Below are 57,671 nucleotides of genomic sequence, written 5' to 3' on the forward strand. Positions count from 1 at the left end.
GCAAGTTTTTGATTGAGTTGTTCAATCTGTTTTTGCAAGCTTGATGCTGTGTCGACTAAGGCTTCAACTTTTTCTAAAGTTTGGTCTTTTTGAGCTTTTAATAAACCGTTGATGGTATTGATATCACGGTCAGCTTTTTGAGCAACATCAACGGCTTTGGTGCCCGTTACCGCTTCAATACGGCGTACACCCGCAGCTACACCACCTTCAGAAGTGATTTTGAACAAGCCAATGTCGCCCGTGCGTTTAACGTGAATACCACCACACAGCTCGATTGAGAAGTTCTTCTCTTCAATGATTGAACCCATTGAAAGTACACGAACTTCATCACCATATTTTTCACCGAACAACATCATCGCACCTTTAGCCTTTGCAGACTCGATGTCGAGAAGTTCAGTGGTAACAGGGCTGTTTGCAATCACTTCGGCATTGACTAAACGTTCAATTTCTTGAAGTTGTTCAAATGAAACTGGCTGATCATTGGCAAAGTCAAAACGTAAGATGTCTGACGCAACCAATGAGCCTTTTTGTTGTACGTGTTCACCTAGAATTTGACGTAGTGCAGCATGCAAAAGGTGAGTTGCAGAGTGGTTACGTGCAGTTGCTGCACGAATGTCTGCTTTTACAATCGCTTCAACAGATTGAGTTGCTTTTAAGCTACCCATGGTCACGATACCTTGGTGAACAAAAGCGCCGCCCGATTTCTTGGTGTCTTGGACTTCAAAAATACCTGTGTCATTTTTGAAAATACCTGTGTCACCAATTTGACCGCCGCTTTCTGCATAGAACGGGGTTTGGTTCAGTACGATGAGGGCTTCGTCACCTTCAACGACTTCATCAACTTGTTCACCATCTTTATAGATCGCGACAATTTGACCTTGGCCAACTGTTGCATCATAGCCGTCAAACTGAGTTTCGCCTTCAACTTTAACAACAGAGTTGTAGTCAATTGCGAATTTACCTGCATCGCGTGCACGTTGACGTTGAGCTGCCATTTCAACTTCAAAGCCAGCTTCGTCAATGGTTAAATCACGTTCACGTGCGATGTCGGCAGTCAGGTCAGTTGGGAAACCATACGTATCATACAGTTTAAACACCACTTCACCTGGAATCACAGAACCTTTCAGTTGAGCCAATTCACCTTCAAGCAATTTCAAACCTTGCTCTAGAGTTTTAGCAAATTGTTCTTCTTCTTTCAGCAATTGCGCTTCAATACGTACTTTCTGTGCTTCAAGTTCTGGGTAAGCTTGACCCATCACTTCAATTAAAGGTTGCAACATTTTATGGAAGAATGAACCTGTTGCACCGAGCTTGTTACCATGACGAACTGCACGACGGATAATACGACGTAGTACATAACCACGGCCTTCATTTGATGGGTTTACACCATCAGCAATCAAGAATGAACATGAACGGGCATGGTCAGCAACGACTTTCAATGAAGCAGGATAATCCACGGGCTTGCCTTCAGATTGTGCTTTCGCTTCAAGTTCTGAGGTGTCTAGACCAATAATTTCAGCCGCAGCTTTAAGTAAATGCTGGAATAAATCGATTTCGTAGTTTGAGTTGACGTGTTGTAAAACTGCAGAAATACGCTCTAAGCCCATACCTGTATCAACAGAAGGCGCCGGAAGAGGGTGTAATACGCCATCTGCAGTACGGTTAAACTGCATGAAAACGTTGTTCCAGATTTCAATGAAACGATCGCCGTCTTCTTCAGGTGTACCCGGTAAGCCGCCCCAAATATGGTCGCCATGGTCAAAGAAGATTTCAGAACATGGACCACATGGACCAGTATCACCCATTGCCCAGAAGTTATCTGATGCGTATTGGCCACCTTTGTTGTCGCCAATACGGATAATACGTGATGCATCTAAACCAATTTCTTTGTTCCAGATGTCAAATGCTTCGTCGTCAGTGTGGTAAACCGTTGCATAGAGTTTGTCTTTAGGCAGCGCTAACCAAGCTTCACCTGTTAGAAAATCCCATGCAAATTTGATCGCATCACGTTTGAAGTAGTCGCCAAATGAGAAGTTACCTAACATTTCAAAGAAGGTATGGTGACGTGCGGTATAACCGACATTGTCTAAGTCGTTGTGTTTACCACCTGCGCGGACACATTTTTGTGAAGACACCGCACGTACATAATCACGTTTTTCTAGGCCTAAGAAACAATCTTTAAATTGGTTCATACCCGCGTTGGTAAACAACAAAGTAGGGTCGTTGGCGGGAACTAGAGAACTCGACGCGACACGTGTATGCCCTTGCGATTCAAAGTAGCTTAAAAAAGCTTCGCGAATTTCAGCTGATGTCATAAAACGAGTACTCACAACCAAGTCACTCCATAATTTCGATTTGGCTAATAGTAGCTGAAGAAAGTCTTATTCTAAATACGCTGACTTCAGATACTGGCTTAAAAATTTTAAAACGCCAAATTATAACGGAAAAAGGATGTTGCACCAATCACTTTAAGGCGAATTGATGACATTTCTATGTATTCGATAGTTCTAAGATTTTGCTTGTTATTGTTGGATATTTATATCATTTCATGGAAATGAGTTGATTAGTGCGAGGTTGTCAGGCTGGTCAATTTATGACTTAAGGGTTCATATTCATCATCTTCACTGATGGGGGATAGAAAAAGAAAGCTTAACCAAACCTATATAAATCCATTAATATAGGCCTGCTTTATCTTTCATCATTTTATAAATAAGGGCAAGTCATGCAACGAGTGGCGATAAATGGATTTGGTCGAATCGGACGTAATGTACTACGCGCTTGGTTTGAAAATCCAAAGAACTTTCAGTTTGAAATCGTCGCAGTAAATGATGTAGCAGATGTAGAAACCTTATTGCATTTATTTAAATATGACACCACGCATGGGCGATTTCCGGGCAAAGTCGATTTAAGTTATGAAAATGAAAGGATTTATTTACATCTTTCTAAAGATCAAGCGCAGCTCAAAGTTGAAGTATTGTGTCAGGCAAACCCGCAGGATTTACCTTGGGCAAGTCTCAATGTCGACGTGGTTCTAGAGTGCACAGGTTTATTTCGCTCGCGTGAAGCGGCAACAGGGCATATCAGCGCAGGTGCAAAGCGCGTGATTATTGGTGCAGCACCTTTTGATTCGGTTGATGCTGCAATTGTGTATGGGGTGAATCACCATGAGGTCAAAGTGAGTGACCAAATCATTTCCAGTGTGTCATGTACCACGCAGGCCTTAGTGCCTTTGGTTAAAATCATTGATGATGCTTTTGGGATTGATACCGCGCTCATGACCGAAATTCATGCAGTGACTGCCGATCAGTCTGTATTAGATCATGCGCATCGTGATTTAAGACGTGCCCGTGCTTCAGGTCAAAATATTATTCCCACCACATCGTCAGCCCTCGGTGCTTTAAAACAAGTTATGCCAAAAATGGCCGATCGTATCGATGGTTATTCGATTCGTGTGCCAACCATTAATGTGGCGGCAATTGATTTAACTTTTATTTCGCAAACACCGATTACCGACCATAAAATTAATGAAGTGCTGATTCAGGCGGCGAAGTCAGACTACCGTGAAATTATGGATGTGACGGATGAACCTTTGGTATCTTCAGATTTTAACCATTCACCCTATTCACTTATTGTTGATTTAACGCAAACCATGGTGGTGGGGCATCAAGCTAAAGTCTTTGCGTGGTATGACAATGAATGGGGCTATGCAAACCGCTTATTAGATTTGTGTGAATCTTTTAGTGCGTCAACTACCTAAAGGTCTTTATTTTTAAGCATCTTTTACTCTGAAAACAAGATGATAGGCATAGACCGAATACAGACTTGTGGTTATCATGAATCTATAAACGAAAATAATGTAGAGCGGTGCTTATGTTGATCTTAATTTGGGGATTTATTTTGCTGTTGGCGGTCGCTGTCGTATTTTTAATTTGGTTTCAATTTAAAAATCAGGCAGATAAAACCGATCCAAGCGTACAGCAGAATCAACTGCAAGAAAAAGTACATCATCTTGAAGAAAACTTAAAAAAGACCTTGGAAATTATGCAAGATCTTGCAAAAAAGATGCATGTGCAACAGGAAGTGATCGAGCAGACCACGTCTAAGTTGCAAAAAGTTGAGCTACAAAACGCTGAGTTGGTGAATATTCTCGCTAAAGCTGTACAGCCTGAACGCTAAAAATTAAGTTTAGATGAGCAAGGTACGTAATAATGCTGCGCTCAGCATACTAATCACAACGGTTGGTAAGAGTGAAAAGCGTGAAGCTGCAAGTAAAGTGATGGCGATGGCGAGTAGGTCTGCGACATTGTCTTTGACAAAATAAGGTGCAATTACTGAAATAAGTACGCAGCCCGGCACAACTTCCAAAATCTTTCGTTGTTTGTTGCTTAAAGTTTTATTTTTCAGCAAAACATAGCCCAATATACGCGTCAGATAAGTGGTGGCTGCGACCAATAAAATTGCGACAAGTGTAGTGCTGTGGATCATAGCTCATCCTCCTGAATAAATAAGAAGGCAGAGGCGATACCACAGATTGCCCCAATAGGCACATACCAACCCGTTGGTAAATATAAATAAGCAATGGCCGCACTGATTAGACTGATAAGCCAAGGGCGTGCGGCGCTGAAGCCTTTCCACATACCACGTAGTAAAACCAAAAATACTGCAGCAAAGGCCATATCAAATCCATAACGGTGAACATCGCCTAGCAAAGGACCAAGAATGGCTCCTAAGCTGGTAAAACTGACCCACATCAAGTACAGGGCAAAACAGATGCCTGCGTAGTAGGACATGCTAAAGGCCTGTTGTAGCCCAAATCTTTTCTTCTTTTCTGCATCGGCAAGCGCTGCGGCCCAACTTTCATCACACATGAAAAACAGGGCAGGGAAAACCTGTCGATTAGGCAAATGGCGTAAATAGGGCACGAGACTTGCACCCATGAGTAAGTGACGGCTATTGACTAGGAACGTAATGAAAATTAAAACGAGAAAATTTGGTGGATTGGTCCAAACTTCGAGCACAGCAAATTCGGAACCGCCCGCAAAGTTTAGACCAGTAAATAATGGAACTTCTAAATGGCTAAAGCCTTTTTGAGTGGCTTGTGTTCCTAAGACCAAAGCAAAAGGAATAATGCCCAGCAGCATGGGGATAGATGTTTTAATACCACGTTTAAACTCGACGTAATCTGTAGAGTCATTGAGTTCTTGAGTTGTATTTCTAAGGGAGAACATTTTAAATTGCCTATGCGTGCTAGGTTTTGGTGCAGTATGTGAATAAGTGTAGGGTTTTTCCAGAGATATTTTTTGCTTTATTTAGCTTAATATAGAGCTTGTTTGGAATAATATGCTGTGATTGGTTAAGTCTGAGCAAAATTATGCTTTAGGGGTGGAATTTATGGATCAAACAGATAAGCGTATATTACAAGTACTACAAGTCGATGGGAAACTTCAAAATAATGAACTGGCTCAGCGCATTGGACTGTCTGCTTCACCGTGTTTAAGACGAGTAAGACAACTAGAAGAAGACGGGATTATTCGGGCTTATGTGGCTTTGGTTGATCCAGCTAAGGTGAATCTGCGTTTGACCGTGTTTGCACGCATTTGGTTAAAAAGTCAGGATCCGCAAACGGTGAACCAATTTGTTGAATCGATTCGTGAAGTTCCTGAAGTGGTCGAGTGTCATTTAATGGCAGGGGATTGTGATTTCTTTTTACGTATTGTGGTTGCAGACTTAGATGCCTATCGACAGTTTCAAATTCATCGCTTGAATAAAATCCCGAATATACAAAGTATTAAAACAGAAATTCCATTGCAAAATATCAAACAAACCACAGAATTGCCGATTTGGTAACTCAAAAGTTGATAGCGAAATTGCCCGTGAATGTGACAGCATGACTAAAATGATAGGACTTGTACTCTAGTCATGCTACTTAGGATGTTATGACTCTTCGTTTAAAAAGCCTTCTTTAATTTCTTTAGGCAGATCTGCGTGCCACCATGCATAAATACTGGCTTTAATTTCTTCATCTTCTTCAGGGTCATTTAGAGGTTCATCATCTTCACGAACCAGTTCACCACCTTCAAATTTGAACCAAAACTCCCACGGGTCATCATCACCACAACCCCATGCTTGCGCATGGATGTCTGGAAGCAAGGCTTTCAGGAAGAATAAAATCGCTTCCATGAACTCATCACCTGATGAACCATGGACAAAGTGTGCGATGGAATAACCCGCGAGGGAGTATAGTGATTCAGGACCTAAGTCAAACTCGATATTATCGACGGTATTTAAAATATCTTCGGCCAGTTCAGCACCATGTTCTGGGTTGATGTCACAGACTAAAGCTGTAAATTGACTCGCATCGCCGCGATGTTCTTGAAATAATCGGTCTAACTTTGACATGATTTGAGCATCTGCATGCTTGTAATATAAGTTGCTATGCATTTCCATCGAATTTTCCCCAAGTAAAAAATATGTGATTAAAAGTGCTATCTGTATAACGCCGTTGTATTTATTTTTGCTGTCAAATTGAGCTGAAGTATAAAAGAATGTGCCTTTTGTGCAAGCATAGGTATAATTGGAAATAAAATATAAAACAAAGTCTTATATGAATTTTTCCAATCTGTGCAGAGCACTAGGATGAGTTAATATTCTTTATTCTGATACTTGGGCATTGTCTAAAGTCAAGTTTTGAATGGCTCGCTCAAAATCGGTAAGAATGTATAAAGTTGTTAACGATGACATCGAAGCGATAAATTAAATTTTCCGAAATTGTCTAATGCACAGCACATTGTATCGTGATAGACTAAGAGAAATCGGGTGTGCCCCGATTTTTTTATGCGGATTCGTTCCGCGCAGACAAGATTTTAGGTTTACAACATGCCCATTTCAGAGACATGGTTATTACCTGATGGTGTAGCTGATGTACTACCAGAACAGGCGCAAGTGATTGAAACTTTGCGTCGTCAAGCATTAGATTTCCTCGCAACTCGAGGTTATCAGTTGGTGTACACGCCATTCATTGAATACATCGAATCGTTATCTTCTCTATCAGAATCGAATCAAGATTTAGACTTAGCCACTTTTAAAGTGATTGATCAGCTTTCTGGTCGTTTGCTTGGTGTGCGTGCCGATATGACACCACAAGTGGCTCGTATTGATGCGCATGTACATCCAGTTGAAGGCGTCGCTCGCTATTGCTATGCAGGAACAGTTCTGCATACCAAACCACAGGGCTTTAATACCACGCGTACACCTTTGCAGTTAGGTGCTGAGCTATTCGGTTCAGACAGCATCGATGCCGATGTGGAACTGATTGATGTGATGATCAGCCTGCTTGAAAAAACAGGTTTTGCAGACGGTATCCATTTGGATTTAGGCCATGTGGGCTTATTCCGTAGTATGGTGAAGGTTGCAGGTTTAAACAAAGCAACTGAACGTCAACTCTCTGATTTATACCAACGTAAAGCATTGCCAGAATTGGCTGAATTTACCCAAGATTTAAACTTTGGTGCAGATTTTTACACATTAGGTCGCTATGCCAGTGACTTAGATGCCTTGCAAACGCATTTAAGTGCAGAAGTCATTGCCGATGCTGAATTCAAGCACGCTTTCGATGCATTAAAAACCACACAATCTGAGATTCAAGCGCGTTGGCCAAATCTTCAGATGGGTATTGATGTGGTTGAGCTACGTTCGTATCACTACCATACGGGCTTAATGTATGCCGTTTATGCACCAAACCGTGCTGCACCATTGGCACAGGGTGGACGTTATGACGGGATTGGTGAACACTTTGGACGTGCACGTCCAGCAACAGGTTTTAGTTGTGACTTATATGCACTTAGTGCAGGTCGTTTTCAGCAAAACAGTCTTGTAGTTGCACCCAAAGGTACTCAAACAGATTTGATCCAAGCGATTGAACACACACGTGCTCAAGGCATGAGTGTGATTCAACTTTTGGGGCAGGATGATTTAACTACGCTTCCATATGCAACGCACCAGTTGGTGAATGTTGCAGGTCAATGGACTGTAGAACAGATTTAATCACTTCTTCAGGTAAGCTAAAACCTGAGAGGTTCTTCAATTTTAACAGCATGATGCAATGAGGCTATTATGGGCAAGAATGTTGTGGTACTCGGTACCCAATGGGGCGACGAAGGTAAAGGTAAAATCGTCGACCTGCTCACAGATCAAGCGGCTGCGGTCGTTCGTTATCAAGGCGGACATAACGCAGGTCATACACTTGTCGTTGGTGGTAAGAAAACTGTATTACACCTCATTCCATCTGGTATTTTACGTGAAAACGTACTGTGCTTAATTGGTAATGGTGTGGTACTTTCTCCTGAAGCGCTCATCAAAGAGATGGACATTCTTGAAAAAGAAGGCGTGCCAGTTAAAGAACGTCTACGTATTTCTCCGAACTGTCCACTGATTTTGCCAAACCATATTGCACTTGACCAAGCGCGTGAAATCAAGCGTGGTAATGCGAAAATTGGTACCACTGGTCGTGGTATTGGGCCTGCCTATGAAGACAAAGTTGCACGCCGTGCAATTCGTGTTGCAGACTTGGTTCGTGGTGGCGAGCATCTTAAAGCTCAGTTAACTGAACTTCTTGAGTACCATAACTTCCAATTAACGCAATTCTACGGCGTAGAAGCAGTTAAATTAGAAGATGTACTTGCGCTGTGTGATCAATGGTGTGAAGTGGTTGCACCACTTGTGATTGATGTCACTACAGAGCTGCATAATTACCGTAAAAACGGTGACAACATCATGTTTGAAGGTGCTCAAGGCTCCCTTCTAGATGTTGACCATGGTACATATCCGTATGTAACGTCTTCAAACACGACTGCTGGTGGAGTAAGCTCAGGTTCTGGTTTGGGTCCATTACATCTTGACTATGTATTGGGTATTACCAAAGCATACACAACACGTGTAGGTGCAGGTCCGTTCCCAACTGAGTTGGTTTATGACGCTGCAAATGACGTAGGTGATGCGATTGGTAAGCACTTAGGGACTGTAGGTTCTGAATTTGGTGCCTCTACAGGTCGTCAACGTCGTTGTGGTTGGTTCGATGCTGAAATCCTTCGTCGTTCTGTAGACGTAAACTCACTTTCAGGTATTTGCTTAACTAAACTTGACGTTCTTGATGGTTTAGAAGAAGTGAAAATCTGCGTAGGTTACGAAGCAGCGGATTCTGGTTGTGTTGGTTCTTCTGATGCGCTTGCATTTGAAACTTTAAAACCAATTTACGAAACAATGCCAGGTTGGTCTGAGTCTACGTTTGGTGCGAAATCAATGGATCAATTGCCACAAGCAGCGATCAACTATGTAAAACGCATTGAACAATTAATCGAATGCCCAATCGATATCATTTCTACAGGTCCAGACCGTGAAGAAACGATTGTTTTACGTCATCCATTTGACGCTTAAGCGATAAGGCATTGAATAAAAACCCTGTCTCGTACAGGGTTTTTTATTTATGCGGTACATCTGTACATGCGCTTGACAGATATTGATTTAAGCTGCTGAGCTGGAATGATTTTCCCGACTAAAGTTGCATGAATAAGCATGACATAGTGTATACGTGCTTGTTAGAATAAAATGCACAATAAACAGATGAGCAGGCAGGATGCAAAAGAATATCGCGGGAACTATTTTTTACTCACTACTTTTTGCTATGGGTGGTGCACCAACAATCGCGATGATGATTATTCAAGGGCAAACCACCGATCCAGACGTGATTTATAGTGCACTCATTGGATTGTCTGTGATTATTGCTTGTATCTTGGTGCCGATCATACTGCTCCAAAATGCATTCCTGTTTGCGAAGCGTAAAAGTGCGACCCTTGAGGAAAAAATTGAACCTTTAAGCCACCTGTATTTGGGTTTAAATATCCTGTGTTTGGTTTATTGGCTTTTGATTCAGTTTATGTAAGTAGGTTTAAGGTGGTGTGTAGATATCGCTCTAGCGCGGAAATTTGGCTTATTGTGCTTAATTGTGAAGATATTTTTACATAATTGCTATGATAAAACGCGGTGATGATATTTAACACTTTAAATCTATTCAATATAATTCAGCACATTATGTAAAATGCTTTGAGATGGATGGAGTTAAGCAATAATGAAAAATAAAATATTAATGAGTTTGTGTGCAGCGAGTGTGGTTACCATTTCAGGTTGTGCAACTTTTGCGGAAGTGGCAGGTGCAGACACTGCAACATTAAATGCAGCAGCAACCCAAGGCTTCAACAAAACTGTGAATGAAGCGCGAAGCACAAAGACCTTAGATACCTCATCTACGACCTATAAGCGTATTTATGGTGTATTCAATCGCTTGAAGCCATATGCCGATCAAATGAATCAAACTGGAACGAAATTTGACTGGCAGTTGGCAGTACTTAAGTCAAATCAGGTCAACGCCTATGTTGCACCTGGTGGTAAGGTAGTATTCTACACAGGTATTGTCGATAAATTGAACCTAACGGATGCTGAAATTGCAGCGGTGATGGGACATGAGATGGTGCATGCTTTAGAAGAGCACTCGAAGAGTAAAGTGGGTGCGCAGGCATTAACGGATTTGGCATTGGGTATTGGTTTAAGTGCGGCAGGTGTCGGTCAAACAGGTTCAGCAGCAGCGCAGCTAGGTAGTCAAATTGGTATTGGTTTGCCTTACTCACGTAGCTTAGAAAGTCGTGCAGACCAAGGTGGTTTAATGTTGATGGCTAAAGCAGGCTATAACCCTCAAGCCGCAATTAGTCTGTGGGAAAAAATGAATAAGCTTGATGGAGCAGGTGGTTCTTCATTCCTGTCGACACACCCATCAAATAGTCAACGTATTGAAGCAATGCGTAAGAATTTAGCTGCTGCTCAAGCGGTTTATAATCAAAGACGTTAATTTATCTTTGAGTAAAAAAGGACGCTAAGGCGTCCTTTTTTAATGTCAGTTGATGATTTTGAAAATCATCAATTATTTGTGACAGGTGAAGTCGTGCTTCACCTGAACAGCTAACTAAGAAATATCTATGGCGCAGGATTAGGTTGTTGCTGATGGATAGCTTGAATACCCTGTAAAACTTCTTCCGATAAATCTATCTCAAAGGCTTGGATATTTTCTTTCAACTGGTCTAAGTTGGTCGCACCAATAATCGTACTGGTCACAAAAAACTGCTGCTTGATGAAGGCTAAAGCCAGTTGCGTCGGCGTTAAACCGTGATGTTCAGCCAGCTGTGCATACTGTTCTGTTGCCCATTCACTCTCTGGGTTGCTATAACGACTAAAGCGGCTGAAAAGCGTCACGCGAGCATTCGCTGGGCGTGCACCATTGCGGAATTTACCTGTGAGATAGCCAAAAGCGAGTGGGGAGTAAGCGAGTAAACCAACGCCTTCATATTTCGCAATTTCTGACATGCCAATTTCATAAGTACGGTTCAATAGGCTATATGGGTTCTGCACACTGACAAATTTAGATAGACCAAGCTGCTCTGCAATTTGTAGAAACTTCATGGTGCCCCATGGTGTTTCATTAGATAAACCAATATAACGAATACGCCCTTTTTGAATCTCTGCTTCTAATGCTTGTAGTGTTTCTTGTAAAGAGGTCACGGTTTGCGTGTTTTGGGCTTCACTGTTTTCATAGCCTAATTTGCCAAAAAAGTTGGTTGGGCGTTGTGGCCAGTGTAGCTGATATAAATCAATATAATCGGTCTGTAAACGCTTTAGGTTGCCATCTAGGGCAGAAGAAATGTCGCTTGCATTAAAACGAGTCTGTCCATCACGAATATGACTACCACCTTGAGATGGCCCCGCAATTTTAGAGGCTAGAAATAACTTGTCCCGACCGCCGCGCTGGGCAATCCATTGACCAATAATATTTTCGGTCGCACCTTGGGTTTCAGGTTTTGGAGGAACAGGGTACATTTCAGCAGTGTCCCAAAAGTTAATGCCTTGCGCTAAAGCATAATCAAGTTGTCCAAAGGCTTCAGCTTGAGTGTTTTGCTCACCAAAGGTCATGGTGCCGAGACAAATTTCAGGAACCAAAATGCCTGTATTGGCTAAGGGTTTAAATTGCATTCAACATTTCCTTTTATGGACTGCACTTTTTCGGTCGAATTAGGTTACACAGTTATGCCCAGTAGGTTAAATCACTATTTTTACAAAGTTTGTCATGATTTTGTCAAAGCAGGATTTAGTGAAAACAGCAATAGATTTAAAGACATAAAAAAAGCAAATCCTAAGATTTGCTTTTGGCTGTATCAGCTACGAAGAAAAGTCTTATTCTTCGTCTTCATAGTCATCAGCATTCGCTTTTGACTCTTCTAAAGAGGCATCAAAAATTAAGATGGCTTTACCATCAGTTTCGATCATGCCTTGCTCTTCGAGTGTTTTCAAAACACGACCAACCATTTCACGTGAACAACCGACAATACGTCCAATCTCTTGACGCGTAATACGAATTTGGCGGCCATTTGGTAAAATCATCGCTTCAGGTTGCGAAGATAGGTCGATTAGGCAACGCGCAATACGACCTGAAACGTCGATAAATGCAAGGTCAGTCACTTTACGAGTGGTATTTTTTAAACGGCGAACTAGCTGTGCAAATACTGCATAGCTTAGGTCAGGGTATTGTTTGCTGAGCTCATGGAAGTTTTCATAAGTCACTTCAGCAATTTCGCAGACATCACGGGTACGCACTTCTGCAGTACGTTGTGAGTTTGCTTCGAATAGACCCATTTCCCCAAAAAAATCACCCGCATTTAAATAAGCGACCACGATTTCACGTTCATCGTCTTCACGCAGAATAATGGAGACAGAACCTTTTAAAATCAAATATAAAGATTTAGATTCTGAGCCTGCATCTACGATGGTGGTACGCTTAGGATAACGATTAATATATGCGCGTTTTAATAATGCTTTGACTGACTCGGGGAGTTGACCTGGAGACAGCGCATCAGTGCTTAATTGTGAAAAGCTTGAAGTCATGCTAACGGTTCCGAAAATGGATAAAATATAGATCGCACAGACCTAGGGTGAACTTGTCACACAGTCAGAGCTGAAATTCCTTATCAACTCAATTTATGTTAGTGTACAGTCACTTCGTCAATCTATAGCTTTTTTTAGGTACTTGCAATGCAAACAACTGTTCATTGGTTAGAGAATGTTGCTTTCGAAGCAAAAACTCAAAGTGGTCACAGTGTTATCATGGATGGATCGCCAGAATATGGTGGTGAAAACCGTGGTCCAAGACCAATGGAATTGATCCTGACGGGACTGGGTGGTTGTGCCTCTTTTGACATCGTGACCATACTTAAAAAATCACGCCAAGAAATTACCGATGTACGCTGTGAACTCAAGGCAGAGCGGGCAGATAGCATCCCTGCAGTGTTCACAAAAATCCACTTACATTTCGTGATTACTGGTCATACGGTGAAGGAAAAACAAGTCGCAAAAGCCGTGGAATTATCGGCAGAAAAGTACTGTTCTGCGAGCAAAATGTTGATGGATGGTGGGGTTGAAATCACCCATGATTTTGAGATTATTGAAGCAAATTAAACGCTGACTTTTAAGTCATTTGAGGCTGATCTAGTGATCGGCCTTTTTCATGCTTCACGCTTTTGTTTTGATTCCGTAAACTGGGACACAATTCATCACACGAATAAATAGAAAAATGCGTTGCTTGTTTGGTTAATAATTGCTCAAATGATTTTGGTTGTCACTTATTGATAGGTCGTCGTGGTCTTTAATATATAAATAATGTGAGTTGGCGCTTGAAAATAAGGCTTATAAGGCCCATCTTATAACCGAGTCTTATGAGTTTATTATCAAGATAAACTAATGAAAAATAAGTTAAAATGTAGAAAAATTAATTAAATTTGAATTGAATTTTGAGCAATTGTTCCCATATATCCATCAAGTTCGAAATTTGTTGTGAGGAAAACAAAAATGCGATTTGAAAAATTCACAAACCGCTTACAGCAAGCTCTCTCAGATGCTCAATCACTTGCAGTGGGGAAAGACCATACCTCAATTGAAGGTATTCATATCTTATCAACATTGTTAGATGAAACCTCCAATCTGAGTTTGTTGCAACAAGCGGGTGCCAATTTACCTGCTTTACAAAGCAAATTAAAACAAGCACTAGCTGATGCACCAACACTGACGAATCCTACAGGAGACGTTAACTTAAGTTCAGAGGCAGTTAAAGCGCTGAATTTGGCAGATAGTTTTGCGCAAAAAGCAGGCGATGAGTTTTTGTCTACCGATTGGGTGATGCAAGCCTTGGCCGAAGTGGGGACAACTAAAACGCTACTCAACAGCGTGGGCGTACAAGCAGACAGCTTACGCAAAGTCATTTTAAAAATTCGAGGTGATGAGAAAGTCATGAGCAACAATCATGAAGATCAACGTGATTCTCTGAATAAATACACCATTGATTTAACTGAACGCGCACTTGCAGGTAAGTTAGATCCTGTGATTGGGCGTGATGATGAAATTCGTCGTACCATTCAAGTTTTGTCGCGTCGTACCAAAAATAACCCAGTGTTGATTGGTGAACCAGGGGTGGGTAAAACAGCCATTGTTGAAGGCTTGGCACAGCGGATTATTAACCGCGAAGTGCCTGAAAGCCTACAAGGTAAACGTGTTTTATCCTTAGATTTGGGTTCATTGCTTGCGGGTGCTAAATATCGTGGCGAGTTTGAAGAGCGCTTAAAAGCAGTACTGAAAGATTTGTCTAAACAAGATGGTGAAGTCATTTTATTTATCGATGAATTACACACGCTGGTAGGCGCTGGTAAAGGCGATGGTGCGATGGATGCAGGTAATATGCTCAAACCTGCTCTGGCACGTGGTGAGCTACGCTGTGTTGGTGCAACCACATTAGATGAATATCGCCAATTCATTGAAAAAGATGCTGCACTAGAGCGTCGTTTCCAAAAAGTCTTGGTCGATGAGCCAAGTGTGGAAGACACCATTGCGATTTTACGTGGTTTGAAAGAGCGTTACGAAGTGCACCATGGTGTGAAAATTTTAGACTCTGCCATCATTGCAGCAGCGAAAATGTCACATCGTTACATCACTGACCGTCAATTGCCTGATAAAGCGATTGATTTAATTGATGAAGCGGCTTCTCGTATCAAAATGGAGCTGGACTCTAAGCCAGAAGCTTTGGATAAACTTGAGCGACGTTTGATTCAATTGAAACTGCAACTTGAAGCAGTGAAAAAAGATGAAGATGCAGGTAGTCGTGCTGAAGTCGCTCATCTTGAAAAGCAAATTAGCGAAGTTCAACACGAATACAATGATTTAGAAGAAGTTTGGAAAGCTGAAAAAACCTTAGTTGAAGGCACTAAACAAGTTCAAGCTGAATTGGATCAGGCGCGTATTGCGTTGCAAAAAGCGCAGCGTGAAAACGACTTGGGTGAAATGTCGCGTCTTCAGTATGGTGTGATTCCAGAGCTGGAAAAACGTCTCAATGAAGAAGAAGTCGTTGAGGAAAAAGAAGAGCCAAAACTACTGCGTAACAAAGTCACTGACAATGAAATTGCAGAAGTCGTTAGCGCTGCTACGGGCATTCCAGTGGCTAAAATGATGCAAGGTGAACGTGAGAAACTTCTCCATATGGAAGAGTTCTTACATAACCGTGTCGTTGGGCAGGATGATGCTGTAGTTGCAGTATCCAATGCGGTTCGTCGTTCGCGTGCGGGCTTGTCTGATCCCAACCGACCAAGCGGCTCGTTTTTATTCTTGGGTCCAACTGGTGTTGGTAAAACAGAGTTGACCAAAGCACTGGCAAACTTCTTGTTTGATAGTGACGATGCCATGATTCGTATCGACATGTCCGAGTTTATGGAAAAACACTCTGTCAGCCGTTTGGTGGGTGCACCTCCTGGTTATGTTGGCTACGAAGAAGGTGGTGTGTTAACCGAAGCTGTACGTCGTAAACCGTATAGTGTCGTGCTGTTCGATGAAGTGGAAAAAGCACATCCTGATGTGTTTAACATCTTGCTCCAAGTGTTGGATGATGGTCGTCTAACGGATTCACAAGGTCGCGTGGTTGACTTTAAAAATACCGTGATCGTCATGACATCGAACTTAGGTTCGAGTGATGTGCGTGAGTTGGGTGATAATCCTTTGGATGAAGAAGTGCGAGCAGTGGTGATGAATGCCGTGACGCAACATTTCCGTCCAGAGTTTATCAACCGTATTGATGAGTTAGTGATTTTCCATTCACTTAAAAAGGCGCAAATTCGTGGTATCGCGGATATTCAATTGGATCGTTTACGTGATCGTTTGGTTGAAAAAGATATGCGCTTAACGGTGGATGATCAAGCCTTTGACTTATTGATTGACGCTGGTTTTGACCCTGTTTACGGTGCTCGCCCATTGAAACGTGCCATCCAACAACAGGTTGAAAACAACTTAGCGCAAAAAATATTGTCGGGTTACTATGTGGCTGGAGACAATATTATGATCACTGCACATGATGGTCAGTTGAGCTTTGACAAAGTGAAAATGAGTTAATCGTTTAAATGGTTCATTGAAACTAAAAAACCCAGCTTCGGCTGGGTTTTTTATTGCGGGACAGAAATGTTAAAAGATGACACTTTTAAGCAAAAATGTGACGTAAGTTTTTACATTTATGTGATAGGTATGGCATCTAAGTGATTCATTTGCAAAACAATTATCTTTATTTAAGGATTCTCTTTATAATTTATTTTAATAAAAAACAAACAACTTGAGATAGAAGAAATGACTCAATTGAAGTGGGGTATTGGAGGCGTACTTACGCTTGCTGTGGTCGCAGTAGGGGGGAATCTTTATGCGGATAAAAGTTTGAAGGCTTATTATCAACACAGCACCAAACAGTCGAATGATTTAAAGTTGCAATATCAACAATTTCAAATGGGGGCTTTAAATGGCAGTGCAAACTGGACCGCTGAATTAGTCCTAGACCCATGCAAACCGAAAGAAGTGATCCAATTGAAGGGGCAGGATCATATTCAACGGAGTTGGAATGGATATGCGATTCATTCAGATATTAACATTACTCAGGCACCCGGTGCACTTCAGTCTTTGTTGAAGGAACCACTTAAAGTACAAAGCAAAGTGAACTGGTTAGGGACTTTGAATAGTACCTTGACTACGCCAGTGATTACCCGCAATGAGGCTCAACTCCAGTCTAGATTAGACCCGATGACATTAAAGTTTCGGGCAAAACCGATCGAACAACAGCTTAAGATACTGGATTTGCAGCTTGAAATTCCAAATTTAACAGTCACTGATCCAAATATACATTTGCAAATGGTGGGGCTAAAGCTAGAAAGTAACCAAGGGCTGAATGGTGAGTATCTTGAGGCGGGTGAAACCAAAATTAAGATGGATCTACTGAAAATGTCAGATCGAGATATCAATAAACCTACCAATGCCGAACTAAAGAATTTTAGTATAGAAACGCAAAGTGAACTGACAGACCGAGTTGTAAACACTGAAATGTTATTGCGTCTAGATGAAATGAAAATGCCTTCAGCGCCCGCTGTCCAAAACGTACAGTTTAATTTTAATGTACTCGATATAAACCGACAAAAATTGCAGACGTTGTTTGATATTTTGGCGAAAAGTGAAAACAGTTGTTTGGCAAAAGAGGCAATGGAAAAAGATATGGAGCCTGCTTTGTTGGCAGTGATCAATGAAGGTTTCCGTTTTGAATCCAAAGAGAACCAATTTGCTATTGGGGACGGTGTTGCGCAGGTGAATGTGACGGGGCGTATTATGCCGAGTCATCAATCAACGGTGATGGGTATGGTGAAAATGATACCAAGTTTAATGGAATACAAAGCAGATGTTCAGTTTGATAAAAATATGATCTCGCGCATCATGAATAATTATCTGCAAAAAGGAGGCATCAGCATGTCTGATCAAGAGATCGAAAGCATGCTTTCGACGATGCAGAGTTCAGGGCAGGTGAAACGTGAAGGGAATGTCATGAAAATGTCAGTTGATTACAAATATGGGCAAACCAATTTCCTGACTGAATAATGCAAAATATGATGATCTAACATAATAAAAGGGACGTATTTCGTCCCTTTTTTATATCTGAAAATTGTCTAATGCAAAATTTAGCGAAGATGAAAGAGCTGCTGGTATTTCATCTTCAGTGCATTAGTTTTTTGGGTGGGTAATTTTCCAAGCACGGTGAATTTTCTGATTGCGCTTGAAATCTGGCCCAATCGTCTCTTGGGTGATTTCTTCGACATCAAAGAACGCCAAAATTTCTTCGTCCATTTCAAAACCACGATAGTTGTTCGAGAAGTACAAAGTACCGTCCGTGGTTAAACGGTTCATTGCACGTTTAAGCAATGATAAATGGTCGCGTTGTACGTCAAAGGTACCGTAGAATTTCTTCGAGTTTGAGAAGGTTGGTGGGTCAATAAAGATCAGCTCATACTGTTCATGACCTTCTTTTAACCACTCAAAACAGTCGCTGGCAAAGAACTGATGTTGTTCATCGGCATGATCGACCGTTAAGCCGTTTAAGACGAAGTTCTCTTTAGACCAGTTCAAATATGTATTTGAAAGATCGACGCTGGTTGTACTTGCCGCACCGCCTAAAGCTGCATGTAAGCTGGCTGTAGAGGTATAGCTATACAAGTTCAAGAAGTGCTTACCACGCGCTTCTTGTGCGATGCGTAGACGGATTTGACGGTGGTCTAAGAACAAGCCAGTATCTAAGTAATCAGTTAAGTTCACTAAGATTTTTGCTTTGCCTTCTTGTACGATAAAGCGCTTCGAAGCCGTACTCTGCTTGGTATATTGAGTTTTACCTTCTTGGCGAGCACGCGTTTTGATAAAGATCGCATCACGGCCTAAACCTGTCACCGCACGAATTGCCTGTAAAGCAAGGTTGAAACGCTTTTTGGCTTTTTCAGGATCGATTGTTTTAGGTGGCGCATATTCTTGGACATGTAAGCGTTCGCCATACAAATCAACCGCGACATTAAAGTCAGGGAGGTCAGCATCATATAAACGTAAACAGTGAATGTTTTCTTTCACTGCCCATTTCTTTAAGGTCTGCATGTTCTTTTGTAAACGGTTAGCAAAGTCTTCAGCGCCTTCAATTGCTTCAAACTGTTGCGGTTGCCATGTTTCCAAGAACGGCTTGATCACTGCAACAGGTTTAACTGAACCTGAACGCACGTAAATTGGCAGTTTACCATTCATCAAACGCATGGTTTGCGGGTCATTCAGCGCCAATACATCGGCTTGCTCAACGGCTGCTGCGATAAGTGCTGCGGTTTGATTTGGGAAGTTCTTTTGCAGTAAAGCAGATAAGCCTAAATATAAAGCACGGTTTGAAGCTTTATCACCTAAACGCTCACCATAAGGTGGGTTGGTCACAATAAAGGCTGTTTTTCCTTCGGCGTCAAAGTTCGGCCAGTCCGCCAAAGTCCGTTCTTCGATTTGGATCTGTTCAAGTACACGTTCAAAACCAGCAGCAATAATATTTTGCTTGGTGGCTTTTACCGCTTCCCAGTCTGCGTCAAATGCGTAGAACTTAGGGAGAGGTTGTTCCAAGGCTGTTTGATGACGTTCAGCAGCTTCCGCTTTAATGCTCATCCACAGATCATGGTCATGGCCATTCCAGCCATTGAAACCGAAACGACGAACTAAACCAGGTGCGCGGTCAGTCAGCATCATCAATGCTTCAATAATAAACGTCCCAGAACCACACATTGGGTCAAGGAAAATATCGGGTCTTTTTGCAAGGAGCTTAGCTTTTTGTAAAATCGCAGCGGCTAAGTTTTCTTTAATTGGGGCATCGGTCATATAACGACGGTAGCCACGTTTATGTAATGAATCACCAGATAAGTCTAAACAGTAGGTGTGTTCAGTTTTTCCTGCGAGTGCATAAATGGTAATTTCAGGTTGCTTAATATCAATACTTGGACGCTTACCAACAGCTTCCATGAATGAATCCACGATACCGTCTTTTACACGTAGAGTTGCAAACTGGCTGTTCACCTTAATTTCACGTTCAATATGTAAACGAACGGCGAAGGTGCTTTGTGGTGCAAAAATCAGCGACCAATCAAAGTTCATTGCACCTTCGTAGAGCTCTTCAGCAACATCACGTGCGTCATGGCTAAATTCCAGTTCATGGACATGAATGGGGGTAAGTACACGCGAAGCAAGACGCGACCACATACAAATGCGATAGGCATGTTCCAGTGTACCTTTGAAAACTAAACGCCCAGGAAAACGTTCAATGTTTTGAACACCTAAACCTTCTAATTCATCTTGGAGTAAGGTTTCTAAGCCATCGGCACACGTAACCCAATAGCTGCTTAAACGCGAAGCGGTTTTCATAAATTTGAGAGACCAAAATAAAACAAAATAAACTCGCTAAAGTTTAACGTATTTTGCCTCTGAATGGTTTTTTAAATATGCCTCTACTCAGCGGAAATATCAAAATAAATGAATCACCATGTGAACAATAACGTTTTTGGTACGTATTTTGCTAAATCCTTGCAAGTTTAATTTGCTGACTGATTTCTGATAGATCGTTAGTAAATATTTTTCACTTGAAAGGGGATGAATATGTCGACCAAGTTAGATCGCGGTGTTGTAAGTCATGCTGATGCTTTTTCAATTGCAACTTTACTTTATGCACGTCTGCGCCGTGTATCGGGGCGTGTAATTGATGTGATGTATTTGGTGGAAAATCCAAGTTATGCACGTCAGATGGCAGAGCTTGCTTTAAGTACAGAAGATGCTGAACTGATTCGATTGGTGAGTCGTTTAGACAGTGTCATGGATGTTTTTAACTATGAAGAAACCGCCGTGGTCGAAAAACCTAAACAGGGCGACACGACACGACATGAGTTGGAAGCCACTGAAGAAGAAATCTACCGTGCCCAAGTGTCACATCACTATATTGGCGCTTTACGATAAGAATCGCTGAAGTTGGATCGCTCTCGCAAGAGAGCTTTTTTAAATGTCCGCTTGGGATAAATGAGATAAGAAACTCTATAGAATTGATATTTATAGCAATTTGATGAACTCTGAATTTGGCTAATTTAGCCTTTGATGGTTTAATTTAACTGGTTGAAATAATAGATAAGAATTTCATAATCTTAGTTTTGAAGCCGATGATAATTAAGGCAATTGTTTTAAACTGAGGTCCAAATCAAAAAGAAAATCTGTATAATGCGTTAACTTAACGTACAAGGAATCTCTCATGCACTTGGCAGCATTGCATACTCCGAGTCAGATTCAACTCAACCAAGATGGTCATCTCAAACACTTCCTCACCATCGAAGGCCTTTCTAAAGAAACTCTTACAAAAATATTGGACACCGCGCAGTCCTTTTTTAATGACCAAAATCAGCTGATTACCAACAACCTCTTAGAAGGTCGAACGGTAATGAACCTTTTCTTTGAAAACTCAACCCGTACTCGTACCACTTTTGAAGCAGCGGCAAAGCGTCTTTCTGCAAATGTATTAAATATCGATATCGCACGTTCAAGTACTTCCAAAGGGGAGACGCTCAGAGACACTTTGTGGAACTTAGAAGCGATGGCTGCGGATATTTTTGTGGTACGTCATTCTTCGTCGGGTGCGGCACATTTTATTGCCCAAACCGTTTGTCCGCATGTTGCAATTATCAATGCAGGTGATGGCCGTCATGCGCATCCAACACAAGCTATGTTGGACATGCTGACCATTCGCCGTGAAACCAAAAAGAAATTTGAAGATATTTCAATTGCCATCATTGGTGATATTAAACACTCACGCGTGGCGCGTTCAGATGTTGCTGCATTACAAACACTGGGATGTAAAGACATTCGTGTAATTGCACCGAACACATTGCTGCCATACGGCTTTGATGAATATGGTGAAGGTGTACGTTTATTTAATAACATGGAAGCAGGGATTCAAGACTGCGACGTGATTATTACCTTACGCATTCAAAATGAACGCATTGATTCGCCTGCGCTGTCATCTCAAGCTGAATTCTACAAAATGTACGGTTTAAACAAAGAACGTCTGGTAATGGCAAAACCTGATTGCATCGTGATGCATCCGGGACCTATGAACCGTGGTGTAGAGATTGATTCCAGTATTGCCGATGGTCCACAGTCTGTGATTTTAAATCAGGTGACCAACGGAATTGCTGTACGTATGGCAGTTTTGGCGCTTGCAATGCAAGGTCAACTGCAAGAGCAAGGTTTGTTAGACGCGATTGCGGTATAAGGAATAAGTCATGACTGTTGTAAAAATTGAAAATGTACGTGTTCTTGACCCAATTCATCAAACAGATGCGGTTCAAACAGTGTATATCGAAAATGGCAAGCTGGTTGCTGAAGCAGCTAATGTCACTGAAACGATTGATGGTCAAGGCAAGTGGTTGATGCCAACCATGGTGGACTTATGTGCACGCCTACGTGAGCCAGGTCAGCAACAGCACGGGACATTAAAATCAGAAGGTCGTGCTGCGCGTGAAAATGGTATTTTGCATGTGTTTACACCGCCAGACTCAAAACCGATTGTGCAAGACAATGGTGCTTTGATTCATGGTCTGATGGAAAAAGCGATGCTGGATGGCGGTATTTATCTTGAAGTGATTGGTGCTCAAACCCAAGGCTTACAAGGCAACCAACCTGCAAATATGGCGGGTCTTAAAAAGGGCGGTTGTACAGCTGTTTCAAATGCCAATGCGCCTTTTGCAGATGACGATGTGGTGCTGCGCACTTTAGAATACGCAACTGGCCTTGGTATGACGGTGGTGTTTTATGCAGAAGAACCGCAAATTGCTAAAGATGGCTGTGTCCATGAGGGCTTTGTGGCATCGCGTCAGGGCTTACCAACCATCCCTGCGATTGCCGAAACCATTGCAATTGCCAAGTATTTGTTAATGATTGAAGCGACGGGTGTTCGTGCTCACTTTGGCTTATTGTCTACAGGCGCTTCTGTCGATTTGATCAAAATTGCCAAAGATAAAGGCCTGCCAGTCACATGTGATGTGGCGATGCATCAGCTGCATTTAACGGATCAGTTGATTGATGGCTTCAACTCACTTGCACATGTCCGTCCACCACTACGTGCTGAGTCGGATAAAGAGCTCCTTCGCCAAGGTGTGAAAAGTGGCGTGATCGACGCGATTTGTACGCATCACGAACCGCTGAGCAGCTCTGCAAAGCTAGCACCATTTGCTGAAACACAGCCAGGCATTACTGCTTTTGATACCTATGTAGCTTTCGGTGTGCAATTGGTGCGTGAAGGTTTATTTAGTCCTTTGGAATGGGTCGAAAAAGTCACGATTGCACCTGCCACGGTAGCCAATATGCTTGAACGTTGGGCTGCTGAAGCTGGCTGGGTGTTGGTTGATCCTGAGTTAGACTGGATTGTGAATAAAGACAATATTTTGTCGCAAGGTAAAAATACGCCTTTGATCAATCAAGTGGTGAAAGGTAAAGTAGAAAGGGTGTTTATTATTTAGTTTTAATAAAAAATCTTTTTATAACAAATAAATAAGCTGGTATTTTATCAGCTTTTTTATTGTATTTTTATGTGATGTTTCATTATACTTCTGCAAAAACTAAGGGGGTAATAATGAGACATACTGCAAAAAAATTAATTTTATCGATAACTGTTTTGGGTTTGGCTGGCTGTAATAGTTTATTTGATCAACATGTAAAATGTAACGATGAAACTGCAAACAGTTTAATTTATCAAGCATTAAAAGATGATCTAAACAACTCTCTAGAGAGTCAGTTAAAAGACTTAATTCGTCAAAGCCAAATTAATGATTTAGATCCTGCCAAATTAAAGCTATCGGCTCAGACTATTCAATATGTTTTAGCTGATAGTCGTACAGATTTCATTGATCCACATAGCCCGAAAACGACTTGCTCGGTTGATTTAACAGTGACATTACCATCTGATTTAATTAAAAAATCAGATGAAGCTAGAAATAAAGTAGATCGTTGGAGTGTTGAGTCTCAAGCTGATGATATTGGGCTTGATTATGAGAATAATAAAATTAATCTAGTACTTGAATACCAATTACAACCTGCAGATAGTGGCAAAAAAATTTTTGCACATATGAAAAATACTTCAAATCTTCAAACATTGCTGTCTGATACTTTGACTTATGCATTTTTAAAGCCTCAAATTGAAAAAAATGAGATTCGTAATATAGAAGCGAATAAGCAAGCTGTTGTGCCTGAGTCTACCTATGCTGAGCCTATGGACACTACTGCAATTGAAGCAGTTCAAGCGGCTGATGCGGCTGCAGAAGCTGCTAACTATTATGCAGAATAGTTAACTAATTTTTTAATGATCTATATATATTTCAAATAGTTGGGTTCACTATGAAAATAATTCTATTATTTATTATTGCAGGTAGTATTTTACTCGGGGGCTGCGATAAAGTTCAAAATTTAACAAGTGGAGCTGTTAAATGTGACAATGAAGCAGCAAAAAAATTAGTTGTTGAAAGTTTTAGTAAAGTTGTAAGTGATGCAGCGACAGAGCGTGTAAAAAGTTTGATCGAAAATGAAAATATAACGATCGATATGGGGAAACTCCGTAGTACGTTGCAACAAGTTACATTTAATGTGACTAATGTGAGAACTAATAACTCAGACCCTAATAGCAATAAACAATATTGTGTTACTGAATTTATCGTAAAACTACCAGAACAACTTGTTAAAGATGCTGATGCAGCTCGTGAAATTTATGGAGAAAGCAATGTTACTCAATCGGCAGTGCTTGCGGATTTGTCTTTTGAAATGAACCAATTGAAAAAGGACATTGATTATTTAGTACAACCGACTGATAGCGGAGATAAAGTTTTTGTCACTTTAGAAAACTCTGAAGCACTAGCCTACTTTGTTCGAGATATTGCAGTTGATTCTTTGATTAAAAATGCGCGTCAAAATGCAGTAGAAGTTGCTAAGCAAGAAGCATTACAAGCTGCTGCTGATCAAGAGGCAACAGCCAAAGAGTATCAATCTGTTTTGGTCGATGAAGCTAAAGCTAAAGTTGACGCTGCCAATGAAAATCTAAACCTTGTTTGGAATGCTACAACGAAGGAGATTCGTGATCAATTACTTGATGAACAAAGGATTTGGTTGAAGAAGCGTGAGCTTGAGTGCAAATTGGAAAGTACAAATGTAGATAATTCAGAAGTAGCCCGCTTAAATTGTGAGGCAACAATGACTAATCAACGTGTAAACGAACTACGTCAGAAAATTTACTATTTAGAGTAAGAAATATATCCAAAAAAAGTCAGCTTCGGCTGGCTTTTTTATTGGGCCTAGGTAAAACTGATGCAAATACAATATTTTACAAAGTATAAAAAATGAACAGATAAACTGAAAAATGACGATGAAAACAATGAGAAAAAGTGGGGTAAGACTTCATGAATGTCGATTTTATGGATTTACTAAAACAAAATGTCTCTGCAATTGTTTTAGAGGGTGATACACAACATTTACTTGAAAAGAATCAAGCAATTCAATCCTTTTTACCAATTTTACTGTCTATATTAAAGTCAAAGTCTGAACTGATTCCTGCATTTCAACAGCAGTTGAATCCACGTCTTAATGATGCTTTTACATCGAATGTTAGTCTCAAGCAACAGTTTTTGGAGCATGTTCGCGGAGCAGCATCCGCAGATGAAATTGAAAGTACCTTGAGCCGTTCGATTACACCTGCATTAGCATTTTTAACGACAGAGGCTGGTTCTTCAGAACCTGAAGCGATTTCCCATTTACTACAGGTCAACACAGATTCCATTAGTCGTGCCTTACCTGAGTGGGCAACTGCATTACTGGCCGGATTGGGGGTAAATATCTTACAAGGACAATCTACACATGTTGCACCTGCAAGCGTACATGCTACAAAAGTAGATGAGAAACGGTCATTTTTACTGCCAGTTTTGGCTTTAATTATTTTTGCGGCATTGTTTGCTTTTATTTTTAGAGCCTGTACCGAAAAGGCCACAACTGAAACAGCACCTGCTGCAAATGTGAATGCCAGCCAACCTGCTAAATTTCAAATCACCACAGGGGCAACAGGAGATTTGGTCACTTGCCAAATTTTCTCAGCCAATGCGGCTTATGTTGAAATTTTGCAAAAAGAAGTAAAGCAAATTTTTAATAACAGCATCGGCTGTGGTGCAGATATGCAGAGTATGTATCACACTGAATTTATCGACCAAGATGCGATACCCAGTGTAATCAGTGCATTGAAAGGTGTGCCAAATATAAATTTAACATGGTTTGGCAATCAGTTATCGATTCAATCACAAGATCCAGCCAATGCACTTAAAGTGGCAGATCAAATTAAACCTTTACTGCGTAATATGACAGTTGTGACGCAGCAACCACTGGATGTAAACCGTGCCGTGGATACCAGTATTAGTGATGCTGAGCGTGCGCTGGCAGAAATTAATCCTGAGCAAGTTCGAGCATTAGATGTTGCCACGGCATTGAATTTGCAAATTATTAACTTTGATACAGCTTCATCGACGATACCTGATGTCAATAAGTCGATCTTGGATCAGGCCGCAGCGCTGATGCAAAAAGCACCGCAAGTCAAACTTACCGTGATAGGGCATACAGATGCAACGGGAGATGCGGCAGTCAATAAAACTTTGTCGCAAAATCGGGCACAAGCGGTGGTGGATTATTTAATTTTTAAAGGCGTCGATCCTGCGCAGTTGCGAGCGATTGGTTATGGTCAAGAAAAGCCAATAGCAGACAATCAAACTGATGAAGGCAAGTTTAAAAACCGCCGTATCGAGTTTGAGGTTTTAAATACAGACTCGGGTGTGGTGCGTGAAGTGGATGATCGTGGTGTTGAAAAGGCCAACTAAACGATATTTTAACCCTGCTACGGCAGGGTTCTTTTATATAGCTACTCGCATAAAAGCTTATTTTTTGGTTAAATACGCTGCGAAAAACAACAGCCTTATGGTTTTATAACAATGATGAAGAAAACAATTTTTGCCAGTCTAATCTTGAGCAGTTTATTTTTAAGTGCTTGTAACCGAACAGAGAATAAAACAGAAACGGTTGCTGAACCGCAAGAAATGTCAGATTGGAGTTGTACGGCTCCTGCCAATGTCGAACAAATCCAAGCGCATTTAAAAGCTGAATACTTAAAAGCCCTAGACCGCCGTTTGCGTGATAGCCGTGAATATGAGGCCGATGAAAAATTATTAACGCAGATTAATAACGGTATTCGCTTTGAAATTAAAGGGATTTCAACGACCACAGAAAAGCCTGATACAGCGAAGCAATTGGACTGCGAAAGCCAGTTGGTGGTGATTTTCCCGAAAGGGTTACAGAAACGTGCTGAAAATGCGTTTTTAGCGCGTCCATGTGAAGAGTGTGAGGACGGTTATCAAAGTACTTTGCGTGATGTCTTAGAAGAGGGTGAATATTCACTCAACTTAGACAATGATCAGCTACAAGGTGCATTTAGCTATAACATCATTAAAACGGATAAAGAAGGCATTAGCCTGAATGTACCCAATCAAAATGGCGTGATTGATGGTGTAGTGTTGGTGACGCAGCATGCGGTTCAGTTTGCGGCATATGAAAAAGAAAATGCAGAAATACAAAAGAATATAAAACAATATAATGAGCAAGAAGTTGCGCAGATGGAACTGGCACAGAAAGCCATGAATATTCGTAAGAAGGAATTGGATGCTGACCAAGTCAAAGTGGTGGAACGTCTGAACCAAACTTGGGACAATTTCACTGAGGAACAAAAACAGCAGCTACAACAAGACCAAACTGAGTGGTTTGAAAAGCGTGATGTGGACTGTAAAGTGATTTCCCAAAAAAGTGTCTACCAAATGACGGATAGTGAAAAAGAAACCTATCAAAAGCAGTCACAATATTGGGATGATGCTTTACGTGCCCAAGATCAACAATTGCAATATACCAAGTGCTTTAATCAAAAAACCAATGAGCGCATTGTGTATTTAAATAACGTGTTTAATTAATTGGGCTACATTAAAAATACGCTTTATTGAATATTTATAGAATGAGAAAAGGACGAATATGATTCGTCCTTTTTTATTTAGATTGTGTTTTTTTCCTCGTTTAGAAGGTAGGTGGCATATAGGTCAGGCTACGGCCTAAAATCCAAAGTAGGAACAGCACCAAAGGCAGATGGAAAACTAATTGAGTGACGGTAAAGCCGATCACATCTTTGGCTTTTAATTTGAGAATGCCGAGCATTGGCAGCATAAAAAATGGGTTGATTAAATTCGGCAAGGCCTCCGCAGCATTATAGATTTGCACCGACCAGCCTAAATGCACTTTTAAATCATGTGCCGCTTGCATGACATAGGGTGCTTCAATAATCCATTTACCACCGCCAGAAGGAATGAAAAAGCCTAAAATAGCAGAATATAAGCCCATCACAATGGCAAAGGTTTCTTTGGAGGCAATCGAAACAAAAAACTCAGCAATATAATGTGATAGCGACAAATCATGACTGTTCAAGGCTTGCGTCATCATAAAGGCGATACTGCCATACAGCGGAAACTGAATCAGAACACCTGAGACCGCTGGCACGGCTTTGGTGACGGCATTGAGGAAATTTCGTGGCGTACCATGCAGTGCAATACCCAGCATGAGGAAAATAAAGTTGTAGGTGTTTAGGCTTGAAATAGCCAAGATCGGATTGCTTTTGCTGAACTCATTGAACATCCAAACCAGACCCAAGAGCACAATCAAGATACTCAATAAAGGCGAGTTCTCTAACCAGTCTCCTGGACGTTTTGTGGTTGGTGTTGGTTTAGCTTCTTCCTCAAACTGGATGGGGAATTGATCAATGGTTTTAATGTCCTGCCCTTTGGGTGCAGACCAAAATGCAATAGCAATCGAGGCAATAATCAACACAGCCGTCATGATCATCGACTGAGGTAAGAAAATGGTTTCGGTGAAGGGAATCACACCGGTTAGATTGTAAATCGATTCAGGCAGGCTGGCTTTGTTGGCTTGTAGTTGTGCCGCAGAAGAACTAATACCTAAGGCCCAGGTTGCTCCCATACCAATAATTGCGGCGGCAGCGGCAGCACGATAGTCCATATTCAGTTCTTTGCGTTTAGCTAAAGCAATCACCAGCAGGGCAGTCAGTACCGTACTCATGGCCCAGTTAATCAGCGAAATTAACAAACTGACTGTCGCAACAAGAACAATCGCACCGCGGCTACTATGGGGAATTCGGGCCATTTTTTGAATCAGAAGTTCTACAGGCTTTGAAACAGAAACCACATAACCAACCACAATCAGCATACACATTTGTAAGGTAAAAGGGATCAGACTCCAAAAACCATCACCAAAGGACACTGCGACATCTTTGGCAGGTGCGCCAATGCTGATGGAAGCAATTGCGACGATCACGACACCCAATAGGGCAAAAATATAAGAGTCTGGAAACCATTTCTCCGACCAATCACTGACACTTAGTGCAAAACGTTGCAAAATATTTTGAGAGTTTTCCATGCATTGATTCCATTTTTATCTATAAGGTATGAATTTTTGATTCAGCCTATCCGTGCTGATAGAAATGCCTTTAAAACAGGATCGCTGCTTTAAAGGCATTGGATTATTTTTCTATTGTATAAATGATGTCGAATTAGCGGATGAGGGGAACACCTGTCACTTTTTGAATATCTTCAAAACTGACATCTTTCGCCAGTTCAACTAATTTCACACCTTCCTGCGTAATGTCCATGACACCGAGGTCAGTAATCACGCGATGTACGACATTTTTACCTGTCAGAGGCAGGCTACACTGCTCGACAATTTTCGGTGTACCATCTTTTGCAGAGTGTTCCATGAGCACCACCACTTTTTGTACTCCAGCAACCAAATCCATTGCGCCTCCCATACCTTTGACTTTTTTACCCGGAATCATCCAGTTGGCCAAATCGCCATTTTGTGAGACTTCCATTGCCCCTAAAATGGCGATATTGACATGACCTCCACGGATCATGGCAAAAGAATCTGCACTAGAGAAAAATGCGGCGCCCTGACGTGCAGTAACAGTTTGTTTCCCAGCATTGATTAAATCGGCATCGACTGTTTCGGCTGTTGGAAACTCGCCAATACCTAACAATCCATTTTCAGACTGCAACCAGACGTTGACGTTTTCAGGAATATAGTTGGCCACCAGTGTGGGTAAGCCAATGCCTAAATTGACATAAAAACCATCTTCCAGCTCAAGCGCTGCACGTTGTGCCATTTCATTACGAGACCAAGCCATGGGTTAAGCCTCCTCTTTTAATGTGAGTTGTTCGATACGTTTTTCAGGGTTTGCATTCAGCACAATCCGATTGACATAAATACCCGGCAGGTGAATCTGGTCTGGATCTAAAGCGCCAATTTCAACAATTTCCTCAACTTCGACAATGCAGACTTTTCCAGCCATCGCACATACAGGGTTAAAGTTTTGTGCAGTTTTACGGAAAATTAAGTTACCTGCAGTATCGGCCTTGTATGCCTTCACGAGTGCAATGTCAGCGGTGAGTGAGTTTTCTAGAATATAAGGTTTGCCATTAAACTCACGCTCTTCTTTGCCTTCGGCAATGAGTGTGCCGACACCTGTTGCGGTAAAGAAGGCAGGGATACCTGCACCTCCAGCACGAAGTTTTTCTGCCAGTGTGCCTTGAGGGGTAAGCTCCACTTCAAGCTCACCACTTAAGAACTGACGTTCAAATTCTTTGTTTTCACCTACATAGGAAGCAATCATTTTTTTGATTTGTTTGCTTTTTAATAAGAGTCCTAAGCCGAAACCATCGACGCCTGCATTGTTTGAAATACAGGTGAGGTTTTTCACGCCCGTTTGTTTTAAGGCCGTAATTAGACTTTCTGGAATACCGCATAAACCAAAGCCACCAACCGCTAAGGTTTGACCATCTTGAACCACATCTTGTAGTGCATCCTTTGCACTTGAATAAACTTTATTGACCATAGTGTTCTCGTTATCAATTGAATGGCTTAGGCACAGCGCTTTTGCCAGTAGGCATTGGCATAGTTAGATGGATTGGTGCGTTGTAGTACTTGGCTGATGTTTTGGCTGGCAATCATCAGTGCATCAAGATCAATCCCTGTGTCATAACCCATGTTGGAGAGTAGGTAGTAAAGGTCTTCTGTGGAGACATTGCCCGATGCGCCTTTGGCATAAGGGCAGCCGCCTAAACCTGCAATGGACGAATCAAATACGCGAATGCCTTGTTCTAAAGACTGGTAAATATTGGCAATGGCCATGCCATAGGTATTATGAAAATGTCCTGCCAGATTCGCGGCATCCATTTCAGCTAAACATGCCTGCCAGACTTTTTTCACGCGGTCTGGTGTCGCCGTGCCAATCGTTTCACCTAAGGACACTTCATAGCAGCCCATGTCCAGCAAACGTTGACTGACGTGTGCAACTTTGCTCGGTGCAATTGCGCCTTCATAGGGGCAGTCGACAATACAAGACACATAACCACGCACTTTGATGTTATGGGCTTTAGCGGCAGTCATGATGTCTGCAAATTTTTCAAAGCTTTCATCAATGGAGCAATTGATGTTTTTTTGGGTAAAGCTTTCGGAGGCTGCGGTAAAAACTGCAACCTCCTGACAGCCGACTGCCAGAGCAGACTCAAATCCTTTTAAGTTCGGAGTCAGTAAACTAAAACTGATATTCGGATCTTTGGGTAAGCTGGCAAAGAGTTCATCACTCTGTGCCATTTGTGGAACCCACTTTGCAGAGACGCAAGAACCCACTTCAATGGCACTGAGTCCTGTCTGCATTAAATCTAAAATCAGTTTACGACGGTCATCCAAGGTGAGCGGTGTCTTTTCATTTTGCAAACCATCTCGAGGCCCGACTTCGACAATTCTGACAAATTCACTCATGCGGCACCTTCCAAGCTCGAAAACTCAACCAATTCATCACCCGCTTTGACCTGATCACCGACTTGGAAGTAAGCCGCAGAGACAATGCCGTCATGTGGAGCACGAATTGAATATTCAATTTTCATCGCTTCAAGCGTGAGGAGGACATCATCTTTTTTTACTGCGCTGTTGTTTTGTACCAAGACTTGCGTAATCACACCTGGCATTGGTGCTTTTAAGTTGTTGGCATCAGAAGCATCATCTTCCGTATTAAAGTTAGGCTGAATATGTGCAAACTTATAGCTTTGACCCTCTGCATACAGGGTTAGGCCGTGTGCATTTGAACTATAAGCATAGGTCTTTTTGCTTGTTGCACATTCAATTTTAGCTACATGTGCCTCTAACAATTCACCCTGAATGAAAACGCTATGTCCATCGTACTTTGCTGTAAAGCCTTTTGCCGCTGGGCTGAAATAGACTTTATGTTCTTCATCGTTTAGTGCCAGTTTAATGGCATAGCTGGCATTAATATTTAAACGCCATAGAGACTCGGCTTGCCATACAGGATTTGCAGCTGTTTTATTGCTGGCAAAGCGAGACAAGAGTTCAATCAATGCCGCCGTGATAATGAGCTCTGAAGAGGCTGTTTCATTGTGTTGCAGTAAAAAAGCTTCTTCACGTTGAATTAAGTTGGTGTCTAGGTTGGCGGTTTTAAACGATTCTGAACGGACCAAACGGTCTAAGAATGCAATGTTATTGCCCAAGCCATCGACATGAAACTGACTCAGTGCATGGTGCATTTGCGTGAGTGCTGCTTCACGATTCTTTGCCCAAACAATTAATTTGGCAATCATTGGGTCGTAAAAGGTCGTGATTTCATCCCCTTCAACAATGCCACTGTCTACGCGGACATGCTCATTTTGCTGAGGGTAGTGCAGGTAGTGGATTTTACCAATTGCAGGTAAGAAACCTTTTTCAGGCTCTTCAGCATAGACACGCGCTTCTAATGCATGACCATGAATACTGAGCTCATGTTGTTGTTTAGGCAGCGGTTCACCAAAAGCTACACGTAGTTGCCATTCCACCAAATCCTGCCCTGTAATCATCTCTGTTACAGGATGCTCAACTTGCAGGCGAGTATTCATTTCCATGAAATACGCCGTGCCGTCTTGTTCCACAATAAACTCAACTGTCCCTGCACCGACATAATCCACTGCACGTGCTGCATCAATAGCGGCTTGGCGCATGGCTTCGAGTTTTGGTTCTGCCATTTGGGGTGCAGGTGCTTCTTCTAGTACTTTTTGATGGCGACGTTGTACCGAACAATCGCGTTCAAAGAGGTGCACATAGTTACCATGTGTATCACCAAAAACTTGTACTTCAATATGGCGCGGTTGTACCACATAGCGTTCAACCAAAACATCGTCATTGCCAAAGCTTGAACGCGCCTCACTTTTACATGAAGCTAGATGGCTTAAAAAGTCTTCGCCGCGATCAACTAAGCGCATGCCTTTACCACCACCGCCAGCACTGGCTTTAATCAGCACAGGGTAGCCAATGGTATCGGCTTGTTGTTTTAAAAAATCAGGATCTTGGTTGGTGCCATGGTAGCCCGGTGTTAGCGGTACACCTGCTTTCTCCATTAAGGATTTAGAAGTGGCTTTGAGGCCCATAGCTAAAATGGCATCTACAGGTGGACCAATAAAGACAATGTTGTTTTTTTGGCAGGCATTGGCAAATTGGTCATTTTCAGATAAAAAGCCATAACCTGGATGAATTGCTTCAGCACCTGTGTCTAAGGCAGCTTGAATAATACGTTCAATTTGTAGGTAGCTTTGTGCAGCAGGGGATTCGCCGATATAAATGGCTTCGTCGGCTTGTTGCACGTGCTGCGCCTGAGCGTCAGCATCTGAATAGACTGCAACGGTGGCAATGCCCATTTTTTTTGCAGTTCGGATCACACGACAAGCAATTTCACCACGGTTCGCAATTAAGATTTTATTAAACATATCGATATCCTTTCTTGTTGTTATGCCGTCGTCTTGATCCAGACTGGACTGTGTTTATTTAAAAAAGCATTTAAGCCACTTTTCGCCTCTGATCCTTGGCGTACATGGGCAATATGTTGTGCTGTTTGCAACAATAATGCTTCGGTTAACACTTGCTGGTCGACCATTTGGATGAGTTGTTTTGAAGCCGTTTGTGCTTCTGGCCCACCCAAAAGTAAGGCATCGACCATTTCTGCGACTTTTTCATCCAGATGTTCAGCATCGGCCACTACATGCGCCAGACCAATGTGTAGGGCTTGCTCCGCAGAGATACGCTCTGCGGTTAAAAAGTAGCGTGAAGCCTGACGTGCACCAATCGCACGAATCACATAAGGGCTAATGGTTGAAGGGGCTAAACCTAAGCGCACTTCAGAGGTTGCAAACTTAGCATCGCTGCTTGCGACACAAATATCACAGGCAGAAGCCAGTCCCATGCCACCACCAAAAGCAATGCCTTGCACACGGGCGATGGTCGGTTGTTTTAATGTCGCTAAACTTTGTAGCATTTTCGCTAGTTTCAATGCATCGGCTTCATTTTCAGCCTGTGAGGCTTGTCCCGCTTCTTTCATCCAGTTCAGGTCAGCACCTGCAGAGAAGCTTTTGCCACGTCCAGCTAAAATCACGACACGAACATCATCACGCGTGTTGAGTTCGCTAAAGCAGCGGTGCAGTTCTTCAATCACTTGAGTATTGAAGGCATTATGCATTTCTGCACGATTAATCCATACCGTTGCCACTTGGTCGCGTTGTTCGAGTTGTAAATATTGAAAGCTCATTGCTCATCTCCTACATGCGGAACACGCCGAATTTGGTCGGTTGAATGGGTGCATTTAAGGCTGCGGCTAAACTTAAACCGAGCACCTGACGGCTTTGTGCAGGGTCAATCACACCGTCATCCCACAAACGCGCCGATGCATAATATGGATGGCCTTGACGTTCAAATTGGTCACGGAAAGGTTGTTTAAAATCATCTTCTTCTGCCGCAGACCAAGACTCGCCACGTTTTTCGATTTGATCACGCTTTAAGGTCGACAATACACTTGCCGCTTGTTCACCACCCATGACTGAAATACGCGAGTTCGGCCATGTCCACATGAAGCGTGGAGAATAGGCACGACCACACATACCGTAGTTGCCTGCACCAAATGAACCACCAATCACAAGGGTAAGTTTCGGGACATTTGCGGTTGCAACAGCCATGACCAGTTTGGCGCCATTTTTGGCAATGCCTTCATTTTCGTATTGGCGACCGACCATAAAGCCAGTAATGTTTTGAAGGAACAGTAGGGGAATATTGCGCTGCGTACAGAGCTCAATAAAGTGAGCCCCTTTTTGTGCAGACTCTGAAAATAAAATACCGTTGTTGGCAATAATGCCAACGGGCATGCCATAGATTTTGGCAAAACCTGTGACTAAGGTGGTGCCAAAGCGAGCTTTGAATTCATCAAACCGTGAACCATCGACAATACGCGCAATCACTTCACGAATATCGAATGGTTTGCGTGCATCACTTGGCACAACACCATACAGTTCTGTTGCATCAAATAATGGTTCTTCAATCTCTGTTGCACGCGTATGTGGTGTTTTATTCAGGTTGGCTACGATGTTACGAGCAATGGCAATAGCATGTTCGTCGTTTTCAGCCAAATGATCCGCTACACCAGACAGGCGAGTATGCACATCACCACCTCCTAAGTCTTCACTGCTGACCACTTCACCTGTTGCAGCTTTCACCAGTGGTGGGCCGCCTAAGAAAATCGTCCCTTGATTACGTACAATAATGGTTTCATCAGACATGGCAGGTACGTATGCACCCCCAGCTGTACAACTGCCCATTACCACCGCAATTTGGGCAATCCCCATGCTCGACATGCGTGCTTGGTTATAGAAAATACGTCCAAAGTGATCACGGTCAGGGAAAACTTCATCCTGCATCGGTAAATATGCACCACCTGAGTCAACCAAATAAATACATGGCAGATGGTTTTGCTCCGCAATTTCTTGAGCACGTAAGTGTTTTTTCACAGTCAGTGGGTAGTACGTGCCGCCTTTTACTGTCGCATCGTTGGCAACGATCATGCAGGTCACACCATTGACCTGACCTACACCAGCAACGACACCAGCCGCAGGCACATCGTCTGCGTAGACGTTTTGTGCTGCCAACTGACCAATTTCAAGGAATGCCGTGCCTGCATCAATTAACTGATCAATACGATCACGTGCTAACAGTTTTCCGCGTGCCAAATGTTTTTGTCGCGCCGCTTCACCGCCACCTAAAGCAATTTGTTCTGCTTTTTGCTTTAAGTCATCGACCAAGCTTTGCATCGCGGTTTGGTTGGTTTTGAAGTCTTCACTTCGAATATTGATCTTGCTATGTAATTGATTCATCACGAACATCCTTGTCATTTTTATTGTTGTGGAGGGTTAAGCTGTTTCATTAAACAGTTCACGGCCAATCAACATACGGCGAATTTCAGAAGTTCCCGCGCCAATTTCATAGAGTTTTGCATCGCGCCATAGACGGCCTGCAGAAAATTCATTGATATAACCATTTCCACCTAAGGTCTGAATGGTTTCACCTGCCATCCATGTGGCTTTTTCCGCAGCATATAAAATTGCACTGGCTGCATCTTTACGTAGGCTACGGCTATGATCAGCCTTATCGCATTCAGCACCCACAGCATAAACCAACGCTTTACACGCCAACCAAGTCGAATACATATCGGCAATTTTGCCTTGCATCAACTGGAACTCACCGAGCGCTTGGCCGAATTGTTTACGGTCATGGATATAGGGAATCACGGTGTCCATGCAGGCATCCATAATGCCTAAAGGACCTGCACTCAGAACTGCACGCTCATAGTCCAAACCACTCATAAGTACTTTCGTGCCGTTTCCTACACCGCCCATCACGTTTTCTTTTGGCACCTTTACATTGTCAAAGAACAGAGGGTAAGTGTTCGAACCACGCATACCCAACTTGTCTAAATGTGTGCCATGACTAAAACCTTCCATGCCTTTTTCTACAAGGAAGGCTGTCATGCCTTTAGCGCCTGCATGCAGATCAGTTTTGGCATACACCACAAGCACATCAGCATCACCACCATTGGTGATCCACATTTTAGAACCATTTAACAGGAAGTGATCGCCACAATCTTCAGCTTTGAGTTTCATGCTGACTACGTCTGAGCCTGCGTTTGGTTCAGACATTGCGAGTGCACCGACGTATTCACCTGAAATTAGCTTCGGTAAATAGCGCTGCTTTTGTTCCTCGCTGCCATTTCGGTTAATTTGATTCACACATAGGTTAGAATGTGCACCATAAGAAAGACCAATCGAAGCTGAAGCACGTGAGATTTCTTGCATGGCAATGATATGCGCTAAATAACCTAGGCCTGTACCGCCATATTCTTCACTGACGGTTAGACCGAGTAAGCCCATATCGCCAAATTTTTTCCACAACTGAGCTGGAAATTCGTTGTTCTGATCGACTTGTTGCGCAATAGGAGTAATTTCCTTGGCACAAAAAGCCGCAACGGAATCACGCAGTGCAATGAGTGTTTCATCTAAACCGAAATTTAAGCTTTGTAGGGTCATTTCTTCATTCGTCCTATGAGTGTATTTATTGTTCCTGATAAAGCATTTTTGTTGTGCTTGATTTTTACAATACATCGAATTTTTAAAAAAGTGAACTAAAATTCACAAATTGATTTACAATTCATTTTATCTGGTTGAGAATAGAATTATGAGTTATAAAAGATCATCGTTGATGCAAGAACGAATGGAACAAAATCGTGAAGCGATTTTGCAATCCGCTCGTGAACTTATTGCTCAAGGGGGGATTAAAGACGCGCAAATTCAAGCAATTGCTGAACGCGCGGGTGTTTCGAGTGGTTTGGTGTATCGATACTTCGATAACAAAAGCCAAGTGTTAATTGAGGTTTTGTCTGAGGCCATTCAGCATGAGGTGAAAATTTTAAATCACATTGCTGAAAGTGAGCTCTCGTCAAAACAGAAATTGGACAAGGCAGTAACCACGTTTGTGAAACGTGCCATGAATAGCCCCCAACTTGCGTATTCGCTCATGTTTGAACCAGTCGATGCTGAGTTAGAACATGAACGTTTTCGCAGTAAACAGCTGATTAAACAGAGCATCAAAGAAATACTGGCCGCAGGGAAAATTAACGGTGAGTTTGGATTTGAAGATTTAAATACCGCAGCACTTTGTGTGGTCGGTGCCATGACTTTTGTGGTGATTGAGCCTTTAAATCCGTCTCGAAATGTGATGTTTGATCAAAACTATAAAGACTACTTTGTGAAACAAATTGCCGAATTTTGTGTTAATGCAGTTCAGGTTCAGGAGGAAAAATAGTAGCAGGTGTGAACACAAGGCTTGGTGTTTGAAGGGAAGTAGTCATAGAACAATTAAAGTTGAATAACAAGATTACAATGAATCAAGGAGATCGATTCGATGACACAAGAACGGTTAAGTTATGCCTATGGAACGAGCAGTCAGCCCCTATTAGGCATGACGATTGGTGAGAAATTTGATCAGGCTTGTCAGCAGTATGCGGAACAAGATGCTGTTGTCAGCCTGCATCAAAATGTCAGACTCACGTATAAGGAATTACAAGCTCAGGTCAATGCATTTGCCTGCAGTTTACTAAAACTGGGCTTGAAAAAAGGCGATCGACTTGCGATTTGGTCACCGAACTGTGTGGAATGGACGATTACCCAGTTTGCTGCGTTTAAAGCGGGCATCATTTTAGTCAACTTGAACCCTGCCTATAAAAGTAATGAGCTCGAATATGTGTTGAATAAAGTTTCTTGTAAGGGCTTGGTCATTGCATCACAATTTAAAAGCACGAATTATCAAGATATTCTAATGAAAATTGCACCTGAAATTAAAGGTGCTGAAAATAAAGTGTTAAAGGCAGAACGACTGCCACATTTGAAATATATTATTAAAATTGATGAAGAAGAGCATACGGGTTTGCATCGTTTTAGCGATTTGCTCACTCCCCCCAGCAAGAGACAGCTCAATCAATTAGAGCTCGTTGCAAGCGAATCGCAGTTTGATGAAACCATCAATATCCAGTTTACTTCGGGCACCACAGGTAACCCGAAAGGCACAATGCTGACACATAATAATATTCTCAATAATGGTTATTTTGTTGGTGAAGCCATTCACTTAAGTCCTAACGATCGAGTTTGTATTTCTGTACCGCTCTTTCACTGTTTCGGTATGGTGATGGGTAATTTGGCCTGCATTACGCATGGTTCAACCATGGTCTATCCATCGGCGGTGTTCAATCCTTTAGAAACGTTAAAAGCCATTCAGCAAGAAAAATGTACTACTGCATACGGTGTACCGACCATGTTCATTGCCATTTTAGAGCATGAACAGTTTGATGACTTTGATCTTTCCAGTTTACGTACAGGCATTATGGCGGGTAGTCCGTGCCCACGTGAAATTATGCAACGTGTTATTGATCGGATGCATATGTCCGAAATTACCATTTGCTATGGTATGACTGAAACGGCACCAGTCAGTGCACAAAGTTCAACCTCTGATTCAGTTGAACAACGAGTCGGAACCGTGGGGCGTGTCCATCCGCATCTTGAAATTAAAATTGTAGATGAGCAAGGCAAAGTCGTGCCGCGCGGTCAGTTGGGTGAACTATGTGTTCGTGGCTATTCGGTAATGTTGGGTTATTGGGAAGACCATGAGAAGTCACAAGAAGTGATTGATTCAGCACGCTGGATGCATACGGGTGACATCGCAGAAATGGACGAAGCCGGTTTTGTGAAAATTAAAGGCCGAATTAAGGATGTGGTCATTCGTGGCGGAGAAAACTTATTCCCGAAAGAAATCGAAGACTTTTTATATACCCATCCTGATGTCAGTGATGTCCAAGTGATTGGTCTGCCCGATGCACGTTATGGTGAAGAATTATGTGCATGTATTATTTTACATGAGCATCATGAAATTACTGAAGAGTCGATCCGTCAGTACTGTGCGGAACATATTTCACACAATAAAGTTCCACGTTATGTCCGGTTTTTTAATGAGTTCCCAATGACAGCTTCGGGTAAAGCACAGAAGTTTAAATTGCAGGAATTTATGCGTAATGAACTGGATTTGAAAGAAATCGCATAAGGTTGAAGACGGACTTTCCTTTGTTGGGTTGAAGCCAAAGGAAAGTCCGAAGTGAAAAGCAAAAGGAATAGCATATGCACCTGAGAAATGATTGGACTCGAGCTGAAATACAAGCACTCTACCAACAGCCTTTTTTAGATTTGGTCTTTCAAGCACAGCAAATTCATCGTCAGTACTTTGAAGCGAATGCCATCCAAGTCAGTACTTTACTGTCGATCAAAACAGGAAAATGCCCTGAAGACTGCAAATACTGTTCACAGTCTGCGCGTTATGACTCAAAGCTTGAAGCTGAAAAAAGAATTGTGGTTGAAAAGGTCATTAGCGAAGCACAGCAGGCGAAGGCCTCGGGTTCTACACGGTTTTGTATGGGCGCGGCATGGCGCAATCCACATGAACGCGATATGCCTTATGTCTTGGATATGGTGCGTGAAGTCAAAGCTTTGGGTTTAGAAACTTGTATGACGCTAGGCATGCTAAATGCCTCCCAAGCCGAACGTTTAAAAGGTGCAGGACTCGATTATTACAACCATAACTTAGACACGTCGCGTGAGTACTACCCAAATGTGATTAGTACCCGTAGTTTTGATGACCGTCTAGATACCTTAAGTCATGTTCGAGAGGCAGGCTTAAAAGTGTGTAGTGGCGGGATTGTTGGCCTAGGTGAAGAGACCAAAGATAGAATTGGCTTATTGTTTGAATTGGCGACTTTACCGATACATCCCGAATCTGTGCCGATCAACATGCTGGTTCCAATGCAAGGTACGCCTTTGGCAGAAGTTGAAAAGTTAGATGTGACAGAGTGGATTCGCACTATTGCGGTAGCGCGCATTATTATGCCGAAAAGCTATATTCGTCTGTCCGCGGGACGTGAATCGTTGTCCGATGCCGATCAAGCTTTGGCTTTCATGGCCGGTGCAAATTCATTGTTTTCTGGTGAAAAATTGCTGACTACGCCAAATACGGCACAAGGCAAGGATCAACAACTCTTTCAAAAACTGGGTCTACATGCAGAAAAAGCCAAACCGCAACTTGCTGAGTTAACAGTCGATGCTATGGCTGTGGCTTAAGTGCTAGAACATGCGGTCATGAATGTGTAGATTTAGGGCGATGAATAAAAGTAGATGAGTGAACAATAAAATGGCGAAAGACTTTCAGAGTCAAACTGTAGTGGATGGTTATGATCAACATATTCGTAAGCTCATTCCAGGTTATGAGTTGGTCCATCTGCAAATTCAAGCCATTTTAAAAACACATTTACCAGAACATGCGCACGTATTGATTGTAGGATGTGGTACAGGTTATGAGCTTTCATATTTGTTGGCGCAGCATCCGACGTGGAGTTTTACCGCTGTCGACCCGTCTTTGACTATGATTGAAAAAGCGCAGCAGTTATTGAGCGAGACCCATAGAGATTTAACGCGGGTTCACTTTGTGCATGGTGATACGACGGCATTACAGGAAAGTGCACAGTTTGATGCCGCTTTAGCCATATTGGTGGCACATTTTATTCCACTTGAAGCAAAGTCATTCTTCTTTGCCGACATTTTACGCTGTCTTAAAACACAAGCTATTTTACTGAGCTATGACCTGATGAGCTCTAGTGATGACACTGAACTCAAGGTTCTACAAACCTTATGTCAGAGCAATGGTTTGACAGTGATACAGAGTGAAAAAATGATTGAGCGGCTACAACAAGATTTTTATTTGGTCTCGGCCAGCCAGATGCAAGAGCTTCTGACTAAAGTTGGATTTAATGAAGTACGAACTTATAGTCAACTGTTGAATTATTATGGTTTTTTTGCACAAAAGTAAAAACCAATGGCAGTAAAAAGATACATTTTAAAGATAAGAGTGAAGGAATATACATGGCAGCCTATTATCAACTTTTAAATCGTGAACAGCACAGTGATGGGAGCTGTACGGCGTCTTATCTTTCCAATATTCATGCACAAGGCGCATGGAACCCGCATGAACAGCACATGGCACCTGCAACAGGGGTTTTGTGTGCAGAGTTAGAGCAGTTTCAACCACGTGATGAGATGCGCATTGGACGCGTGAGTTTAGATATTTTTGGACTGATCGCTTTTGGTGAGTTTACGGTGCATACCCGTGTCATTCGTGCTGGAAAAACCATTGAACTGATCGAGGCGGAAATGCAGGCAGACGGGAAGACTTGTATTGTGGCCCGTGCTTGGAAAATGATGAAGCAAGATACCAGTGCAATTGCAGGGCTAGAAGATCAATCGATTGTACATCCTGAAACTTTGCCGGTATGGGATGGGATGAAATGTTGGCCGGGTGGTTATATCCAGAGTATTGAGACACGTGCGGCAGAAGGCCATCGAGCAGGTAAAGGTATCGTTTGGTTACATAATGATTTGGACATGGTGGAAGCTCAGGACACATCAAGTTTTGTGCGTTTATTGGGTATGGTGGATACAGCCAACGGTATTGTCCCACGTCAAAATCCAGCATCTGGATGGGGTTTTCCCAATTTAGATCTACAACTGCATTTATACCGTTTACCCCAAGGGAAATGGTTAGGTTTGGAAGCGACTCAGCAATATGGTGATGATGGTATTGGCTTAACCAGTGCGGTTTTGCACGATGAACAAGGGCCATTTGGCCGTAGTGAACAGATTTTGACTCTTCGTAAGTTTTAGTTGGTCAGTGTCAATTTAATAAAAAAAGGATGAATTGCTTCATCCTTTTTTTATTGGCATGCTGTAGGCACTTTAAAATAGTGAAATGAAGATGCGGATCAGTTTAATTGGAGCCGGGCGGGTGGCTCATCATTTGGCCAAAGCCCTGATGTCTCAGCATGAAATCGTCAATATTTATAGCCGAAGCTTTGACAAAGCTACAGATTTGGCACAAGTCGTACATGCAAAGGCGGTCAGTCATTTTCAGCAGTTAAATGCTGATGTGGATTTGGTGATGATTGCAGTAAGTGATCAGTCTATTCCGAGTGTGATTTCGGCCTTGACTGAATATCTGCCGAATGTGTTGATTGTACATACTTCGGGGAGTACAGCGCTTTCAGTTTTGTCGACGCAACATGCACGTGCAGGAGTTTTTTATCCCTTACAGACCTTTAGCTTAGAACGTGAAATTGATTGGTCAAATACGCCGTTGTTTGTAGAAGCCACTGAAAATATGGATCTTCAACGATTACATACACTGGCAGAAAGCCTGAGCCAACGCGTGTATAGCTACAGCTCTGCGCAGCGTCTAAGTTTGCATTTAGCGGCTGTCTTTGCCTGTAATTTTAGTAATTATTGTTATGACATGGCGAAACAAGTGGTGGATGCAGAGCAGGTCGATTTTAATCTGCTACAACCATTGATTTTAGAAACCGCGCAGAAAGCCACACAGAATAATCCGAAGCAGATGCAAACTGGCCCTGCGATGCGTCAGGATCAGAATATTTTACAGATGCATCAACAGATGCTTGCGCAAGCTCAACGAGCGGATCTTGCTGAAGTGTATGCCTTAATGAGTCAGCAGATCAGTCAACGTCACAGTTGACATTTAAAATAATAAACAAAAAAGCGAGTCACAAAGAACAAGCAAAGCCACTGAAAACGTGGCTTTTTTTATGCCCTAAGATTCGGTACAGTGTTGCTTAAAATAAATACAAACAAATAGAGGGCGTATGCGTTCACATTCATTATTAGAACAAGTGCAGTGGAAAGATCTCGTTCAGTTAGGCCGTGCCGATGTGATCAGTGAGTTATTTATCTCTTTACCGTGGTTGATCGTTTCTTTTATTTTTGCAAGTTTACAGTGGTATGTCTTGGCGCTGTTTTGCTCGTTTATGTTTTTCTTAACAGGGCTCAGACAGGTGCATAACGCTTTTCATTTTGCCTTAGGGATTAGCCGACCTGCGACCCATTGGGTGATGTTTGTTTTGAGCATCGTCATGCTCGGTTCGATGCATGCTGTACAAATTAATCACCTCCGCCACCATCAGCACTGTATGCAGGACGAAGATATTGAAGCGAAAAGTGCAACCATGCAGTGGTGGCAAGCTTTGCTTTTTGGCCCCGTTTTTCCATGGATATTGCATAAAAAAGCCTTTGAGGTTGGGACAAAAACGCAGAAAAAATGGATGACGGCTGAACTGATTGCCAACGTCATTGTATTGTTTTTGGTCTTTGTCATCTTGGACATCAGTATCTTAAAATACCATGTCAGTGCCATGTTGATTGGGCAATGCATGACGGCATTTTTTGCGGTGTGGACGGTGCATCATGATACAGAAGATCATGTCTATATGGCGCGTACTGTGCGTAATGAGTTTAAACGGGTCGTAACCTACAACATGTTTTATCATGTGGAGCATCATTTGTTTCCCGCAGTGCCAACTCGTCGTTTACATATTTTGGCAAAACGTTTGGATGAACATGATCCAACGGTTGAAATTCGGCATGTGTTTTAAAACATCGGACATAAAAATAGGGCTCTAGGCCCTATTTTTATGAGATCTAAAATTTATTTAATTTTCTTAAATAAGAAGTCGTTGATCTTATGACCTTCTTCGAGTCCACGACGTTCAAATTTAGTTTGTGGGCGCCAGTCCGGACGTGGGTAGCTGTTGCCTTTGCCTGCCATATTTTCAAGATTTGGACGGTTATCGAGTACATCAATCATCCACTCTGCATACGGTTCCCAGTCTGTAGCTGCGTGGAATGTTCCACCCATTTCCAATTTCTGTTCCACCAGTGGCATACGGTCATGTGACACGAAGCGACGTTTGAAGTGACGTTTTTTCTGCCATGGGTCTGGGAAGTACAGTTGCACAGCGTTGATGCTGTTATCTGGCATTTCACGTAATACTTGAATAGCGTCTGCATCTAAAAGACGAAGATTGGTTAAACCTGCAATTCCAGCTTCATACACACATTGCGCAATCCCTGGAACATGCACTTCAATCCCGACATAGTTACGTTCAGGGTTGGCCTGCGCCATCAAGACCAATGAACGTCCCATACCAAAGCCGATTTCAACCGTAAGCGGACGCTCTGGATGTTCAAACTGCTGGCGTAAGTCACCTACAGGATATTCCAAAATCATGTGACCATATTGTTCAAGCGCAGTGCGTTGCGAGGTGTTCAGCGGAGATGAACGACGCATAAATGTCACAATTTCGCGGTGTTCATTTAAGTTGTCTAGCTCGACGACTTGCTGGTCTAATTGATCATTCGTCATAATTTTGGCAGATGTAGAAATTCGAAAGCGGTATTGTAAGTCCTGAGCAGGACAAGTCAAATTTTTTACTCAGAATTTATTAAATTCAGCACCACCATGTTTGCGCAGCCTAGAAACTGTCATCATTTATTAATCATGATGTAACGAATAAAAATTAACCTGCCAGCTGATTTAACCAACTGATAAAAAAATGATGAAAAAATTTAAGCCACAGATATTAAGCCTGAGCCTGATTTTGGCAGGTTGCTCCTTTCCTGCCTATGCACAACTGTTATTTAGTCAGTATGTAGATGGAACTTCAAATAAGAAAGGATTAGAAATTTATAATCCAGACCCGACTATGGTCAATTTGGCAGAATATCAGATCAAGCAGTTTGCAAATGGCAGTACCAGTGCAAATTTGACAGTGAATTTGACAGGGCAATTGGTAGGAAAGGGGCATTATCTAGTCGGGCATTCTGCTTTAAAAGAAGCGCTGGGCGATGCGGTACAACAGCAGGCGAACTTAGCTTTCAATGGTGACGATACTTTGGTGCTTTATCATAATGGTATTGCGATTGACCGCTTTGGTACAGTGGGCGAAAGACCAAGCACTGGATGGGGTGGTGTTGCAAAGGGAAATAGCTTTAAACGCACTTTATTAAGCAATAATGTATCCAGTGCAGGGATTGACGTTACCGCACCATTTGATTTGGCATCGACATGGGAAAAGTGGTCAGATCGAAACGCATTTTCCAATTACCTTGCAGGAAATACGGCACCACCCCTAACCACTGTGAGCTGTAGTACGACAGCTACTCCAATTGCGACATTGCAAAATGCAGTGCAAGATGAAGAATATGTTGTGAAAGGCGTAATCACGGCTGATTATCGTTATAACAATGGTTTCTCAGGTTTCTTTGTCCAAACGCCAGATGCTCAAGCCAAAGCCAATACTAGCAATGCGGTATTTGTCTATGTGCCATCTTCAAGTAGTGTGACAGGTGGGCAAGTGGGGCAGGAAGTTATTTTCAAAGGCAAGTTGAAAACCTATCAGAACCAATTACAGCTTCAAGATTTAAGCAGTGATATTACTGTCTGTAATCCTTCGGCAAGTGATTGGGTTAAGCCAATGGCGATCACTTTGCCCTTTGATAATTTGACTGAAATGTCAGGCCATGCACCAAAACGCTATCAAGGCATGTTGGTCAATATTCCTCAAACTCTAACGGTCAGTGAAAACTATGACTATGGGCGTTATGGTCAGTTGGCTTTAAGCCCTGCGCGTTTATATATTCCAACCAATTTATATCCTGCCAACTCAACGGAAGCCAAAGCGCTTGCACAACAGAATTTACGTTCTAAACTCATTTTGGATGATGGCTATAACAATCAGAACAGAACGCCGTGGTTGCCAACTTCCTTTAGTGCTAAAAATACCCTACGTACAGGCGCACAACTGCAAAATGTACAAGGCATTTTAGAATACCGCTATAACCAATGGCGAATTCAACCTGTGCTTGGTGCAACAGCGCCACAAGTCTTAGATGCGAAAAACCCACGTGCAAGCGTTCCCGCAAAGGCTACACAGCAAGTTCGTATTGCAGCATTTAACGTACTGAATTATGACAATGGTTTGGCACAAGGTTTTCCGACGGAACGTGGTGCAAGTTCTGAGGCTGAGTTTAAAAAGCAACATCAGAAAATTGTCAGTGCATTAAAAGCGATTGATGCAGATGTTTATGGTCTGATGGAAATTGCCAACAATGGTTATGGCGAGCGTAGCGCAGTTGCTTATTTAGCTCAGGCGCTTGGAAGCGACTGGAAATATGTAACGCCTCCGAATGCTGACAAACTTGGAACCGATGCGATTGCTGTTGCCATTATTTATAATGCTAAGCGCGTCAAACCAATCAATGAAGCAGCGGTCTTTGATGACCAGAGTCACAAAAACCGAGTCACGATGGCGCAAACCTTTCAAGCTCTATCAGGTGGGAAGACTTTTACGGTTATTCCGAACCATTTGAAATCTAAAGGTAGCTGTCCAGATGATAAAATTTCGATAGAGGCAGATCAGGGCGACGGTCAAGGTTGCTGGAATCCAACCCGCGTTAAAGCGGTCCAAGCGTTAATACAATGGGTCGCGAAAAATCCAACACAGGTAAGTAAACCGAATGTCTTACTGTTGGGGGATATGAACAGTTATGCCAAAGAAGATCCAATTTTGGCGCTTGAACAAGCCAACTATAAAGTGCTGTTGAATGATGAAAAAATTGGTCAGGGGAAAACTGCTTATAGCTATGTCTTTGGTGTAGCCAGTAATACTCAAGGTTATGGTGGTGCAGGAAATCTGGATCATGCGATTGCTGATGCAGCACTTTATCCATTGGTGAAAAAAGCATTTGCATGGCATATCAATGCAGATGAACCGACTGCACTGGACTATAACGAAGAATATAAAACTGAGGAGCAAATTGTTGCATTCTATGCGGACGATGCTTACCGTTCTTCTGACCATGATCCTGTGATTGTAGATTTAGACTTAAATGATGCAGTGGTTAACGATGATAAAACCAGTGCGGGAAGTACAGGGCTGTGGACTGCATTAGGATTAATTAGTTTGGCATTGTATGGCAGTTTAAGACGTCGCAAGAATCAGTCTTAACTCGCTTTATTGACAATAAAAGGGCGTCATCGCCCTTTTATTTTGTCTATGGTTTCAATTTTATGAGCTGATGCGGTCAATGAGGGTGCTGCTGGCTTCATTTAAGCCTAACACCTCGACCACAACACCGTGGGCTTCAAACTTTTCAACCACAGCATTTAACATATTGACTGAAGTCATATCCCAAATATGTGCATTACTAAGTTCAATTTCAACCTTCTGAATATGTTCGTTAAAGTCAAAAAACTGAAAGAACTTCTCTGAACTGCTAAAGAAAATTTGACCACTCACTACATAGCGACGGGTATGATTATGCAGTTCAGACTGAACATGAACCGTACTTTCCAGTTTATTGATGAAAAATAATGCGGACAGTAAAACTCCGACAAAGACACCCAAGGCAAGATTATGCGTGGCTAAGACAATCATTACGACACTCAACATCACCACATTACTTTGTAGCGGGTGTTTAGAAAAGTTTTTAACCGAGTCCCATTGAAAGGTTGTAAATGCCACCATGATCATAATGGCAACCAAAGCTGCCATTGGAATATAAGACAGCCAGTCTTTAAAAAACACCACCAAACACAGTAAAAACACACCAGCCACTAAGGTTGAAAGCCGAGTACGTGCACCAGAGCTGACATTAATCACAGATTGTCCAATCATGGCACAGCCTGCCATACCGCCCATAAAACCGCTCACAATATTGGCCATGCCTTGTCCACGACATTCTTGATGACGATCACCTTCAGTGCCTGTAACTTCATTTACCACCGTGGTGGTCATCATTGTTTCAAGCAAACCGACGGTCGCTAATGTGATGGCGTAAGGGAAGACAATTTGCAGCGTTTCAAGGGTTAGTGGAATATCAGGTAGTAGAAAAACAGGTAAAGTATCGGGGAAATGACCTAAGTCACTGACCATACGCATGTCTGTGCCTAAAAACAGCGCCAAAGCGGTCAGGACAAGAATACAAATAAGCGGTGAGGGAATGCTTTTCCCTACTTTAGGCAGATAAGGAAACAGATAAATCACAGCGAGGCCAAGAGCGACAAATGCATAGCCCCAGTAATTCATTTGGCTGAGTTCTGGAAGTTGCGCTATGAAGATTAAAATCGCCAGCGCATTTAAAAAACCATACACCACCGACTGCGACACAAAACGCATCAGTTTGGCAACTTTAAAATAACCCGCAATGATTTGAATGACCCCAGTGAGAATGGTTGCCGCCAGTAAATACTGTAAACCATGCTCTTTGACCAGCGTGATCATGAGTAGGGCCATGGCGCCTGTTGCTGCTGAAATCATGGCTGGACGACCACCAAAAAAAGCAATGCTCACTGCGATACAAAAGGAGGCATACAGTCCGACTTGAGGGTCTACACCTGCAATTGCTGAAAAAGCAATAGATTCGGGAATCAGTGCAAGTCCTACCACTAAACCAGCAAGAACATCGGTACGAATATTAGAAAACCATTCATCTTTTTTAAAGCTAATCACAGATCAAATTCATTTTAGGGTCAAGGGGGCTATGATAAAACAACTCTGTTGCAAATTGCAGTGTTGTTGTACTTGAAAAAAAATGTGAATTAGACAATATTCAATAGGCGAACGAATGATTTTTCGTTTACGCTTTTTTGCAATTTACAGGTTTTGATCACTTGAAAGTTTGTTAGAAGCCATTTAAAACAGAGAATAGAGTTATAACAAGGATCAGATATGAAGCTTTATTATGCACCGGGTGCGTGCTCGCTTGCGGCGCACATTATCCTCAATGAAATTAATGTTGACTTTGATTTAGTCCGAGTAGATTTAAAAACACATAAAACAGAAAAAGGTGCTGATTATTACGAAATTAATCCAAAAGGATATGTACCCGCTTTAGAAATTAATCCAGGTTTGATTCTGACTGAAAATGTAGCCATTTTGCCATTTTTAGCACAACATGATCCAAAACAAGATCTTATTCCGCCATCAGGCTTAGGGCGTGCCAAAGTTTTAGAATGGTTAGGTTATTTAAACTCTGAATTGCACGATGCTTATGCCGTGTTCTTCGGTGCGCCATTAGATGCTGCTGCCAAAGAAAAAGCCTATGCAGAGATTGATCATTTACTTAGTTATATCGATAAACAAATTGGTGAGTCGGATCATGACTATTTGGTCGATGATAATTTTGGCCCCGCAGATGCGTATTTATTTGTCCTCACCAATTGGTCAAATGGCATCGAACATGATTTATCGCCGTATAAAAATATTATCTTTATCCGTAATAAAGTGGCTGAACGTCAGTCAGTACAAATTGCAATGCGAGATGAAGGTCTAATTCCTTAATTTTGATGCATTGAAGAAGCGCCGAAAGGCGCTTTTTTTTATACTTTAAAGTTTATTGTTGATATTTAGTCAATAATATTTTGCAAATTCACTCCTTTTTAGCGCTGAACAGAGTCTCTATAGTGCCTACATAGATTTTGGCTTTTAGGCTTTTCCCATGAAAAATATTTTATTAATTAACGGTGCAAAAACCTTTGCACACTCGAATGGCCAGTTAAACGATACCTTGACTGAACTTGCGCAAGAGGTCTTGTCAGGCTTAGGACATCAGGTTCAAGTGACCCGTGCCGACAGCGAATATGATGCAAAAGCTGAAGTGGAGAAATTTCTGTGGGCAGACACCGTTATTTACCAAATGCCAGGTTGGTGGATGGGTGCACCGTGGACTGTAAAAAAGTATATCGATGATGTCTTTACCGAAGGGCATGGTAGTCTGTATGCCAGTGATGGTCGCTCACGTTCAGATGCTTCAAAAAAATATGGTTCAGGCGGTCTGATTCACAATAAAAACTATATGCTGTCGTTGACATGGAATGCACCGATGGATGCATTTAACGATGCTGAACAATTTTTCCATGGGGTTGGGGTCGATGGGGTTTATTTACCTTTTCACAAAGCCAATCAGTTTTTAGGAATGCAAACCTTACCGACGTTTATTGTCAATGATGTGATTAAAGCACCCGAAGTTTCAGCCTATATGGCACAGTACCGTGATCATTTGACGCAAGTTTTTGCTTAATTCGGAGAGGCAACGATGTTAACTGTAATAGCTGAAATTATTTGTCATTCAGAGCAAGATTTTAAAACGGTTCTTGATTCATTCAACAACATTCGTGAGCAGGTCTTACAAGAGCCTGGTTGCCACCTCTATGACGTGCATATTGACCATCCTGCTGTTGAGAGTGCATTACAGACCAAAGTACCGTTTTCAATCATGATGTATGAAAAATGGGAAAGCATGCAGCATTTAGAAACACATATGCACAGTATCAATATGCAGCAACATGCTCAAGCAACTGAAGGTGCAGTTGCTCATGTACAAATTCGTATTTTAGAAGCGCAATAAGTGATGCATATGAGTTTTACAGCGCTTTTCTTCGCTCTGTTTATTGAAACTCCAGTGGCTCATTGAACTGAACCTGTTCGAGTTTCAATGCGTAGCGCTGTTTGAGTGTTGACCATTGAACTTTGACAGGTTGTGTTGTTTCAGCAAACTCGTTTTCACCTGTTGTACTTTTTACTTTGCCTGTCATAAAGTTGATACTTCGCGCCGTGATGTCGCCTGATGCACGGTGGAAATCATCGACATCATAACCAATCAGTTTAAATGCACGGTCTTGGTATCGGAAGGTATACGTGTGATTGGTCACATACCATGAACCACAGCTTAACCAGTAATGCAGATGAATTTTGAGCACACCTTTTTGAATGCTTAACGCTTCAGTCTCACCGAGCGGATCAGCGAGGCAAGGGGACTCTATATCGCCTTCTGTTGGCAAAGTGCTATTAGTTGCCGCAAGTTGATAACCATGCGTTTGCTTCAATAAAACCAAAAGCTTTCGTTCATTGATATTGAGGACATCACTCCCTAAGCGATCATTTTTAACAATATGTTCAGGATTGCTATCTTCAATAATCAGGGCAATATCCGCTTGACCATCTTGGTTTAAATCGCCTTGGACTTTTTCTAAAATCTTCCAGTTTTTTGGCACAAAAGATTGGTAGCTTGTTTTGAGAGTCGGTTTTTCCTCTACTTTGGCCAAAGCATGGCTTGTGAGTGTTATGAAAAATAGGGCATTAACTATGAGTGTTGGTCTGATCCATTTTTGCATGGGCATCGCTTCCTCTCATTTTTATATGGTTATAGATGTTTGAAGGTGGATATTGCTGAGTGTATCAAAGCGTGTGGCGAAATGTCTCTACAACCTAGGTCATCATAAAGTGTTGTCCTAGTGTTGAAATAAATAAAAAAGGACTCCGAAGAATCCTTTTTATCGCTTAAAACAGATTAAGAGATTATTTAAAGAAATAACCTGTTTCTGGTGAGCTTGCATTGGCCATACGTTTGCGAGGCATACGACCTGCGAGGAAGGATTCTCGACCCGCTTCAACTGCTTTTTTCATTGCAGATGCCATTAAAATTGGCTGTTGAGCGGCAGCAATCGCGGTATTCATCAACACGCCATCACAGCCGAGCTCCATGGCAATGGCTGCATCACTTGCCGTTCCCACACCTGCATCCACCAATACTGGCACTTTGGCATTTTCTTTAATAATAGAAATCGTGTGTGGATTCAAAATTCCTAAACCTGAACCAATCAAACTGCCTAAAGGCATGATGGCAACACAGCCCATGCTTTCAAGCTCTTGTGCCACAATTGGGTCATCCGAGGTATAGACCATGATTTCAAAACCATCGTCAATCAAGGTACGTGCCGCTTTCAATGTTTCGGTAATGTTTGGATATAGCGTTTTTTCATCGCCCAACACTTCAAGCTTAACCAAGTTATGACCATCTAATAATTCACGCGCCAACATACAGGTACGCACGGCACTATTGGCATCAAAGCAGCCTGCTGTATTTGGGAGAATGGTATATTTTTCAGGTGGGACCACGGACAATAAGTTTGGTTGATCAGGATGCTGACCAATATTGACCCGACGAATCGCAACCGTCACGATTTCTGCGCCACTGGCTTGAATGGCCAAATCGGTTTCTTGCAGGTCCTTATATTTACCTGTGCCCACCAATAGACGAGATTGAAATGATCTAGAACCAATGATGAGAGGGCTGTCTTGCATGTGAACTCCGTATTAACCGCCACCGACGGCATGAATAATTTCAATTCGATCCATTGCACAAATTGGAGTGTGTTCCAATTTACTTTTACTAATAATATTTTCATTTTGCTCAACAGCAAAACGTTTGCCTTCAAGTGCAAAAGTTTGCACCAGTTCAAGCAGGTTTTTACATTCGGTGTGCTGTAGTTCGCCGTTTAAATAAATTTGCATGGTGCTCATCTCTAGTTGTTTACTTGGCATATTTCATGGCATTCCATGCCAGAACCAACCAACCTGCAATCATCAATGCGCCACCAATCGGGGTAATCGCACCTAGGCCACGCGGTAAGCCCAATGCCATGACATAGAGGGAACCACAGAAAAAGAAGATGCCGATTTGAATCAGTAAAAAGCTGGTTTTAATGGGAAGTTGGGGAATAACTTTGGCCAAAATGCCGAGCGCCAGTAAACCAAGCGCATGGTAAAAAAAGTAATCAGTTGCAGTTTGCCACCAAGCCAATTGGGCTTCAGTAGCACGTGCTTTGAGACCATGTGCGCCAAAGGCACCTAATATAACGGCAAACGCTAAATTCAGCGCTGAAATCGCAATCCACATATGCAATGCTTTACTTATATCACTGTGCGCAACAAAGTAGCATATTTTGAAGAAAGGTTAAAAGACAAAAAGCCTCATTTATTATTAAAAAGAAAAGGGCATTTCGCCCTTTTCTGTATCTGTATCATCTTAGTTTGATGACATCGCCACTTTAATTTTTTCCATGGCATTTTTTTCAAGCTGGCGAATACGTTCGGCCGAAACATTATATTCAGCAGCCAGTTCGTGCAATGTTGATTTTTCATCATCTAACCAACGGCGCTGTAAAATATTACGCGAACGGTCATCAAGCTGTTCCATCGCATCATGCAGAGCATTGGTGCTTTGTTCTTCGTAATCTTCTTCTTCAGCCAAACGCGCTGGGTCGTAGCGGTTATCTTCAAGATAGAGCGCAGGTGCAACATGGGTTGAACCTTCATCGTCATCATCGCCTTGAGCTTCAAACGCTGCATCATAAGCAGTTAAACGACCTTCCATTTCTAACACCTGTTCAGGTGTCACATTGAGGTCATTTGCAATCGATTGAGCTTCTTTTAGAGTGAGCTTTTTAGACGATTTTTTTAGACTACGTAAATTAAAGAACAGTTTACGCTGTGCTTTAGTCGTCGCAATTTTGACAATACGCCAGTTACGAATCACATATTCGTGAATTTCTGCTTTAATCCAGTGCACCGCAAAAGAAACCAAGCGTACGCCCATGTTTGGGTCGAAGCGTTTAACGGCTTTCATTAAGCCCAAGTTACCTTCTTGAATGAGGTCACCTTGAGGTAAGCCGTAGCCTGCATAACTGCGGGCAATATGAACCACAAAACGCAGATGCGACATGACTAAAAGTTTAGCGGCATCTAGGTCTTGGTCATAATAGTAGCGTTCAGCTAACTCTTTTTCTTGTTCCGCTGTCAAAATCGGGATTTGGTTGACAGTACTAATATAAGCGCCCAAGTTTACACCTGGTGCCGATAATGACAGGGGCATCAATTGATTGCTGCTGTCACTCATGTGTTCTCCTTAGGGATTTCATTTTTACCCAACAATTGAATTTATCTTAATCCAATCTTCCACTGAATAATGGAAAATTGGGTATAGAAATGTAAACTTTTATGCAAATGTGAATAGACTTAGTGTAATTGAAAAGAATTAAGATTCAATGAAGTAGTGAAATTCATGTTCATTAATTTGTTTCAAAACACAAGTTAAATGATGGATTTCGCAATAACGTGTGATATCGATCTGACTGTGCGGATCAGACGATTTTAATAGAAAATGCTGCGCCGGACTCTTTTTAAGTGCGCGTTTAAGCAACAACAGAGGCATAGGACATGGTTGCCCCATTGCATCAATAATGTTGGTATTTTGTTCGATATCACTCATATAGCTAAGCAAAGCTTCACAACATTCAGGGTGATAGAAATAGTAGCAAATTCAGTGCCAAAACCCAAATATTTCATGCTTTATAGGTCTATAGTCGCTATATCTAAAATTACAAATAACTAGTTAAAAAATATGCTGAATTAAAAAGACGATTAATCAAAAAAAAGGGTATGAATTGTTTTTAACCCATGTTAAGCTCGTCGCGTACTGGGATTTAACACAACTATAAATTGTTTTAAATCCTATTTTACAAATGGATGTAACCGGGATTTTGTTAATAGTTATACAGAATGATTACAAGCTTAGAAATAATAAATATTTTTAAACCTTGTTTGGTCTGCTGTTTGCAACACCGGGTGGTCCTTCTTTTAGATACAATGAGGATTAACTTATGACAGCTCGTGAACAAGGCGTAGTTAAATGGTTCAACGACACTAAAGGCTTCGGCTTTATCCAACGCAATGGCGGCGACGATGTATTCGTTCACTTCCGTGCAATCCAAGGCGACGGCCACCGTTCACTACGTGACGGCCAACGCGTTGAATTCAGCGTTGTAAAAGGTCAAAAAGGCTTCCAAGCTGAAGAAGTACAACCTTTAGACTAATTGTCTGAACGTACTTTAAAACGCCCCAATGTAAATTGGGGCGTTTTTGTTTATACTACAGATCAATTTTCGTGATTTTTCGTCAGAGCGCACTTATATGTCATCAGGTTTTGAAACCTTAAATTTACATCCTCAACTTAAACGAGCTATTGATGCTTTAGGTTTTAAGGATATGACGCCTATTCAGCAAAAGGTTTTAAAATTCACTTTGGCGGGACACGATGCAATTGGTCGTGCGCAAACAGGGACTGGTAAAACAGCGGCATTTTTGGTGAGCGTGATTAACGACTTGCTGAATAATCCAATTCAAGAGCAGCGCTACCGCGGTGAACCTCGTGCCTTGATTTTAGCACCGACTCGAGAGCTTGCACTGCAAATCGAAAGCGATGCGAAAGAACTCACAAAATTCTCAGATTTACATGTCGTGACGCTTTTAGGCGGCGTTGACTTTGATAAACAAAAAGCACAACTTGATAAAAAACCTGTCGATATTATGGTGGCGACGCCAGGTCGTCTGATTGACTTTGTTGAACAAAAAGAAGTTTGGCTCGACCAGATTGAATTTTTAGTGATTGATGAAGCCGATCGCTTATTAGATATGGGCTTTATTCCTTCAGTCAAACGTATTGTTCGTTTCTCACCGCGTAAGGAACAACGTCAGACTCTGATGTTCTCTGCAACGTTTAGTTACGATGTTTTAAACCTTGCGCAGCAGTGGTTGTTTGAACCTGTAACTGTTGAAATTGAGCCAGAGAAGAAGACCAATGCAGACGTTGAACAACGGGTGTACATGGTCGCAAAGTCTGATAAATATAAATTGCTACAAGACATTCTGCGTGATGAGCCCATTGAAAAAGTGATGATTTTCGCAAATCGTCGCGATCAAGTGCGTAAGCTCTATGACAACTTGAAGCGTGATGGCTATAAAGTGGTGATGCTGTCAGGTGAAATTGCACAAGACAAACGTTTGAAAATGTTAGATCAATTTAAAAATGGTCAACATAACATCATGATTGCAACCGATGTTGCGGGACGTGGTATCCATGTGGATGGTGTATCGCATGTGGTCAATTTCACTTTACCTGAACAGTCGGATGACTATGTGCACCGTATTGGTCGTACAGGTCGTGCTGGTACGCGTGGTGTGAGTATCAGTTTCTTATCTGAAGATGATGCGTTCTATCTACCCGAAATTGAAAAAGCCATTGGGCAAAAACTACCACTGACACGTTTAGAGGGCTATTGCTAATCGTTTGACGTGATTGGTGTAAAAAAACCGCTCAGATGAGCGGTTTTTTTATGGCATCTTTATTTTGCTTTACACGAAAAAGTCAAGATTGTTTGATAGTCACTGTCTTGGTTAATGCCTGAATTTGTACCCGAAATAGAACCCAGTACAGATGCGGCTGCTTGGATCATTTTTCCAGTTTCGTCACTTACAACGCCTTTTAAAGCACCTTGATATTCGGTTTTTTCATCACTCACAATCGCTGTTGCTTTAGAGCCACACGTTTTAGCTGCTGCTTCAATGGCGTTGTTTTTTGCAATCAATGCAGTTTTCCCAATACCTGTAACTTCGTATTGATTGTCAGCTTTTTGGATCGCTAAAGAGTTGCTTGGTGTTGATGCGCAAGCGCTTAGAAGTAGTGTTAGTGCTGCTGCTCCAGCTATAGCGATATTCTTTTTCATTTCATACCCCAGTCATGTTTTATTAAATCATTGTTTATTGGAACATAGCTTGTAGGATGAATCATGTAAGAAATGTATGAAAAATGCAGTCTTATCGAACAGTTTAAAAAGTGCTCGGAATTTTAAAATTAGTTTTGCCGAAACTGAGTATTTCATACTGAAGCGCTAGAGCAAACTTTTCAGAGTGTGCTACTCTAAAACGTATTGTTTAATTTGAAAGATTAAGAGCCTAATGACGGAACTCGCGGTAGATATCGTTCACCAGAATATGCATCAACGTCAATCGATTGGCCATTTGGTCGAGC

At 42.0% G+C, this 57,671-nt stretch carries 55 protein-coding genes (2 of these 55 only partly in view); 31 read left to right on the forward strand and 24 right to left on the reverse strand.

The window, feature by feature from the left end:
• Nucleotides 1-2,330, reverse strand: partial view of an alanine--tRNA ligase gene (alaS, locus tag AXW61_RS07300; protein WP_171254057.1) — the 5' portion only. The gene continues 364 nt to the left of window position 1, outside the view; the window shows 2,330 of its 2,694 coding nt (coding positions 1-2,330); its start codon is at nucleotides 2,328-2,330; its stop codon lies beyond the left edge, outside the window.
• Nucleotides 2,331-2,722: 392 nt separating this feature from the next.
• On the opposite strand from alaS, the gene AXW61_RS07305 reads away from it, so the two are divergent.
• Both AXW61_RS07305 and AXW61_RS07310 read left to right on the forward strand, forming a co-directional pair.
• Nucleotides 2,723-3,757 carry a type I glyceraldehyde-3-phosphate dehydrogenase gene (locus AXW61_RS07305; RefSeq protein WP_010327132.1) on the forward strand — a complete coding sequence of 345 codons (1,035 nt, stop codon included), beginning with the start codon at nucleotides 2,723-2,725 and terminating at the stop codon, nucleotides 3,755-3,757.
• 113 nt (nucleotides 3,758-3,870) lie between these two features.
• Nucleotides 3,871-4,176: a hypothetical protein gene (locus tag AXW61_RS07310; RefSeq protein ID WP_081408273.1), complete on the forward strand. Its 306-nt coding sequence runs from the start codon at nucleotides 3,871-3,873 to the stop codon at nucleotides 4,174-4,176.
• A gap of 9 nt (nucleotides 4,177-4,185) precedes the next feature.
• Here the strand turns inward: AXW61_RS07310 and AXW61_RS07315 are convergent, their stop codons facing one another.
• Entirely contained in the window at nucleotides 4,186-4,485 is a 300-nt protein-coding gene (locus AXW61_RS07315; protein ID WP_062033744.1) for an AzlD family protein, read from the reverse strand.
• The gene (locus AXW61_RS07320; protein ID WP_062033748.1) at nucleotides 4,482-5,228 is read right to left on the reverse strand and encodes an AzlC family ABC transporter permease; all 747 of its coding nucleotides are present in this window, start codon (nucleotides 5,226-5,228) and stop codon (nucleotides 4,482-4,484) included. Before AXW61_RS07320 ends, AXW61_RS07315 begins: the two co-directional genes overlap by 4 nt.
• A gap of 163 nt (nucleotides 5,229-5,391) precedes the next feature.
• On the opposite strand from AXW61_RS07320, the gene AXW61_RS07325 reads away from it, so the two are divergent.
• Entirely contained in the window at nucleotides 5,392-5,847 is a 456-nt protein-coding gene (locus AXW61_RS07325; RefSeq protein WP_062033751.1) for an Lrp/AsnC family transcriptional regulator, read from the forward strand.
• Nucleotides 5,848-5,934: 87 nt separating this feature from the next.
• Here the strand turns inward: AXW61_RS07325 and AXW61_RS07330 are convergent, their stop codons facing one another.
• Nucleotides 5,935-6,447, reverse strand: a complete 513-nt coding sequence (locus tag AXW61_RS07330; protein WP_062033754.1) for a hypothetical protein — start codon at nucleotides 6,445-6,447, stop codon at nucleotides 5,935-5,937.
• A 429-nt stretch (nucleotides 6,448-6,876) separates the two neighbouring features.
• On the opposite strand from AXW61_RS07330, the gene AXW61_RS07335 reads away from it, so the two are divergent.
• The 4 genes from AXW61_RS07335 (at nucleotide 6,877) to AXW61_RS07350 (ending at nucleotide 10,897) form a co-directional block, all read left to right on the forward strand.
• Nucleotides 6,877-8,043, forward strand: a complete 1,167-nt coding sequence (locus tag AXW61_RS07335; protein ID WP_062033757.1) for an ATP phosphoribosyltransferase regulatory subunit — start codon at nucleotides 6,877-6,879, stop codon at nucleotides 8,041-8,043.
• A 69-nt stretch (nucleotides 8,044-8,112) separates the two neighbouring features.
• Nucleotides 8,113-9,432: an adenylosuccinate synthase gene (locus AXW61_RS07340; protein WP_062033760.1), complete on the forward strand. Its 1,320-nt coding sequence runs from the start codon at nucleotides 8,113-8,115 to the stop codon at nucleotides 9,430-9,432.
• Nucleotides 9,433-9,631: 199 nt separating this feature from the next.
• Nucleotides 9,632-9,937, forward strand: a complete 306-nt coding sequence (locus AXW61_RS07345; protein ID WP_004696180.1) for a hypothetical protein — start codon at nucleotides 9,632-9,634, stop codon at nucleotides 9,935-9,937.
• 186 nt (nucleotides 9,938-10,123) lie between these two features.
• The gene (locus tag AXW61_RS07350) at nucleotides 10,124-10,897 is read left to right on the forward strand and encodes a M48 family metallopeptidase (RefSeq protein WP_004982314.1); all 774 of its coding nucleotides are present in this window, start codon (nucleotides 10,124-10,126) and stop codon (nucleotides 10,895-10,897) included.
• Nucleotides 10,898-11,022: 125 nt separating this feature from the next.
• Here AXW61_RS07350 and AXW61_RS07355 read toward each other — a convergent pair whose 3' ends face one another.
• Complete coding sequence (locus AXW61_RS07355; RefSeq protein ID WP_062033763.1) at nucleotides 11,023-12,072, reverse strand: NADP(H)-dependent aldo-keto reductase; 1,050 nt, start codon at nucleotides 12,070-12,072, stop codon at nucleotides 11,023-11,025.
• 201 nt (nucleotides 12,073-12,273) lie between these two features.
• A complete protein-coding gene (gene crp / locus AXW61_RS07360) occupies nucleotides 12,274-12,981 on the reverse strand; it encodes a cAMP-activated global transcriptional regulator CRP (RefSeq protein ID WP_004696183.1) in 708 nt (235 codons plus the stop codon).
• Between the two features lie 147 nt (nucleotides 12,982-13,128).
• Here crp and AXW61_RS07365 point away from each other — a divergent pair, with 147 nt between their 5' ends.
• The 3 genes from AXW61_RS07365 to AXW61_RS07375 all read left to right on the forward strand — a co-directional run bounded on the left by AXW61_RS07365 (nucleotide 13,129) and on the right by AXW61_RS07375 (nucleotide 18,036).
• Nucleotides 13,129-13,551 carry an OsmC family protein gene (locus AXW61_RS07365; protein WP_062033766.1) on the forward strand — a complete coding sequence of 141 codons (423 nt, stop codon included), beginning with the start codon at nucleotides 13,129-13,131 and terminating at the stop codon, nucleotides 13,549-13,551.
• A 390-nt stretch (nucleotides 13,552-13,941) separates the two neighbouring features.
• Nucleotides 13,942-16,521 carry an ATP-dependent chaperone ClpB gene (gene clpB / locus AXW61_RS07370; RefSeq protein ID WP_062033769.1) on the forward strand — a complete coding sequence of 860 codons (2,580 nt, stop codon included), beginning with the start codon at nucleotides 13,942-13,944 and terminating at the stop codon, nucleotides 16,519-16,521.
• 228 nt (nucleotides 16,522-16,749) lie between these two features.
• Nucleotides 16,750-18,036, forward strand: coding sequence for a DUF945 family protein (locus AXW61_RS07375; RefSeq protein WP_062033772.1), 1,287 nt, complete (start codon nucleotides 16,750-16,752; stop codon nucleotides 18,034-18,036).
• Nucleotides 18,037-18,159: 123 nt separating this feature from the next.
• Here the strand turns inward: AXW61_RS07375 and rlmKL are convergent, their stop codons facing one another.
• The gene (gene rlmKL / locus AXW61_RS07380) at nucleotides 18,160-20,364 is read right to left on the reverse strand and encodes a bifunctional 23S rRNA (guanine(2069)-N(7))-methyltransferase RlmK/23S rRNA (guanine(2445)-N(2))-methyltransferase RlmL (RefSeq protein WP_062033776.1); all 2,205 of its coding nucleotides are present in this window, start codon (nucleotides 20,362-20,364) and stop codon (nucleotides 18,160-18,162) included.
• Nucleotides 20,365-20,595: 231 nt separating this feature from the next.
• Here rlmKL and AXW61_RS07385 point away from each other — a divergent pair, with 231 nt between their 5' ends.
• From AXW61_RS07385 to AXW61_RS07415, 7 genes are all read left to right on the forward strand, one after another.
• Nucleotides 20,596-20,949, forward strand: coding sequence for a hypothetical protein (locus AXW61_RS07385; protein ID WP_062033779.1), 354 nt, complete (start codon nucleotides 20,596-20,598; stop codon nucleotides 20,947-20,949).
• Nucleotides 20,950-21,235: 286 nt separating this feature from the next.
• A complete protein-coding gene (locus AXW61_RS07390; RefSeq protein WP_062033782.1) occupies nucleotides 21,236-22,252 on the forward strand; it encodes an aspartate carbamoyltransferase catalytic subunit in 1,017 nt (338 codons plus the stop codon).
• Nucleotides 22,253-22,262: 10 nt separating this feature from the next.
• Nucleotides 22,263-23,498 carry a dihydroorotase gene (locus tag AXW61_RS07395; RefSeq protein WP_062033784.1) on the forward strand — a complete coding sequence of 412 codons (1,236 nt, stop codon included), beginning with the start codon at nucleotides 22,263-22,265 and terminating at the stop codon, nucleotides 23,496-23,498.
• Between the two features lie 113 nt (nucleotides 23,499-23,611).
• On the forward strand, nucleotides 23,612-24,322 hold the full coding sequence (locus tag AXW61_RS07400; RefSeq protein ID WP_062033800.1) for a hypothetical protein: 711 nt from the start codon (nucleotides 23,612-23,614) through the stop codon (nucleotides 24,320-24,322).
• Nucleotides 24,323-24,372: 50 nt separating this feature from the next.
• Entirely contained in the window at nucleotides 24,373-25,272 is a 900-nt protein-coding gene (locus AXW61_RS07405; RefSeq protein WP_062033802.1) for a lysozyme inhibitor LprI family protein, read from the forward strand.
• A gap of 152 nt (nucleotides 25,273-25,424) precedes the next feature.
• Complete coding sequence (locus tag AXW61_RS07410; RefSeq protein ID WP_062033805.1) at nucleotides 25,425-26,882, forward strand: OmpA family protein; 1,458 nt, start codon at nucleotides 25,425-25,427, stop codon at nucleotides 26,880-26,882.
• 114 nt (nucleotides 26,883-26,996) lie between these two features.
• Nucleotides 26,997-28,019 (forward strand): hypothetical protein, encoded by a 1,023-nt coding sequence (locus AXW61_RS07415; protein ID WP_058869986.1) that lies wholly within the window; start codon nucleotides 26,997-26,999, stop codon nucleotides 28,017-28,019.
• Between the two features lie 100 nt (nucleotides 28,020-28,119).
• On the opposite strand, the gene AXW61_RS07420 is transcribed toward AXW61_RS07415, so the two are convergent.
• The 8 genes from AXW61_RS07420 to AXW61_RS07455 form a co-directional block, all read right to left on the reverse strand.
• The gene (locus AXW61_RS07420) at nucleotides 28,120-29,529 is read right to left on the reverse strand and encodes a TIGR00366 family protein (RefSeq protein ID WP_062033807.1); all 1,410 of its coding nucleotides are present in this window, start codon (nucleotides 29,527-29,529) and stop codon (nucleotides 28,120-28,122) included.
• 133 nt (nucleotides 29,530-29,662) lie between these two features.
• On the reverse strand, nucleotides 29,663-30,292 hold the full coding sequence (locus AXW61_RS07425) for a CoA transferase subunit B (protein WP_010327116.1): 630 nt from the start codon (nucleotides 30,290-30,292) through the stop codon (nucleotides 29,663-29,665).
• A gap of 3 nt (nucleotides 30,293-30,295) precedes the next feature.
• On the reverse strand, nucleotides 30,296-31,000 hold the full coding sequence (locus AXW61_RS07430) for a CoA transferase subunit A (RefSeq protein WP_062033810.1): 705 nt from the start codon (nucleotides 30,998-31,000) through the stop codon (nucleotides 30,296-30,298).
• 26 nt (nucleotides 31,001-31,026) lie between these two features.
• A complete protein-coding gene (locus tag AXW61_RS07435; protein ID WP_062033813.1) occupies nucleotides 31,027-31,929 on the reverse strand; it encodes a hydroxymethylglutaryl-CoA lyase in 903 nt (300 codons plus the stop codon).
• Nucleotides 31,926-33,917 carry an acetyl/propionyl/methylcrotonyl-CoA carboxylase subunit alpha gene (locus tag AXW61_RS07440; RefSeq protein WP_062033816.1) on the reverse strand — a complete coding sequence of 664 codons (1,992 nt, stop codon included), beginning with the start codon at nucleotides 33,915-33,917 and terminating at the stop codon, nucleotides 31,926-31,928. Before AXW61_RS07440 ends, AXW61_RS07435 begins: the two co-directional genes overlap by 4 nt.
• A 20-nt stretch (nucleotides 33,918-33,937) precedes the next feature.
• The gene (locus AXW61_RS07445) at nucleotides 33,938-34,732 is read right to left on the reverse strand and encodes an enoyl-CoA hydratase/isomerase family protein (protein WP_062033819.1); all 795 of its coding nucleotides are present in this window, start codon (nucleotides 34,730-34,732) and stop codon (nucleotides 33,938-33,940) included.
• A 10-nt stretch (nucleotides 34,733-34,742) separates the two neighbouring features.
• Entirely contained in the window at nucleotides 34,743-36,344 is a 1,602-nt protein-coding gene (locus AXW61_RS07450) for a carboxyl transferase domain-containing protein (protein ID WP_062033822.1), read from the reverse strand.
• A 36-nt stretch (nucleotides 36,345-36,380) separates the two neighbouring features.
• Nucleotides 36,381-37,553, reverse strand: coding sequence for an isovaleryl-CoA dehydrogenase (locus tag AXW61_RS07455; RefSeq protein WP_005400596.1), 1,173 nt, complete (start codon nucleotides 37,551-37,553; stop codon nucleotides 36,381-36,383).
• A 148-nt stretch (nucleotides 37,554-37,701) separates the two neighbouring features.
• On the opposite strand from AXW61_RS07455, the gene AXW61_RS07460 reads away from it, so the two are divergent.
• The 7 genes from AXW61_RS07460 to AXW61_RS07490 all read left to right on the forward strand — a co-directional run bounded on the left by AXW61_RS07460 (nucleotide 37,702) and on the right by AXW61_RS07490 (nucleotide 44,557).
• A complete protein-coding gene (locus AXW61_RS07460; RefSeq protein ID WP_004982268.1) occupies nucleotides 37,702-38,328 on the forward strand; it encodes a TetR/AcrR family transcriptional regulator in 627 nt (208 codons plus the stop codon).
• A gap of 99 nt (nucleotides 38,329-38,427) precedes the next feature.
• On the forward strand, nucleotides 38,428-40,116 hold the full coding sequence (locus AXW61_RS07465) for an AMP-binding protein (protein ID WP_062033826.1): 1,689 nt from the start codon (nucleotides 38,428-38,430) through the stop codon (nucleotides 40,114-40,116).
• A gap of 74 nt (nucleotides 40,117-40,190) precedes the next feature.
• A complete protein-coding gene (gene bioB, locus AXW61_RS07470) occupies nucleotides 40,191-41,183 on the forward strand; it encodes a biotin synthase BioB (RefSeq protein ID WP_062033829.1) in 993 nt (330 codons plus the stop codon).
• Between the two features lie 70 nt (nucleotides 41,184-41,253).
• Nucleotides 41,254-41,928 (forward strand): class I SAM-dependent methyltransferase, encoded by a 675-nt coding sequence (locus tag AXW61_RS07475; RefSeq protein ID WP_062033832.1) that lies wholly within the window; start codon nucleotides 41,254-41,256, stop codon nucleotides 41,926-41,928.
• Nucleotides 41,929-41,981: 53 nt separating this feature from the next.
• Nucleotides 41,982-42,779 (forward strand): thioesterase family protein, encoded by a 798-nt coding sequence (locus AXW61_RS07480; protein ID WP_062033835.1) that lies wholly within the window; start codon nucleotides 41,982-41,984, stop codon nucleotides 42,777-42,779.
• Between the two features lie 91 nt (nucleotides 42,780-42,870).
• A complete protein-coding gene (locus AXW61_RS07485) occupies nucleotides 42,871-43,644 on the forward strand; it encodes a Rossmann-like and DUF2520 domain-containing protein (RefSeq protein WP_062033837.1) in 774 nt (257 codons plus the stop codon).
• 127 nt (nucleotides 43,645-43,771) lie between these two features.
• Nucleotides 43,772-44,557, forward strand: a complete 786-nt coding sequence (locus tag AXW61_RS07490) for a fatty acid desaturase (RefSeq protein ID WP_062033840.1) — start codon at nucleotides 43,772-43,774, stop codon at nucleotides 44,555-44,557.
• Between the two features lie 53 nt (nucleotides 44,558-44,610).
• On the opposite strand, the gene trmB is transcribed toward AXW61_RS07490, so the two are convergent.
• Nucleotides 44,611-45,327, reverse strand: a complete 717-nt coding sequence (trmB, locus tag AXW61_RS07495) for a tRNA (guanosine(46)-N7)-methyltransferase TrmB (protein WP_005400603.1) — start codon at nucleotides 45,325-45,327, stop codon at nucleotides 44,611-44,613.
• A gap of 193 nt (nucleotides 45,328-45,520) precedes the next feature.
• Here trmB and AXW61_RS07500 point away from each other — a divergent pair, with 193 nt between their 5' ends.
• On the forward strand, nucleotides 45,521-47,971 hold the full coding sequence (locus AXW61_RS07500) for an ExeM/NucH family extracellular endonuclease (protein ID WP_062033895.1): 2,451 nt from the start codon (nucleotides 45,521-45,523) through the stop codon (nucleotides 47,969-47,971).
• Between the two features lie 60 nt (nucleotides 47,972-48,031).
• Here the strand turns inward: AXW61_RS07500 and AXW61_RS07505 are convergent, their stop codons facing one another.
• A complete protein-coding gene (locus AXW61_RS07505) occupies nucleotides 48,032-49,474 on the reverse strand; it encodes a SulP family inorganic anion transporter (RefSeq protein ID WP_062033842.1) in 1,443 nt (480 codons plus the stop codon).
• A gap of 219 nt (nucleotides 49,475-49,693) precedes the next feature.
• Between AXW61_RS07505 and AXW61_RS07510 the strand changes: the two genes are divergently transcribed.
• The 3 genes from AXW61_RS07510 (at nucleotide 49,694) to AXW61_RS07520 (ending at nucleotide 51,371) form a co-directional block, all read left to right on the forward strand.
• Complete coding sequence (locus AXW61_RS07510) at nucleotides 49,694-50,305, forward strand: glutathione S-transferase N-terminal domain-containing protein (protein ID WP_062033844.1); 612 nt, start codon at nucleotides 49,694-49,696, stop codon at nucleotides 50,303-50,305.
• Nucleotides 50,306-50,462: 157 nt separating this feature from the next.
• A complete protein-coding gene (locus AXW61_RS07515) occupies nucleotides 50,463-51,044 on the forward strand; it encodes an NAD(P)H-dependent oxidoreductase (RefSeq protein WP_062033846.1) in 582 nt (193 codons plus the stop codon).
• Nucleotides 51,045-51,059: 15 nt separating this feature from the next.
• Nucleotides 51,060-51,371 (forward strand): antibiotic biosynthesis monooxygenase, encoded by a 312-nt coding sequence (locus AXW61_RS07520; RefSeq protein WP_062033848.1) that lies wholly within the window; start codon nucleotides 51,060-51,062, stop codon nucleotides 51,369-51,371.
• A gap of 40 nt (nucleotides 51,372-51,411) precedes the next feature.
• Here AXW61_RS07520 and AXW61_RS07525 read toward each other — a convergent pair whose 3' ends face one another.
• The 6 genes from AXW61_RS07525 to AXW61_RS07550 all read right to left on the reverse strand — a co-directional run bounded on the left by AXW61_RS07525 (nucleotide 51,412) and on the right by AXW61_RS07550 (nucleotide 55,073).
• Nucleotides 51,412-52,137 (reverse strand): hypothetical protein, encoded by a 726-nt coding sequence (locus AXW61_RS07525; protein ID WP_062033850.1) that lies wholly within the window; start codon nucleotides 52,135-52,137, stop codon nucleotides 51,412-51,414.
• 184 nt (nucleotides 52,138-52,321) lie between these two features.
• On the reverse strand, nucleotides 52,322-53,107 hold the full coding sequence (locus AXW61_RS07530) for a thiazole synthase (RefSeq protein ID WP_062033852.1): 786 nt from the start codon (nucleotides 53,105-53,107) through the stop codon (nucleotides 52,322-52,324).
• 12 nt (nucleotides 53,108-53,119) lie between these two features.
• Complete coding sequence (thiS, locus tag AXW61_RS07535; RefSeq protein WP_004696245.1) at nucleotides 53,120-53,317, reverse strand: sulfur carrier protein ThiS; 198 nt, start codon at nucleotides 53,315-53,317, stop codon at nucleotides 53,120-53,122.
• Nucleotides 53,318-53,336: 19 nt separating this feature from the next.
• The gene (locus AXW61_RS07540) at nucleotides 53,337-53,702 is read right to left on the reverse strand and encodes a DUF423 domain-containing protein (RefSeq protein WP_062033855.1); all 366 of its coding nucleotides are present in this window, start codon (nucleotides 53,700-53,702) and stop codon (nucleotides 53,337-53,339) included.
• 129 nt (nucleotides 53,703-53,831) lie between these two features.
• On the reverse strand, nucleotides 53,832-54,701 hold the full coding sequence (gene rpoH / locus AXW61_RS07545) for an RNA polymerase sigma factor RpoH (RefSeq protein ID WP_004982243.1): 870 nt from the start codon (nucleotides 54,699-54,701) through the stop codon (nucleotides 53,832-53,834).
• A 138-nt stretch (nucleotides 54,702-54,839) separates the two neighbouring features.
• Nucleotides 54,840-55,073 (reverse strand): sulfurtransferase TusA family protein, encoded by a 234-nt coding sequence (locus tag AXW61_RS07550; protein WP_004696251.1) that lies wholly within the window; start codon nucleotides 55,071-55,073, stop codon nucleotides 54,840-54,842.
• A gap of 391 nt (nucleotides 55,074-55,464) precedes the next feature.
• On the opposite strand from AXW61_RS07550, the gene AXW61_RS07555 reads away from it, so the two are divergent.
• Complete coding sequence (locus tag AXW61_RS07555; RefSeq protein WP_004648643.1) at nucleotides 55,465-55,677, forward strand: cold-shock protein; 213 nt, start codon at nucleotides 55,465-55,467, stop codon at nucleotides 55,675-55,677.
• A 97-nt stretch (nucleotides 55,678-55,774) separates the two neighbouring features.
• Nucleotides 55,775-56,926 carry an ATP-dependent RNA helicase RhlB gene (gene rhlB, locus AXW61_RS07560; RefSeq protein WP_005400612.1) on the forward strand — a complete coding sequence of 384 codons (1,152 nt, stop codon included), beginning with the start codon at nucleotides 55,775-55,777 and terminating at the stop codon, nucleotides 56,924-56,926.
• Nucleotides 56,927-56,985: 59 nt separating this feature from the next.
• Here rhlB and AXW61_RS07565 read toward each other — a convergent pair whose 3' ends face one another.
• Complete coding sequence (locus AXW61_RS07565) at nucleotides 56,986-57,366, reverse strand: hypothetical protein (RefSeq protein WP_004982234.1); 381 nt, start codon at nucleotides 57,364-57,366, stop codon at nucleotides 56,986-56,988.
• A gap of 232 nt (nucleotides 57,367-57,598) precedes the next feature.
• On the opposite strand from AXW61_RS07565, the gene AXW61_RS07570 reads away from it, so the two are divergent.
• Nucleotides 57,599-57,671: the 5' portion of a nitroreductase gene (locus AXW61_RS07570; RefSeq protein WP_004696258.1), read on the forward strand. The gene runs 503 nt beyond the window's last position; 73 of the gene's 576 nt are visible here — the first part of the coding sequence; it begins with the start codon at nucleotides 57,599-57,601; the stop codon falls past the right edge of the window.

Source organism: Acinetobacter sp. BMW17, assembly GCF_001592855.1.
Lineage (GTDB): Bacteria > Pseudomonadota > Gammaproteobacteria > Pseudomonadales > Moraxellaceae > Acinetobacter > Acinetobacter johnsonii.

Excerpts from the sequence above, each read along its gene's own strand:
- AXW61_RS07305 (WP_010327132.1), top strand. The coding sequence starts at position 2,723 with ATGCAACGAGTGGCGATAAATGGATTTGGTCGAATCGGACGTAATGTA.
- AXW61_RS07310 (WP_081408273.1), top strand. The coding sequence starts at position 3,871 with ATGTTGATCTTAATTTGGGGATTTATTTTGCTGTTGGCGGTCGCTGTC.
- AXW61_RS07315 (WP_062033744.1), bottom strand. The coding sequence starts at position 4,485 with ATGATCCACAGCACTACACTTGTCGCAATTTTATTGGTCGCAGCCACC.
- AXW61_RS07320 (WP_062033748.1), bottom strand. The coding sequence starts at position 5,228 with ATGTTCTCCCTTAGAAATACAACTCAAGAACTCAATGACTCTACAGAT.
- AXW61_RS07325 (WP_062033751.1), top strand. The coding sequence starts at position 5,392 with ATGGATCAAACAGATAAGCGTATATTACAAGTACTACAAGTCGATGGG.
- AXW61_RS07330 (WP_062033754.1), bottom strand. The coding sequence starts at position 6,447 with ATGGAAATGCATAGCAACTTATATTACAAGCATGCAGATGCTCAAATC.
- AXW61_RS07335 (WP_062033757.1), top strand. The coding sequence starts at position 6,877 with ATGCCCATTTCAGAGACATGGTTATTACCTGATGGTGTAGCTGATGTA.
- AXW61_RS07340 (WP_062033760.1), top strand. The coding sequence starts at position 8,113 with ATGGGCAAGAATGTTGTGGTACTCGGTACCCAATGGGGCGACGAAGGT.
- AXW61_RS07345 (WP_004696180.1), top strand. The coding sequence starts at position 9,632 with ATGCAAAAGAATATCGCGGGAACTATTTTTTACTCACTACTTTTTGCT.
- AXW61_RS07350 (WP_004982314.1), top strand. The coding sequence starts at position 10,124 with ATGAAAAATAAAATATTAATGAGTTTGTGTGCAGCGAGTGTGGTTACC.
- AXW61_RS07355 (WP_062033763.1), bottom strand. The coding sequence starts at position 12,072 with ATGCAATTTAAACCCTTAGCCAATACAGGCATTTTGGTTCCTGAAATT.
- crp (WP_004696183.1), bottom strand. The coding sequence starts at position 12,981 with ATGACTTCAAGCTTTTCACAATTAAGCACTGATGCGCTGTCTCCAGGT.
- AXW61_RS07365 (WP_062033766.1), top strand. The coding sequence starts at position 13,129 with ATGCAAACAACTGTTCATTGGTTAGAGAATGTTGCTTTCGAAGCAAAA.
- clpB (WP_062033769.1), top strand. The coding sequence starts at position 13,942 with ATGCGATTTGAAAAATTCACAAACCGCTTACAGCAAGCTCTCTCAGAT.
- AXW61_RS07375 (WP_062033772.1), top strand. The coding sequence starts at position 16,750 with ATGACTCAATTGAAGTGGGGTATTGGAGGCGTACTTACGCTTGCTGTG.
- rlmKL (WP_062033776.1), bottom strand. The coding sequence starts at position 20,364 with ATGAAAACCGCTTCGCGTTTAAGCAGCTATTGGGTTACGTGTGCCGAT.
- AXW61_RS07385 (WP_062033779.1), top strand. The coding sequence starts at position 20,596 with ATGTCGACCAAGTTAGATCGCGGTGTTGTAAGTCATGCTGATGCTTTT.
- AXW61_RS07390 (WP_062033782.1), top strand. The coding sequence starts at position 21,236 with ATGCACTTGGCAGCATTGCATACTCCGAGTCAGATTCAACTCAACCAA.
- AXW61_RS07395 (WP_062033784.1), top strand. The coding sequence starts at position 22,263 with ATGACTGTTGTAAAAATTGAAAATGTACGTGTTCTTGACCCAATTCAT.
- AXW61_RS07400 (WP_062033800.1), top strand. The coding sequence starts at position 23,612 with ATGAGACATACTGCAAAAAAATTAATTTTATCGATAACTGTTTTGGGT.
- AXW61_RS07405 (WP_062033802.1), top strand. The coding sequence starts at position 24,373 with ATGAAAATAATTCTATTATTTATTATTGCAGGTAGTATTTTACTCGGG.
- AXW61_RS07410 (WP_062033805.1), top strand. The coding sequence starts at position 25,425 with ATGAATGTCGATTTTATGGATTTACTAAAACAAAATGTCTCTGCAATT.
- AXW61_RS07415 (WP_058869986.1), top strand. The coding sequence starts at position 26,997 with ATGAAGAAAACAATTTTTGCCAGTCTAATCTTGAGCAGTTTATTTTTA.
- AXW61_RS07420 (WP_062033807.1), bottom strand. The coding sequence starts at position 29,529 with ATGGAAAACTCTCAAAATATTTTGCAACGTTTTGCACTAAGTGTCAGT.
- AXW61_RS07425 (WP_010327116.1), bottom strand. The coding sequence starts at position 30,292 with ATGGCTTGGTCTCGTAATGAAATGGCACAACGTGCAGCGCTTGAGCTG.
- AXW61_RS07430 (WP_062033810.1), bottom strand. The coding sequence starts at position 31,000 with ATGGTCAATAAAGTTTATTCAAGTGCAAAGGATGCACTACAAGATGTG.
- AXW61_RS07435 (WP_062033813.1), bottom strand. The coding sequence starts at position 31,929 with ATGAGTGAATTTGTCAGAATTGTCGAAGTCGGGCCTCGAGATGGTTTG.
- AXW61_RS07440 (WP_062033816.1), bottom strand. The coding sequence starts at position 33,917 with ATGTTTAATAAAATCTTAATTGCGAACCGTGGTGAAATTGCTTGTCGT.
- AXW61_RS07445 (WP_062033819.1), bottom strand. The coding sequence starts at position 34,732 with ATGAGCTTTCAATATTTACAACTCGAACAACGCGACCAAGTGGCAACG.
- AXW61_RS07450 (WP_062033822.1), bottom strand. The coding sequence starts at position 36,344 with ATGAATCAATTACATAGCAAGATCAATATTCGAAGTGAAGACTTCAAA.
- AXW61_RS07455 (WP_005400596.1), bottom strand. The coding sequence starts at position 37,553 with ATGACCCTACAAAGCTTAAATTTCGGTTTAGATGAAACACTCATTGCA.
- AXW61_RS07460 (WP_004982268.1), top strand. The coding sequence starts at position 37,702 with ATGAGTTATAAAAGATCATCGTTGATGCAAGAACGAATGGAACAAAAT.
- AXW61_RS07465 (WP_062033826.1), top strand. The coding sequence starts at position 38,428 with ATGACACAAGAACGGTTAAGTTATGCCTATGGAACGAGCAGTCAGCCC.
- bioB (WP_062033829.1), top strand. The coding sequence starts at position 40,191 with ATGCACCTGAGAAATGATTGGACTCGAGCTGAAATACAAGCACTCTAC.
- AXW61_RS07475 (WP_062033832.1), top strand. The coding sequence starts at position 41,254 with ATGGCGAAAGACTTTCAGAGTCAAACTGTAGTGGATGGTTATGATCAA.
- AXW61_RS07480 (WP_062033835.1), top strand. The coding sequence starts at position 41,982 with ATGGCAGCCTATTATCAACTTTTAAATCGTGAACAGCACAGTGATGGG.
- AXW61_RS07485 (WP_062033837.1), top strand. The coding sequence starts at position 42,871 with ATGCGGATCAGTTTAATTGGAGCCGGGCGGGTGGCTCATCATTTGGCC.
- AXW61_RS07490 (WP_062033840.1), top strand. The coding sequence starts at position 43,772 with ATGCGTTCACATTCATTATTAGAACAAGTGCAGTGGAAAGATCTCGTT.
- trmB (WP_005400603.1), bottom strand. The coding sequence starts at position 45,327 with ATGACGAATGATCAATTAGACCAGCAAGTCGTCGAGCTAGACAACTTA.
- AXW61_RS07500 (WP_062033895.1), top strand. The coding sequence starts at position 45,521 with ATGAAAAAATTTAAGCCACAGATATTAAGCCTGAGCCTGATTTTGGCA.
- AXW61_RS07510 (WP_062033844.1), top strand. The coding sequence starts at position 49,694 with ATGAAGCTTTATTATGCACCGGGTGCGTGCTCGCTTGCGGCGCACATT.
- AXW61_RS07515 (WP_062033846.1), top strand. The coding sequence starts at position 50,463 with ATGAAAAATATTTTATTAATTAACGGTGCAAAAACCTTTGCACACTCG.
- AXW61_RS07520 (WP_062033848.1), top strand. The coding sequence starts at position 51,060 with ATGTTAACTGTAATAGCTGAAATTATTTGTCATTCAGAGCAAGATTTT.
- AXW61_RS07525 (WP_062033850.1), bottom strand. The coding sequence starts at position 52,137 with ATGCAAAAATGGATCAGACCAACACTCATAGTTAATGCCCTATTTTTC.
- AXW61_RS07530 (WP_062033852.1), bottom strand. The coding sequence starts at position 53,107 with ATGCAAGACAGCCCTCTCATCATTGGTTCTAGATCATTTCAATCTCGT.
- thiS (WP_004696245.1), bottom strand. The coding sequence starts at position 53,317 with ATGCAAATTTATTTAAACGGCGAACTACAGCACACCGAATGTAAAAAC.
- AXW61_RS07540 (WP_062033855.1), bottom strand. The coding sequence starts at position 53,702 with ATGTGGATTGCGATTTCAGCGCTGAATTTAGCGTTTGCCGTTATATTA.
- rpoH (WP_004982243.1), bottom strand. The coding sequence starts at position 54,701 with ATGAGTGACAGCAGCAATCAATTGATGCCCCTGTCATTATCGGCACCA.
- AXW61_RS07550 (WP_004696251.1), bottom strand. The coding sequence starts at position 55,073 with ATGAGTGATATCGAACAAAATACCAACATTATTGATGCAATGGGGCAA.
- AXW61_RS07555 (WP_004648643.1), top strand. The coding sequence starts at position 55,465 with ATGACAGCTCGTGAACAAGGCGTAGTTAAATGGTTCAACGACACTAAA.
- rhlB (WP_005400612.1), top strand. The coding sequence starts at position 55,775 with ATGTCATCAGGTTTTGAAACCTTAAATTTACATCCTCAACTTAAACGA.
- AXW61_RS07565 (WP_004982234.1), bottom strand. The coding sequence starts at position 57,366 with ATGAAAAAGAATATCGCTATAGCTGGAGCAGCAGCACTAACACTACTT.